We start from the raw sequence: 57,671 nt of genomic DNA, 5'->3' as shown, positions 1-57,671 counted from the left end.
CTTAGCGTACCCTTGGCGAAGAAGCCGACGGCGGCTGCGATCAAGCCAGTAATCAGGTGCAGGATGTGGTCACCAGCGTTCAGGTGGGTCAGACCCAGGAACAGGCCTTTATCGTCGCCATACGATCCGGCCGGGAAGTAGAGTTGTGGGATCAGGCCGAGCAGGGCCAGTAAGACATAGACGATGCCAAAGATCTGATTGAAGTGGCGCTCATAGCCGGTGAAGGCCGACGCGATACCCAGCAGACCTGTGACGACATACAGAATATTATGAATCGTATCGGAATCGAAGATGCCGAAGGTGGCCTGTACACCGGTGCTGTTCTCGGGTGGGGTCACAAAACCCACGATACCCAGAATAAGGAAGATGATACCGATCACCAGTGCGATCACACGATTAATTGACCAGTTAGCCATGGAGTCTCGACCCGTTCATGTCCCCCGTAGGCGGCATAGGATTGCGGCCTCTTTGATGCTGTATTTTTTCTGAAAAGCAGCAATCCGGCCTTGTGCATGCCGCTCTGTTGACGTATGATATGCCGGTTTCCGCACGAGGCAGGACCAATTTTCTCGCTTTTTAGGAACGATATCGTACGTGAACGGGTGCGGCATGCACAAGGCCGGATTGCTGCCTGAACGGCACACCAACGGCTCGAGAAAGCCGCAAAGCCGGGGCAAGCCCGGCAACTACGGCCGCCTACGGGGACATGATCGTGATCGGGGACCGCTCACATGCATTCCTATGACGTTTCGGGTTCCCCAATGCTTCCCTTTTTTCGCTAAAGTTGAACGTATTGCCCGCAAGGGGCGCACCTACGACGGGAGGGCGTCGATTTCTTGTATCCATAGGGCGCTGCTGGCGTCGCTGGGCATGCGCCAATCGCCGCGCGGGGAGAGCGCGACCGAGCCGACTTTGGGTCCGTCGGGCATGGCCGAACGCTTGAACTGCGAGGCGAAGAAGCGCTTATAGAAGGTGCGCAGCCAGTCGCGGATCTCTTGGGGGGTGTGATGGCCCTTGAAGACCTGGCAGGCAAGCCAGTAGATCTTGCGCGGCGCGAATGAGTGGCGCACAGCGTAGAAGAGGAAGAAGTCGTGCAGGACGTAGGGTCCGATGGTGGCCTCGGTCTGCTGCACTAGCGCGTCGTTCTCGCCCAGCGGCAGCAGCTCGGGACTGATGGGCGTGGCGCTGATATCCTTCAGGACGTCGGACGTGGCGCCGCTGTAGACGCTGTCGGCGCTCCACTCGATCAGGTAGCGTACCAGCGTTTTGGGGACGCCGATGTTGACGTGGTACATGGACATGTGGTCGGCGTTGTAGGTGCACCAGCCCAGCGCCGACTCGGAGAGGTCGCCAGTCCCTACCATCAGGCCGCCGACCTGATTAGCCACGTCCATCAGGATCTGTGTGCGTTCGCGTGCCTGCGCGTTCTCATAGGTGATGTCGTGGACTTTGGGATCGTGACCGATGTCTTTGAAGTGCTGCAGAACCGCTTCTTTGATGGGAATCTGCTGCAGAGTGATGCCCAGTGATTTCGCCAGCTGCTCGGCGTTCTTCAGCGTGCGGCTGCTGGTGCCGAAGCCGGGCATGGTGATGGCGACGATCCCCTCCCGCTTTAGATTGAGCATCTCGAAGGCCTGCTGCGTGACCAGCAGCGCCAGCGTCGAGTCCAGACCGCCGGAGAGTCCCAGCGTAACCTTTGTGAGGCCCGTGTGCTTGAGCCGTTTAGCCAGTCCCACGGACTGCAGGTGGAAGATCTCCTGGCAGTGCCTGGCGCGCTGCGCTGGGTTGGCCGGTACAAAGGGGGTCGGCGAGAGATCTGGCCGCAGCAACTTCTGCTCCTCCTCGCTGCTCGCGGCTCCACCTGGCAGATTGAACTGGATATTGCGGTATGATTGATTGGGCGAGGCGGCCGAGAAGCTGCTGTTGCGCAGGCGCTCATGATTCATGCGCTGCACATCGATATCCGCCACCGCCATCTGTGTCGAGAACTGGAAGCGCTCCGTTTCGGCCAGCATGTTGCCGTTCTCGCTGATCATGCAGTGGCCGGAGAAGACGATGTCGGTCGTCGATTCGTTGGCGCTCGCGCCCGCGTAGAGGTAGGCGGCCAGACAGCGCGCCGCCTGTTGTTGTACCAGGCCGCGCCGGTAGTCGGCCTTGCCCAGCACCTCATCGCTGGCCGAAGTGTTGAGCAGGACCGTCGCGCCCGCCAGCGCCATATTCCCGCTGGGCGGTTGTACGGCCCATAGGTCCTCGCAAACCTCGATCCCCAGCATGCAGCCTGGAAAGTTGAGTGCGGAAAAGAGGAGATCGGTGCCAAAGGGAATCGTCTGGTTGGCGAACTGGATGATCTGCAGCGGACAATCTTTGCCCGATGTGAACCAGCGCTCCTCATAGTATTCGTTATTGGTTGGTAGATAGGTCTTGGGCACGATCCCCTGGACCACATGCTCGCTGACGAGCGCAGCGCAGTTGTAGAGTTTACCACCGAGCTCAATGGGCAGGCCCACGACCGCCGCGATCTGCGCGTCGCCGGCCGCCTCAGCGATCTCCAGCAGCGCCTCTCTGGCCTGCTGCTGTAAGAGAGATTGATAGAACAGGTCCGCGCAGCTGTAGCCGGTGATGCACAGCTCAGGAAATAAGGCCAGGCGGCAGCCACGTGCCGCCGCCTGTCGCAGGCTCTCAATAATGATCCGGGTATTAAAACGAATATTTGCTACCTGCAACTCTGGTGCCACCACAGCCGCGCGTAGAAACCCCAGAGCAGCGGGCGATAATGCTTCCTGACTCACTTTCTTCCTCTTCTCTATTCATAATGGAGTAGTCTTGAGTATAGCATATTTACATAACCCTTCATATGAAGCAAAAAAGAAAGGTAACAAGATAATCGTTACGGGTATTTTATATCGTCTCAACAAATCCATGAAAAAATGCGTGATATTCTGCTGGTTCTGTGGAACATATTATTGACGGTGATCGATAACTGTGTGAAGTAAGTGAGAAAGATATCTATGTTGAGACAGGGTAGAGAGCACATAAATGAGGGTTTCGCGTCCGCGGAGGAGCGACGGCGGGTGGTCCATTATTGCGCGCACGTGACGCGGGACATTGAGGTGGCGGAGGACCTGGCGCAGGAGACGCTGTTGACGGCCTGGCGCGACGCTGATAAGCTGCGCGACACGGATCGGCGCGAGCAATGGCTGTTTGGGATCGCGCGCAACCTCTGCCTGCACTGGCTGCGCTCTCAAAGGCGCGACACGGCCTACCTGCTCTCCTCTCATGCCGTGGATCAGGAAGATGATCTGCTGGTTGAGGAGGTGGATATCGAGGTCGAGCTGGAGCGCAAAGAGCTGGCGGACCTGCTGGATCGCGCTCTGGCTCTGCTGCCGGAGGAGACGCGGACGGTACTGATCCAGCATTATATCGAAGAGTCACCCCTGTCCGAGATCGCGGTCCGCCTGCATACCAGCTCTGGCGCGCTGGCGATGCGTCTGCAGCGCGGCAGGCTTTTTCTGCGTCGCCTCTTCACCCATGAACTGCGGCAGGAGATGCTGCCGTATCATCAGCGGACGGCCGCTGACGACTGGGAGCGCACGCCGATCTGGTGCCACAGCTGCGGCCAGCAGCGCCTGCTGGGCAAGCGCACGCCGAGCGAGGGACGCCTGCTGCTCAAGTGTCCCACCTGCCATCCCGATCCCGATGAGCTGTTTAATCACAATCATCTAGCGGCGCTCAAGGGGATTCACAGCTACAAGCCGCTCTATGCGCGGCTGGCTGCCTGGTGCGATCGCTATTATCGCGGCGCGCTGGAGCAGGGAACGACGATCTGTGAATACTGCGGAGCCACGATTCGTGCCTTGATTACTACTCCGGAGCAATTTCCAAACTGGTTGCGTGCCAGGGAGGAGATGCAGATGTGGAGCCGCTACCGTTTTGAGAACGTGGTGCTCGTTCCCTGCGCACAGTGCGGCTCCGCCAGCATCACCACGTTGGAAGGGCTGGTCCTGCAGACGCCGCAGGGACAGAAATTTATGCGCGCCCATCCCCGGCTGCGCACTCTGCCACGGCAGGAGATCGAGGTGGCGGGCCGACCCGCGCTGCTCTCGCGCTTTGAGAGCGTCACCGATACGGCCGTGTTCACGGTGATCTCGGATGCCGCCACCTATCGCCTGCTGGCCGTCTATGGGGAGGACGATCATGAATGATGTAGAGATGCCTCAACAGACGCACCCCGAGCCCATCCCCGGCCAGCGGCTTCCCATGCTGGCGTTTTACATCGGCAGCGCCATCTCTTTTGTTGGCGATATGTTTACAATGCTGGCGATCCCCTGGTTCGTTTTGCAGACAACCGGTAGCGTGACGCAGACCGGCATTACCGCTTTTTTCGCCACCCTGCCTGCGGTCTTCTCGGCCTTCTTTGGTAGCGCGCTGGTCGATCGTCTGGGATACAGACGCACCAGCGTGTATGGCGATATCGCCAGCGGCATTACCGTTATGCTGATCCCTCTGCTCTACCATACAGGCGGGCTGGCCCTCTGGCAACTGCTGACCCTGGTCTTTCTCGGTGGCCTGCTCAAGTCGCCTGGCGCGACGGCGCGCCGCTCGATGGTCCCTGAGCTGGCCGCGCTGGCCGGGTTGCGCCTGGAGCGCGCCAATGCCTTCAGCGACGGCATCAACCGCGTCTCGGGACTGATCGGGGCGCCGCTGGCGGGTGTGTTGATTGTGATCATCGGGACCAGCAATCTGCTGTGGCTGGATGCCGCTTCGTTCCTGATCTCGGCCCTGCTCATTGGTTGCCTGGTGCCAGATGTTGCCGTGGTGATGCCAGATGATGCCACAGCTGGCGAGCAGCGATACCTGCAGCGGCTCTGGGAGGGCGTGCGCTTCATCCGACATGATGGCCTGATCTGCTCACTGGTGGTCGTGATCCTGATTACCAACCTGATCGATGGCGCGTTCTTCTCGGTGGTCGAGCCGGCCTATATCAAGCACGTCTTTAATAGCGCCATCCCCTTTGGCCTGATTGTGGCGGCCCTGGGTGGTGCGGCCTTCGTTGGTACCCTGATCTTCAGCGTCATTGGGCACCGCCTGCCGCGCCGCCTCACCTATGGCATCGGCTACACGATTGGTGGCGCCCTCAGTTTCTGGATCTTCCTGCTCTGGCCGATTCTGCCCGTGCTCATCGGCTGGCAGATCATCGCCGGGCTCGCCATCTCCGCCGTCAATCCGATTATCGGCACCGTCATGCAGGAGCGGCTCCCGGTGGGGATGCGCGCCCGCGTCTTCGGCACCATGAGCGCCGGCACGCTGGCGGGTATCCCACTCGGCACCTTTATCAGCGGCTTCGTCGTCAGCTGGATCGGCCTCTCACCGACCCTTCTGATCATGGGCGCCCTCTACCTGCTCACCACCCTCTCGCTCCTCGTCAACCCCGTCATGCGCCAGATGGACAGAGCCGCTTGAGCATAGATCGTGATTTTTGTTCAGATGGCAAAAGATCCAAAAAAACGTGTCAGGTTTTCGCGCTGGCATGCGATAAGCATCTGTAGCAGACGCACGCTGCGAAAAAATGCTATATTGTTGAGGAGTAAAGAAGGTACATCATGCTAGCGCAAGGAAAATCTAACATCAGTTCGCAATCATCCGATAGCTCGTTTATGGATCTGCTGTCGGAGGAGCGCGCTCGCCTGGTACGGCTCTGCGCCTATCTGACCGGCAATCCTGGCGCCGCCGAAGACCTGGCGCAGGAGACGCTGTTGGAAGCGTGGCGCAATCGGCACAAGTTTGCGGCTGAAGATCTTGATAGCGCGACGCAGCGGGCGAAATGGCTATCGGCGATCGCGCGCAATGTCTGCCTGCGCTGGGGGCGCAGCCATGGTCGCGACCTGGCTCACCTGACGCAGTACACCTTTTCCACCGTGGACGAGCCGGACCGGCTGGATCTGGATGACCTTCCCTCTTCTGACACCTATGATCTGGAGATCGAGTTGGAACGCGGCGAACTGGCGCAGCTGCTGGATCGTGCTCTGGCTCTGCTTCCGCCCACGACGCGTGCGGTGCTGATCGAGCGCTACATCCATGAATCCACGCACGCCGAAATAGCGGATCGCCTTGGATTGAGCGAGGACGCGCTGGTGCAGCGCCTCTATCGCGGTAAGCTGGCTCTGCGGCGCGTGATGGAGACGGAACTGCAGACCGAGGCCATGACCTACGGCCTGATTGATCCGCAACGAGCGGGCGAACAGCAGAGAGGTGAACAGGAGACGCGCATCTGGTGTCCCATGTGCAATAAGCACAGGTTGATCAAGTATTATGAGCCTGCCAGCGGGGCGACCGGCTTCACCTGTCCCGGTTGCTGGCATATTGCCGGACACTCACAATCCCTGATCTGGGAGGGTTTGCGCAGCCCTCGCTCTATCCTCAATCGCCAGCTAGCCGCCTTGAGTACGTTCTACTGGTCGGCGATTAATGCTGGCAAGACCCTCTGTTTGATGTGCGGACAGCCCTGCGAGGGGCGCATCGTGCACCCCCAGGATATGCCGGACGCTTTCAACTACCAATATGGCGATGATGGTTATCATGGAGTCTTTCTGCACTGCGATCATTGTGGATATGAAGAGTGCAACCCGTTGCCTCACCTGACCATCGATCTCCCCGAGGCGCAGCAGTTCTGGCGTCAGCATGGTCGCGTGTTCTGGCTGCCCGAGCGCGACATCGACTACGCGGGCCAGCCTGCCTTGCTCAGTGGCTTCCAGAGTGCGGGTGATTCCGCCCGGCTCGACGTGGTCTACCAGCGCGATACGCTGAAGGTGCTGGGCATCCACGAAACAACCTGCTAGCCGAAGCTTTTTTCCACTCCTTGCGCTTCACAAAGGGTCTGTAGCTACTGGTCCCTGGCTCCTCTGTGTCTGTTTTTCCCAATCTTTTTAAAGAAGAGGTTTGATGATGATGTTTACGGTTCTACGCCAGCGCAATTTTGCTTTGCTCTGGTTTGGCGGCATGATCTCACAGATTGGCGACTGGCTGCTGCAGGTTGGCTTGCCGGTGTATGTCTATCAGCTTACCGGTTCAGCCCTGGCTACCAGCATTCTTTTTCTCGTCTCCTTTGGGCCCAATATCCTGTTAGGCTCGCTGGCAGGCGTCTTTGTGGACCGCTGGGATCGCCGGCGCACCATGCTGATCGGCAACCTGCTGATGGCGCTGGGCCTGCTGCCCCTGCTGCTCATGCACGACAAGAGCTCGTTCTGGATACTCTACCCGGTGCTCTTCTTTGAAGCCATCGTCTCGCAATTTATCTTGCCGGCGGAAAACGCGCTGGTTCCCCTCCTGGTCAGTGAGGAGCGACTGGTCACGGCTAACGCGCTCAACGCCGTGGGGACAAGTGTCTCACGCCTGGCCGGTGGCGCGCTGGGTGGTATCCTCTTCGGCCTGTTTGGTCTGTATACCACCATCGGAATCGATCTCGTCTCTTTTCTCTTTGTCGTGGCTATGCTCATGTTGATGAAGATGCCGTCCCAGGCGCAGGCGGAGATCGCCGCTGAGCGACTGGCCGCCGAGAAGGTGTCCGCGCGGTTGCCGGACTGGCGCACGCTGGGTGCTGAATGGCTGGATGGTATACGAGTGATCTGGCGGCGGCCGCCTCTGCGCGTGCTGTTCGTGATGCTGGCGGCTCAATGCCTGGGGGAGGGGGTCTTTGGCATTATGCTGGTGATCTTTGTGAAGCTGGTGTTGAACGGAGGAGCAACTGCCTACGGAGTACTGCTCGGCATCCAGGCCGTTGGCAGTCTGCTGGGTGGCCTGGTGATGGGACAGTTTGGCACACGTGCCGCTCCGGCGCGCCTGCTCGGTGTGTGTACCTGCATCTTCGGCTTCATCGATCTACTAATTATTGACCTGCCACTGTTCGTCAAGGGAGGTGTGGTGCTGGTTGGCGTGCTCTTTGTGCTGGTAGGTATTCCAGCCGCCGGCATGCAGGCCAGCAGACAGACCCTGAACCAGATACTGGTTGAGGATCGCCTGCGCGGACGTGTCTTTGGCGCGACCCAGGCCATGATGGCGCTGATGCAACTTATCGGCATGATCCTGGCCGGCCTGCTGGGTGATCGCCTGGGTCCCGTGCTCTTGCTTAATATCCAGGGCAGCGTCTACTTCCTCTCCGGTGTTCTGGCCCTGCTCACGCTGGGCGGGATGATGCTCAAGCGCCAGGAGGTGTCTGGAGAGACTGTGGGAGTATAGCGCGAGAAACGTTCGCTTTTGGGTTCGTGTGTGGTACGGTGGTGTGGAGGTACGACGTGGGGCGAGCGTGGAAGCCGGGGGGAAGCTGAACCGGCCGGGTACGTGGGCTGCCGTCGCTGTCGCTGGCAGCCCGGGCGACCTCAAGGGACGCCCCTACAGGGGCATTTCCTTTTTTAAGGGACGTTTCGGATTTCAATGGGCGTTTTGTGCCTCGATGGGCGTTTCGTGATGCCCTGTGTGATCGTTGAAGACAAAAACGAGGTCCGTCTACGCTTGATTGAGCTAGACGCTGGATGATGATTGCTTGATGTCTTGAGCAAGCAGAGGTAACCCTTCTGTGAAGGAATGTTCCTTCCCATCGAGCACACGTACCGTGGCCTGGGGCAGCTTTTCTTGATAGCGCCTGAGAGAAGAAAACGGGACTACCTCATCAGAACGACTATGATACAGGAAGAGGTGCCGAATGGGGGGGAGGCGTGAAGCAAAATTATCTGGCACGGCATACTCAAGTTCCCAATCCCGCTTCCCCCAGTAGGGCACAGACACCAGAAACAGTCCGGCAATTGGTCTCTGGTAGGTCCCTTGCGCCAGGTATTTAAGCAACATTGAACCACCTAGAGAGTGCCCGACGAGCAAGGCATCAGCATCAAGCTTGCCTAGTTCTTGCTCAATCTGGTCTCCCCAGGCTTGATAAGTGGGATGATAAGGATCAGGCATGTCTGGTGCCCGAACTTCGTAGTCGTTCCCCAACCGCTTTTGTAGGTAGGAAATCAGCTTCCCACTGCCTGAAGGCTGGTCTTTATGACCAGCACCATGAATGAAAAGTATTTGTCGGCTCATTGCTTCCCTCCTTTTACCTGATTTCTTTTATCTTTATACATGGTTGAGATTTAGCGCATCTTCCACGCATAGCTGCTCTCACAGAACGATCGCATCTTTCCACGAGATTGCTTGCAAAATGCAAGAAGATATAGTTGCTGTTTCTAAAACAAGAAAGCAAAAGCGGAAACGCTAAAAAAACTTGTGATCGCGGGTGCATTGCCGTACAATGAGTTTCTAGATCATTATAAGTAGAGGACAGGTAAGATGAGGCAGCGAAATATTTTTGTTCCCGATCCTGTGCGCAAGAAGGTTGCGGTGCTGGGCGCGGAGGGCGTGAAGTGGCTGGCCGGGTTGCCTGAACTGGTTGGGGAACTTGAGCAGGCGTGGCAGATAACGGTGGACGCTACCCTGGAAGGTGGTTCCGAGGCGTATGTGGCCCGGGCCAGAACCAGCGAGGGCGTACCGGTCGTCTTGAAAGTGCCCATCCCTGAACGCGATGGGAACATGGGGCCCGTCCGTCAGATCACCGCGCTGACCATCGCGGACGGCCATGGATACGCGCGGCTGTTGCGTTCGGATCTCGCTCGTCGAGCGCTCTTGCTGGAAGCACTGGGTATGCCGTTGAAAGATGTAGGTTATTCTACCAGCGTTCAGATCGAGATCATCTGCGCGATCCTCAAGGAATCCTGGAGGCCGGTTGCGCCTGGCTCACCACTGTTCTCTGGAGCCAGCTCGGGTCCGTGGTTCTCGAAATTTATCCTTGATCTGTGGGAAGAGCTGGGTCGGCCCTGCTCTCAGCGGGCGGTTGACCGGGCGCTTGCATATGCACAGAGCCGTGCCAGCGCCTTCGATCCCGGCACCGCCGTGATGGTGCACGGCGACGCCCACAATTGCAACACGCTCCAGACTCTCACCCCGAGTCCTCAATCTCCATCCGCGTTCAAGTTTATTGATCCTGATGGGCTGATTACCGAAAAGGCGTACGACCTTGGAGTTCTGATGAGAGAGTGGACCGATGAACTGATCCCCGACCCGGTGAGGCTGGGCCGTGAAAGGTGCGACTATCTCAGTCAGCTCACTGGTGTAGAGGCGCAGCCTATCTGGCAATGGGGCTTTATTCAATCTATGTCCACCGGGCTCTTCCTCACACAGGTGGGACAGGAGCAGAAAGGCCGGCAGATGCTTGATGTCGCCGAGGCGTGGGCCAGAGCCTGATCTGCTTGTATGCCTTCCTATCTGCTCTCGCAGGGTTAGCGATACTGACGGAAGGTGCGACGCAGATCGCCGATCCAGCCCTGCGGGATCTCCCAGGGGATGAAGTGGCCGCCGCGTTCGTGGACGGTCACGTTCACGTGGTTGTACCAGGCGCCCCGGTCGCTGCTCAGGAACTGCTGGACACGATTCTCGGTGGAGACGCCGGGCGGGTTTTCATAGCCCATCAGGGTGATGCCGGTGGGTGCTTCAATGACCGGCCAGCGCTCGTGGGAAGGTGTCCACGGATAGCGGTTGGCATTCGCGTACATGCGTATAGAGGTTTCGCTGGCGTTATTGACCCAGTAGATCATGGCGTGCGTGAGGAGATCGTCTTTCGAGAAGACGTTCTCAATATTGCCATCGTTATCGCTCCATTTTACCCAGCGCTCCAGCATCCAGGCGAGCATCCCCACCGGGGAGTCGCTGAGTCCGTAGGCCAGGGTACTCGGATCGAGCACATGCACGGCCAGGTGGGACGCGAAACGCCGATCGAGCTCTATGATCCTGGCTTGAATGTGCTTGGGGACATCCTCTGGAATGGGCTGGCCGCCGCTGAGGTCCCATCCGCGATCCCCGTTGAACATGGTTAGCTTCTGGGCGGAGCCGATATGGATCGCGTACAGCTCGCCGGCGTATTTGTGTCCTAGCTGACCGCTGACCAGGGCCCCGATATCGCAGCCGGCGGCGGCGTACTTTCCGTAACCAAGGGTGCTCGTCATGAGGGTATGCCAGAGATCGGCCACCTTCCAGAAGTTCATGTCCGGGTGGTCGGGCAGGGGGGTGGAGAAGCCGAAGCCGGGCAGCGAGGGGACGATGACGTCGAACGCGTCTGTGGGATCTCCACCGAATGCGGCAGGGTCCGCGAGGGGATCGATGACCTTTGACCAGTGCCAGAAGGTCCAGGGCCAGCCATGCGACAGGATTAGCGGAACCGGGTTTGGTCCGACGCCAGCTTTGCGCATGAAATGCACAGGAACACCATCGACGTACACCCGGTAATGCTCGTAGCGGTTGATGGCCGCCTCCGCCGCGCGCCAGTCGTAGACATTGAGCCAGTAGTCAACCAGCTCCTCAAGGTATGCCCGATTGACACCGTAATACCAGTCGTCATTGCCCACGCCTAGCGGCCAGCGGGTGTGCCGCAAGCGCGCGCGCAGGTCCGAAAGCTGCTCATCCGAAACGTGGATTGATATGGGTTGAAAGGGAGACGCGGGACCCGTCCGCGAGGCCCTGTCCTGGCTTCCGTACATAAATTACTCCTTTTCCTGTGGGCGTTCCGTGTACTGCTCGACGGTGCTGGATGGGCGCGGATGCAATGGGAGCTCCGCCTTCCTTCCCAGTTCGATGGCATGGGCCAGCGCTGGCACAGCGGCCGCGATGGCCTTACGTTCTTCCTTGGATAGGCGATCGAGCAAGCTGTTGAGCTGCCTCACACGCGCATCGCGGCGTACATCGATGATCTGCGCTCCCCGTGGAGTAAGTTGTATCAGCACCGCGCGCGCATCACCGGGATCGGCTCGTCGTTCAACCAGGCCGTCCTGTTCGAGTCGTCTCACGATCTGCGTGATCGCCGGCTGCGACATCTGCTCCGTTGCCGTCAGCGCGGTCAGCCGCATAGGACCCTTGCGCGAGAGTGTATGCAGCACCGATAGCGTGGTGAAGCTCAGCTTCTCAACCGAGGGCAGGCGAATAAAGATGGTCGTAAATTCTTCGATGATGGTTGTCAGGTCACCGACATTCAAATCAGGATCAGTATAATTATCTGTCATGGCCTGATTATATCACATATTTATATAAATTTGTTATGTATAAGTCAGCCACCTTTTCGGGGATAACATCTCGCCCCACGTGGTACCCGGCAAGGAACGTTCGTCTTTGGGTGCGCCTGCGCAACGTTGCGGATGGGGACGACGTGGGCCGGCGTGGAAGTCAGGGGCTGCCGTGTCGTGGGGGTACAGGGGCTGCCGTCGCTGGCGCTGGCAGCCCGGTCGACCTCGAGGGTCGACTCTACATGGGCGTTCTGGTTTTCGGGGGCATTCCGGATCCCTTTCTTGATCGGTATTTCGAACGGGGAAAAGGGGGTTTGCATCCTTACTCGTAATACTCCGGCAGCGTTTTTAGCCCTTTCCACTGCTCCTGGTCATGACCGAAGATCACCAGCCCGATATGCTCCTGTTCGACCAGATCAAGCAGTTTTATCGTGCTGGCGCGGGTCGCTGCGGCGTCCGGATTGCTAGCGTCGTTCTGCTCGTCACGGGTAAAGCCCGCACCGAAGGGTACAGCGTCAATCGGCAATAAAATCGCCCCCGTTTTTGGCTGCCGTACCAGCACCGATTGATGTCCCGGCACATGCCCGCTCGTCTCAATCAGCTCCAGCCCTGGCAGCAGTTCCGTGTCCCCGTCCACCAGCTGAATGCGCTCCATTGGCTGATCCCATTGGGGTCGATTGGCAGCAAAGCGTGGGTTGCTCGCCGCATCCAAATGATGCACACGCTGAACAACATAGTGCGCCTTCGTAAATGCCGCGTGTCTGCCGGCATGGTCGATATCATAATGCGTCGAAATGACGGTATCAATGTCATCCGGTTTTAAGCCAATGCTCGCCAATTGCTCAATCACGTCTCGCCCATTCTCGAACTCCGCTTCTCCTTCAGGCATACTCTCTGGTAGACCACTGTCAATCAGGATATTCTTGCCGTCACCCGTTTGCACCAGATAGCACACAATCGGAATCTGGTAGTGCGGCATGGACCCAACCTGCATCAGATAAAGACGCTTCATGGTATTCTGGCTCATAAGCTTCTCCTTGGAATTGAAACGTATATTCCATCATATCAATCGTGTTGGCATTCGTATAAAACCTTTGGCACATCACATCTTCTAAATGCCTTCAGCAGCAAAAGCTTGCACAGTCCCGGATTATTGTCTGATCGTCTGGTAGTGCAGCCCCACCACGCCATTCTGGAACGTCTTTGTCTCGGCCAGCTTCAGCTTCGTCCAGGCCGCCAGGTCCTGGAAGAGTGGGATGCCGCCGCCGATGAGGATCGGATTGAGAAAGAGTTTATAGTCATCGATCAGATCCATCTGCATGAATGAGTGCGTCAGGCCGGGGCTGCCGAAGATCATGATGTCGCCACCAGGCTGGCGTTTAAGCTCGGCGATCTCCTCGGGAATGTGATCCTTCACGACGCGTGTATTTTTCCAGTCGGCCTGGGTGAGCGTCGTTGAGAATACAATTTTTGAGACGTTGTCGACCCAGCGTGCATGCGCGAGGTCGCGTGGATCTGCAGCGGGATCGGTCAGCACCGTTGGCCAGTAGTTGTACATCATATGATAGGTGGTGCGTCCATAGAGCGCCGTGTCCGCTTTCCTGATCTGCTCATCAATATAGGGGTTCACTTCCTCGTCCACGATCGCCCACTCTAATTCTCCATTGGGTCCAGCGATAAAGCCATCGAGCGAGACATGCATAAATGCAATAACGTTCCTCATTTGATCTTCTCCTTTTATCGGCAAAAGCGCGACTGTTATGTGTCTTCAACAATCCCATCATAGCTCAACAAAAGGATCGAGTCTTGAATAAAACGGACATCCCGGTGCTATTCCAATTTTCTGGCCTGCGCGATCTGGGAGGGCGTGTAGCCGATGAAGTGCTTGAGTGAGCGCGTCATGTGTGGCTGATCGGCGTAGCCTGCCTGATAGGTCGCATCGAGGAGCGAGACCCCCTGTTCGAGCAGCGCGGCCGCCTGGTTAGCGCGTGCGATCTGCTCGATCGTTTTGGGTGCCAGGCCCGTGGCATTTAAAAAACGACGCCGCACCGTGCGCTCCGATACCTCTGACGGTTGCCCGGCCAGGACCGTTTTGACGAGCGGATCGGAGACTAACAGATGTTCGCGCACCAGCCGCTCCACAAACGTCTCGACATTATCGTAGTCGGGCAGCTGCCAGCGCGACCCGGCCAGCTCGAATGATGTTTTTATGACGAGGGGCAGGATGGTCTGTGCATCTGGCAGAGCACTGGTGGGTATGGCGGTCAGAAAGGTGCCGAGCTTAAACGTGACGCCAAACCATTCGGTCCCTTCGTCCTGTCTGACAGATTTTGATCTGGTCAAGGGACCCTCGATCGAGACGATGGGCTTGCCGTTCCGCTTCATGAACAGGAGATGCCAGTGGCCCGAGGCCGGGCAGATCGGGGCGTAATCGCTACCAGCGTGGTCGCGCCAGACCGCTTCTATATAGGGGGAGTCTGATGCTCTGCTCTCAAAGGACGATTCCATATATTTTTTCGCCTCCGGTGTCTCAGATATCAACAAAATACAGCGCTGCACCATCACAGAAAAGGCCTCTGCAATATGGCTCTGTATTTGTTTTCTGCCTATGGCTGAGAATCTCGGTTATTGAGAAAAAAGGGAACGGACGTCTTTGGGAACCCGAAACGTCAGAGGAACGCATGTGAATGGTCCCCTCATACGATCATGTCCCCGTAGGCGGCATAGGATTGCGGCCTGACAGACACGCCTGGAGCACGAAAAATGCAGCAATCCGGCCTTGCGCATGCCGCTCTGTTGACGTACGACATGCTGGCTTGTGCATGGTTATATGATCGCTTTTCTCGCTTTTTAGGGACGGTATCGTACGTGAACGGATGCGGCATGCACAAGGCCGGATTGCTGCTTTTCAGAAGCAATACAGGACCGAAGAAGCCGCAATCCTATGCCGCCTACGGGGACATGATCATGTGAGGGGATGTGTCCATCCTTCGCGGGAAGTGCGGCCGGGGACGGGGCCGCTGCGCGACAAAGCCGGGGCAAGCCTGGCACCTACGGGCCGGGGGGATTTTACGATGGCGGGTGATGTATGTTGATGTTGTGGGTTTCGGCGTCGTCGAAGATGAAGCGGAGCAGGCGGTTGCCTTCTGCTTCAAGGGCTAGCTGGTTGTCTGCCGACAATGGCTGAAATGGCTCGATGATCAGCGTGGCGCTTTTGCCGCTCTTTTCAGTTTTCCAGGTTCCGCTCACGAAGCCATCGAGCAGGAAGGTGGCGCGTACGCGACCAGCGGAGAGGTACACGAGTGAGCGATATTCCTCGGGCACGATACGTTCGCGACTGTAGTGTGAGAGGATGAGGTTGTCGTATTCGGGCAGGAAGCGTGGTAGCGCCTCAATATCGGCCGGAGGTAAGGATTGATCTGGCAGGTCAAAAAGCTCCTGTCCCTGCTGAGAGCGATAGACGCGCAGCCCTGGTTTCAGCTTTTCAACGTTCCCCTGTAGACGCACCAGTCCCGACCAGGCTTGAAGATCGCGGACGCTGGCGGGTCCGAAGGCGGCCAGGTAGCGTCTGGTCAGGTCCGCCAGCTTCTCTTCAGAGTTCAGAGGCTGTCCCAGCCAGCTATTGGCTGTAGCATGGGCGGGACTCCCCGCGCTGCCCCAGAAGCCTCCCGGTGGCACCTGGACGAGCGGCAGGTGGGTGCGCACAACGTAGGCCATGGCTTCTGGATCGCCGTTGGGAACCAGTCCTGTCAGCAGGGCGCGGATCTCGGTGAAGGTGCGCGGCTGCTCTTCAACGTAGTTGCGGGCCGCCGCGACCAGTTGCTCGATATCCAGTCCCTTGGCGCGCTGACCAAAGAACGCGCCGAGCGCCCGTGTGAGCGCGGGCTGCAGGGTTGTACGCAGATCCAGATAGTCCTTTGCTGTAAAGATATGCAGGGTTGAGCGCATCAGGGTGGCGCGCACCGCCTGCCGCTGCTGTAGGAGGTCAGAGAGGTCCTGACGCTGGAATTCTTGCAGCCGCGTCCACAATCCGATGTATGGCGCGTTGCTGGTCTGAGCCTGCAGCCCAACCAGTTGTTCCACGGCCGCGCTGGCCGATAGTGAAGATCGTACGAGCAATAACTGGCGCGCCAGCAACGCACGGTTGAGCTGGCGCGTGGTTAGTATCTCTGCCGCTGCTGCCATCCGTTTATCTATGCCTCCCGCGATTAACACAACCAGACTGTGTTATAAGTAATACCATAATCTGATCAGAATCACCAGCATATGGTTTTACTGGCTCTCATAAAGCCTGTGCAGATGCCGTCCAGACGCGGCTTTTGGTTCGTCACAATGCCTGGCTACTCTGTAACGAAAGGTTATCCGTGTCGGCGCCGGGGACGCTGGCACGGGTGAGCCAGACGATGGCGGCGACGAGCACCCATATTGCCTGCAGGCTGAGCACAATCAGAGTCACGAGCGACGTGGTGAAGAGACTGATGATGCCCGCCAGCTCAAAGGCTACCCCCAGACCTATGGCAACGGTGCCCAAGGCGCGTGGCAGGATCTGTGAACGGAGGATGACGGTTCCCAGGGCCAGGAAGATCACCGGCGCGGGCGCGATCGGGTAGGCGTAGGTAAAAACTGTCATGACATCGAAGCTGGTAAGCGACGCCATTTGATGACCATCCACCGCCGCCTGCGCCATGTCTATGGTAAACACACCTTCAATCAGGACCACCCCTAGCAGGGTTGTGGAGCCCAGGATAGTGAGCAGGCCTGGCAGACTGGTGCTTGCCCTGGCTCGATGGACCAGCGAGAGAAAAAAGATCACGGAAAGCAGAGAGCCGGTAGCCTGCAGCCAGGTTCCCATGAATAAGAGCGTATGATAATGGGTCGCGGCCTGTATTACCTCGGCCTGGGTGGAGTTTGGAGCAAGTTGCGCCAGGCCAACCATGAAACCGATGCCGAAGTACAGTATGAGGAGGATGGTGCCAAAGATGCCAGAGAGCCCGATCAGAAGACGAGCGTTGCGCTGAAGCATGTTTCCCTCTTGTTTTCTGCTTTATTCAGATTAATCCATTGGCATGCAAATATAAAATAATATGTCATAGTGCATGCAATTGAACACGCGATACTGCTTTCAGTTGGAATCATCTATAAAACTATTCATTTGCATGTATCGTATATTCGGAGAAATTATACCATATAAAGATATGCTTAGGCCCCAAAATACATGTTGAAAGGTGCGATTCATTTTTTACAAAAAGAGAGATGCAGGTTCGGCCTTGTATCCAATTTCCCCCCGTTCGATTATGTATCAAGGAAGGCAATATCGTAGGTTCGGGCCTTGCGCCCGATTTTTCCTCCAAGAACGTTAAGGTTAAAAAAAACATTTTCCGGCATATGATCGAATGTGGGGGAAATCGGGCGCAAGGCCCGAACCTACGATGGATGCTTTCATGCGCGGAGGGGAAATCGGGCGCAAGGCCCGAACCTACGATGGATGCTTTCATGCGCGGAGGGGAAATCGGGCGCAAGGCCCGAACCTACGATGGACATTTCTCGTTGTCTACCAGCTCACCGATCTGGTGAAATTCAATGAAAACATATCATGATTCAATGAAATACGCGCATGCTGCTTGACTTATCAGATATGCGATCAAGGGGGAGTTTCGGGATGGGTGAATAACAACGCATACTGTGCGCACACATAGTCATGAATATCATACTCCTGTTTCTTTTAAAGACATTCTCTTTCTCTCACTGGCAGATGAGCGTGAGCGATGGTTAAAGTATTCAGCCGGGGGCGGTTACTGAAATAAAGTATTCACTTTTTTCCAGTTCCAGAACAAAAAGTACGCTTAATCTATAATTGCATTGACAATGATAAACAGTAATGTTATACCCTATTCATTGAATATGCTACATTTTTCAATGAATAGGGTGCTTGTGTGTCCTGGTGCCCTACGCTTCTTTATCTGACATCGCTACTGGTAGCGATGCGCAATGGTTTTACGTTCTCGGTGACGATCTATGGAGATCGTTCTGATGCTGGTATGTATCCAGCAGGAGGAGCTATGACGAGGAACCGTCGTATTTTTAGCTTTGCGTGCGTACTGGTGCTGGCGGCGCTGTGCCTGGGGGCATTCAGCCTGAGCACCTTTTCACGCACGGTGAAGGCGAGTGGGAGCCTTCCAACCGGCCTGCACGTTGTGGGCGGCCAGATCCAGGATGGGAGCGGTAATGTACTCGTTCCCCATGGTGTCGACCGCTCGGGTTCGCAGTATCAATGTGTCAAGAGCGGAGGTAGCACCTTCGATGGCCCTTATGACCAGACGTCGGTAGGTGTGATGACCAGCTGGAATACCAGCATCGTGCGTGTCCCTCTCAATGAGGATTGCTGGCTGGGCATCAATGGTGAGCCATCTGATGGCGACTCCAGCGCCAAGTATCAGCAGGACATCATCAATTATGTGAATCTCCTCAACCAGAATAACCAGATCGTGATTCTGGAGCTGCACTGGAACGCTCCCGGTAGTCAGCAGGCATTGGGCCAGCAGCCGATGCCGGACGCGGACCATGCCCCGGCCTTCTGGACCTCGGTTGCCAACACGTTCAAGAACAATTCTTCGGTGATGTTTGATCTGTATAACGAGCCCTACACCAATAGCTGGTCTTGCTGGCTCAATGGTAGCTCGGGCGCCAACAGTAGTCCCTGTAACGATACCGCTTTCGCGGTGGCGGGTATGAAGACGCTGATCAGCACCGTGCGCAACACCGGTGCGACCAACATCATTATGCTGGGTGGCCTGCAGTACGCCAACGATGTCTCGGGCTGGCTGAACCAGGTGCAGCAGCTGCCATCCAACCTGCAGAGCAACCTGGTCGCTTCGTTCCATATCTATCCCAACAACGCCTGCATCAGCACCAGCTGTCTGGACAGCAACGTGGCGCCGATCCAGTCCAAATTCCCGGTCATCGCCGGTGAGATCGGTGAGTACGACTGCGCCTCCGGTTTTATCAACGGCATCATGCCCTGGTTTGATAGCCACAACATCGGCTATCTGGGCTGGGCCTGGAACACCAATAGCTGCACCGGCACGCCCGCGTTGATCAGCGATTTCAACGGCACCCCGACCGCGTATGGGCAGGGCTTCAAATCTCACCTGGCTACCTTGAGCAATGGCGGTGGTAGCGGAGGTGGGGCAACCGTTACTGATCCCTTGAATGACTATAGCAAGATCTTCGCCCATTCCAGCAATCTGACCTTTGACAATACCAACACCACCTACTTCAATAATGACTTATCCCGCCTGACGCGCAGCGCCACCTCGGCCGAGTGGGCCGTCTGGAAGCAGTCCGGTATGACGCAGTTCGTGGCCGACACCTACTACTGGCCCGGTCAGACTGGAGTGAGTGACTTCCAGTTCTACACCTCGCCCGACAACAGCACCTATACCCAGGCCAGTGCTCAGTCGAATAATCTGGGCGGTAACTGGACGCATATCCAGTATACGTTGAACGTGCCGGCGGGCACCAGCTACGTCAAGATGGTCTTCCCGACCAACGCCACCAATGCCTGGGATCCACAGATCTCGCAGGTGACGATGACCTATTCCACCAGCAGCACGACAGCGACGCCGACTCCGGGTACCACGCCGACGCCGACCAGTACCCCGGCGGCAGGCGGCAGCTGTAAAGTAGTCTATAGCATCACCAACCAGTGGTCTGGCGGCTACAATGGCGATATCGTCATCACCAATACCGGCTCGACGGCCATCAACGGCTGGACCCTGAAGTGGACTTTCGCCAACGATCAGCAGATTACCAACGGCTGGAACGGTACCTTTACCCAGCAGGGGCAGTCTGTGACCGTGACCAACGTCAGCTATAACGGCATCATCGCCGCTGGCGGCAATACCGATATCGGCTTTAGCGCCAACGTCGGTGCCACCAACAACAACCCGACATCCTTCACGCTCAACGGAGCCGCTTGTTCGTAAACGTTTCGGGGACGGAGCCGCAGAGCGGCAAGCGCCCGTAAAGGGCGCACCTATGACCGAACCTTTCGCTCATGGCGAGAGCCTCCCTCGCTGCCTATTGGCGTCCCTATCCATCTTCTGAAGATGGGTAGGGACGTTTTTCTGTGCCGTTGAACATATACGAATGGATGGATTATACTACTGCCAGCGTTTATTTTTTTGATCTTACTATAGAACAATAAATAATAATAAATTGTAACTCGTCTCAATTAAAGGAGCGGCGGCATTTATGTCAATCTTTGGAATCGTTGTTATGGTTATAGTTGTGCTGGTGGTGCTGTTACTGGTGGCTTCCAGTCTGTATTTTTATCGCGTGGGGGTCTATCGTCAACCCAAGGCTTTCCTGATTGACAATCCGGATCTGCAGCAGATCGAGACTTCGGACCTGCCGATCGAGGACGTCGCCTGGGTGGAGCGGCAGCCGTTCGAGCGCATCGAGATGAAGTCCTGGGATGGTCTGCTGCTGCGCGCTTTTTATCTGCCCGCTCCTCAACCGACGACGAGGACGGTGGTGCTGGCCCATGGTTATACGGGCAGCTCCAAATTGAATATGGGGCCGTTTGCCCAGATGTATCATGAGCAGTTTGGCTATAATGTGCTGATGCCCGATGCGCGCGGCCACGGCGAGAGCGAGGGCAACTATATCGGCTTTGGCTGGCATGAGCGCCTGGATTATGTGAAGTGGATTCACCTGCTGACGCAACGACTGGGTGAGGAGATCCAGGTCGTGCTGCATGGCGTCTCGATGGGAGGCGCGACCGTCCTGATGACCAGCGGTGAGCCGCTCCCCACACAGGTCAAGGCCGTAGTGGCCGATTGCGCCTACACCTCGGCCTACGATATCCTGGCCTACCAGGGCAAGCGCATGTATCACGTACCCGCCTTCCCCTTTGTGGCCCTGACCAGCCTGGTCTGCAAGCTGCGCTCCGGCTTCTTCTTTCAGGAGGCATCGGCCCTCAAGCAGGTCCAGCAGACCCGCCTCCCTATCCTGTTTATCCATGGCGCAGAGGACACCTTTGTGCCGACCGCGATGGTGCACCAGCTCCACGCGGCCTGTCCGACTCCCAAAGAAATGTATGTGGTTCCCAATGCCGGCCACGGCCTGGCCTACGACACCGATCCCGCGACCTACACCAATCGCTGCGAGCAGTTCCTCGCTCGCTTTATCGCTTAGTCTCAAGTTGTGCCGGCCTCAATACGCTCACATTACGGAATGTAAAAAAGAAATACGATAGGCCTCCGGTGGAGCATGGGAATGTCCCTCGACACGAACATGTTCCCCCGTAGGCGGCATAGGATTGCGGCCGGTTCATCGCTGTTCCTTCTTCGAAAAGCAGCAATCCGGCCTTGCGCATGCCGCACCCGATCACGTACGGGATGTTCCCCACCACAACGATGACATTGCTCTACCACCGCGTACAAGCCAACGGGTCGTACGCCAACAGAGCGGCATGCGCAAGGCCGGATTGCTGCTTTTCAGGTATTCCGCGTGTTAATAAGGCCGCAATCCTATGCCGCCTACGAGAACATTTCCGTGTTATGGCACCGTTCTTACATTTTCATGAAGCGTTTCGCGGAGGTGGCTCTTTCCCACCTTGTTCTTATGTTGAATGTACTGGCCTGTGGGGGTGGGCAAGTTAGCAAATATCTCAGCATTTGTAATCGGGCCATTGTTTGCGTTTCTTTCTATATGGGCATTATACATTGTGCATGCAGAAGACGTATAATCCTTTTCCCGATCTATCACATGTGATTTTGGGGTCGAAATACGGCTGTTGTTCCATAAATAATGGAAAAGTAAGAAGGAGCGGTCTGTGGCTGAGATACAAGATGAGGCGTCGAAAATTCCTTTTCCAATAACCATTGAGCTGGAACCCGAGAATGCAGAAGAGTGGCGCTTACTGAATGTGAGCAGGCTTGGTCAGAACTTTATCAGAGCGTTGCCGAGGAGCGAGTATACCGTACTGTACGATGGCGACGAGCAGGTGCGCGGCGTTGATACCTTTATCGTTCATGTGTTGATAGAGTTGACGAGTGCCGCCACCTATCTCTGGGATCAGCGTGCGGCGATCGAGGAGGGGGTGCAGTTTGCCGGCACCACGATCTCTGTTTGTACAGGCATCGTTTCGCTGTTGAAGCATCTCAAGGAGGTGCAGAAGAAGCAGCCAGACGGGGATGCCCAGGGTATAGCTTTTACAGTTGAGGTAGATGGCAAAAAGGTGACGGTCCAGGCGTCCGAACTTGAGGATGCTGAGGCGGCCGTCAAACTGGCCCGGCGCCTGCTGGAGACCGCGCCGGCGGGCAAACAGATAACCTCAAAAAGCAAAGCCAAAGTCCACGGGCGCGTCTCTCAGGCACCGGGCAAGTATGGCCGTTAAGTGGTAAATCGTGACTGGCAACGGTGAAGCAAGAGAGGTATTTGTGGGGAAGTAAGCACGAAGAAGATTTGATTAGAACATACGAGCTATGTTATATTTGAAGGCCATAAGTTACAGTTGAGTTACCTTGTGAAATGGAGATAGGATCTTACAATGCCGTTTCTTTCCATCCATACACTTTCCGGGGATCCGGATGAACTGCTGCAGAGGAAGCAAGAATATATGGACCCGGTTGTACGCCAGATCGCACCTGAATATGGGGCCATCAAGAGTATTACCGCCAGGCAGGCAGAAGGCTTGATTACCATTAATCTTTGGGAATCGGCCGAAGGGGCGCAGGCATTTACCCAACGGCCGGAAGTGCAGCAGGCCCAGGCACGTTCAGGACTCCCCAGGCCAGCTACCTTTGAGCGTTACACCGAGGTATACATAGAAGAGTATCAGCAAAAGCCCTAGCTGCGCCCCCCGCGAGCAAAACTTTCAACTTTAGCGAAAAAAGGGAAGCATTTGGGCACCCGAAACGTCATAGGAACGCATGTGAGCGGTCCCCGATCACGATCATGTCCCCGTAGGCGGCATAGGATTGCGGCTTTTTCGAGACGTTGGTGTGCCGTTCAGGCAGCAATCCGGCCTTGTGCATGCCGCACCCGTTCACGTACGATACGTTCCTAAAAATCGAGAAAGCGGTCCTGCTCCGTGCAGAAGCCGACATATCGTACGTCAACAGAGCGGCATGCACAAGGCCGGATTGCTGCTTTTCAGAAAAAATACAGCATCGAAGAGGCCGCAATCCTATGCCGCCTACGGGGACATGACCGGGTCGAGGGACGGTCCATATTCCGCTGGCGATGTGTCGTTTTTCTTGTTGCTTGCTCTAAAGTTGAATGTATTGCCCCTTGCGGGTGCTTTCGCCTTAAGACACCCATCGCAGGCGCGCCCCTCGCGGGCGCCCTTGCGATGTTTTTTTTATTTTGTGTATACCCAGGCCGGAACACTCCTTACAGCCTGCCAGGCCACCAGTTCCATTTGCCGAGCAGCAGGACGATGCCGGGGACGAGCAGCCCGCGCACCACGAAGGTGTCGAGCAGGATGCCGACGGCGACACAGGCGCCCAGCTGGAAGAGGATGTTCAGGGGCAGCGTCATCAGGACCGCGAAGGTGCCGGCCAGGATGAGTCCGGCGGAGGTGATGACACCACCGGTACGCGAGACGGCGTAGGGAACTCCTTTCTCGATGCCGCGCCGCTTGGCCTCCTCGCGGACACGCGACATCAGGAAGATGGTGTAGTCGGCGCCCAGGGCGACCAGGAAGATGAAGGTGTAGAGGGGGATGGCGTAGTTGAAGCCGTCCTGTCCCTCGACACGCTCGAAGAAGAAGGCACAGACGCCGATCGAGGCCAGGAAGTTGAGCGTGACCGCCGCCAGCAGGTAGAGCGGCGCGATCAGGCTGCGCAGCAGCAGGGCCAGCACGATACCGACCAGCAGGATGACTGCCGGCACCACCAGATAAGTGTCATGCTGGTTATAGGCCAGGGTATCTGATAGCTGTGATGTCTGTCCCGCCAGGTACAGATTGGCGTGTGGTCCGTTGCCAGCCGGGAACTGCTGACTGAGCGCCCTGTTCAGGCTATCTCGGATGGGTCCGATATTGTTGATGGCCGACAGAGAGTATGGATCATCTTTGAGCACGACCGACAGCTCGAAGGTGCTGTTGTCCTGTGACACATACTGCGTGCTGGCCGCGAAGGCGCCAATCGCCTGTAGCTGCTCTGGTGTATAGGCCGGAGGCTGTCCCGTCACAGGCGGCTTGCCATTAGTAGGCGGCTGTCCTATGCCGGGCTTACCAGCAGGTGGTTGTCCCGTAGAAGGTTTGCCGCTGGTAGGCGGTTGTCCCGTTCCGGGTGATTTGCCGCCGCTGGCGGGTGGCTGCGCCGGGATTGAAGGTTGCTTGCCCGAGCGAATGGCGTCGCGTACCTGCGCGGGCAGGGCCGCGATCGCGGTCTGGAGCTTTTGCGGATCGACCAGGGGATCTTTGCCAGTCGGACGCGTGGGTCCCTGTACCTGCGCGACCCCGCTGGCCTTCTGAGCGGCGACGGTTACGGCATCGATCTGGGCCAGGTGCTTGTAGGCGTCGGCGTCCGAGCCACTGAGTCTGACCAGGACCGTGGTAGGAGCCAGCGTACCGGCCGGGAAGTGCTTCTGCAGGATGTTGTAGCCGGTGCTGGAATCGGTAGTCTCGCGGAAGGAGGTCAGGAAGTTAAAGGTCGGGACCGAGCCGATATTGCCCAGCGCCAGGATGACCAGGAAGATGGTGCTGCCCACCACCGCCAGCACGCGATGCCGCGCGGTCCACAGTCCCAGGCGTCCCCAGAAGCCCTTGAGATCTCCCTCCGCGTCCTGCTGTTGGACCGTGGGATCATATTTTGGTACAAACGGCCAGTAGGCGGCGCGCCCAGGCCAGACGAGCAGGGCGGGAACCAGCGTGAGTCCCGCCAGCAGCATGACGAAGATAGCGATGATCAGGGCCGGCCCCAGGCTGTAGTAGAGGCCAATGAAGGTGAAGAGTAGCGTCAGCAGGCCAAGGATGACGGTTCCGGCGCTGGAGGTGATGGCCTCGCCGACGGCGCGCATCGTGTTGCGCATGGCCTCGTGCTTGTCCTGAGTGTGGGCCAGCTCTTCACGAAAGCGCGAGGCGATAAAGATACAGTAGTCGGTGCCGGCGCCAAAGAGCAGCACGGTCATGATCGAGGTCGCCTGCTGACTGATGCCGACGACTCCGCTCTTGCCCACAAAGCCCAGCAGGGCATTGACGATCTGCAGGACCCAGCCCACGCCGATCAGTGGCAGGAAGGCCAGGATCGGCGAGCGATAGAGCAGGATGAGTAGAATGAGCACCAGGCCAACAGTGGCTAGCAGCAGCTTGACGTCGACCGAGCCAAAGATAAGCACGGTATCGGTAATCACACCCGCCGGCCCGGTTACATGGGCCTCCACCGATGTATCGCGCGTGGTAGACTTCAGGTAATCGCGCATCTGCTTCACGCTATCCTGAAACTTCGTGTCCGATGAAGAACCGGTCAGCGTGGCGATGATCGTCATGGTCTTGTTATCCTGTGAGACCAGCTGGCTGGCGGCCTGCGGGACCGTGTAGACCGAAAGGACCTTATCCACCGAGGCCGGCTTCTGGCTCGAAACCAGCCAGTCGCTAACCTTCTTGATCGTCGCTTTATCGTCCGAGCTCAGTCCTTTCTCATCGGAGAAGACCAGGATGGCCGGCGTACCACGACTGCCAGGGAACTTCTCCAGCTGCAGCCGCTGCGCGACCTGTGAACCAGCATCGGACGGAATGTTCTGTGTCGAGGCATTGTCATAGACATCCGCTAATTTAGGGGCCACCGCTACCAGAACGATCGCGATCAGCAGCCAGACCGCGATGGTAACGAACTTGCCGCGTCTGCCGGTCGCGCTATCCGTTACCGCGTGCAACAAACGTGTAATCATACAAACTCCTGAACGGCCCGCGCTATCACCAGCCGGGCTTCTTTAAACGGTTATTTATCGTTTGATAACAATAAAAGAGCATCCATTCCTGCGTCGATTTCAGGAAAGAGAAGGTAAATTATCAATTGATAAGCGATAATCGGCTCATCAGTATTATTGCTCGGTATTGATGACGCTTGCGACCGCTCAATCGGGTGTAAAAACCATATAAATTCAGAAAAATTGGCCGCGAGATTGAAAATTTGCTTATCAATTGATAATTATGGCAAAATTGAGTTCTCATTGTACAATACATGATAGCGACCGGCAATGGTACGCGGTGGCGTTCTACAATGATGTATAGATGGAAAGAATATTGGTGCTATGTCGAAAGCCCTGAATTATGGCAGCTACCTGCGGGTGGATGAGCTCTTGCAGCTGCAGACGCCGAGAAGTAGTGGACCAGAGCATGATGAGCTGCTGTTTATCGTGATCCACCAGGTCTATGAGCTCTGGTTTAAAGAATTGCTGCATGAAATAGAGTATTTGCAGAGACTGCTGTGTGAAAATGATGCGGGCCGCGCCGCCCATACAACTCGGCGTATCCTGGCTATTCTCAAAACAGTGGTGGCGCAGCTCGATGTCTTGGAGACCCTGACTCCACTTGAGTTTAATTCGTTTCGTGGATTTTTAGAATCGGCCAGCGGCTTCCAGTCGACGCAGTTTCGCGAGCTGGAGTTTATCCTGGGCTATAAGCGCGAAAACGTGATGAGGCACATGGATGATGTTGAGGAGGCGCTGCGGCGGCTGCGCCAGCGCTTTGAGCAGCCGACGCTCTGGGATGCCTTCCTGCGCTACCTGGCCATGAATGGTTTTGCCATCCCACCTGAGCAGCTGGAACGCGACGTGCGGTGTCCCGTGCAGGCCTCACCCGAGGTGCAGGCGCAGCTGGTAGAGGCCTATCGGCACAACGCCACGGTCAGCAACGTCTGCGAGAACCTGATCGACATCGACGAAGGTCTGCAGGAATGGCGCTACCGGCACATGAAGATGGTCCAGCGCACCATCGGCGTTAAATCGGGCACCGGAGGCTCGCCCGGCGCGGCCTACCTGGGCAGCACCCTCAAGCCATTCTTCCCCGATCTGTGGGCGATTCGCGCGCAATTATAATGTATTTGTGCCATGGATAGAAAATCGGCTGCGAGGGCCGAACGTACGATTATGTATAAAAGGATGACGTGTTTATGACGGTTTCGAACGATATTGCTTACGCGGAGGAGCTGGATGCGCAGGATAGCTGCGCGCATTTTCGCGGACGCTTTTTGATCGAGGACGAAGATCTGATCTATATGGACGGGAACTCGCTGGGGCGCCTGCCCTACGAGTCGCTGAGCCTGTCGAACGACCTGGTGCGGCAGCAGTGGGGGAGCCGCCTGATCCGCAGCTGGAATGAGGGCTGGTTTACGGCCCCCGAGCGCATCGGGGCAAAGATCGCCAGCCTGATCGGCGCGCAGCCCGACGAGGTGATTGTGGCCGATTCGACCTCGGTCAACCTGTTCAAGCTGGCGGTGGCGGCGTTGCGTTTCCAGGCGGGTCGCACGCAGATCCTGACCGACGACCTGAACTTCCCCTCAGACCTCTATATTTTGCAGGGCGCGATCGACATGCTCGATAAGCAACACCAGCTGCGGGTGATCCCCTCGGCCGACGGCATCTATGGTCCGGTGGAGGAGCTGCGGGCGCGCCTGAACGAGCAGACGGCGCTGCTGACGCTATCGCACACGGTCTTTAAGAGTGGGTATATGTATGATATGGCGGCGCTGACCGAGGCCGCCCATACCGCCGGGGCGCTGGTGTTGTGGGACCTCAGCCACTCGGTGGGCTCGGTGCCCGTGGACCTCAATGCCGCCAACGCCGACCTGGCCATCGGCTGCACCTACAAGTACCTGAACGGCGGGCCCGGCGCGCCGGCCTTTCTGTACATCCGACGCGACCTGCAGGAGCGGCTCATCAACCCGCTCACCGGCTGGATGGGACAGCAGAATCTGTTCGGCTTTGACCTGAAATATGAGCCCGCCACCGGCCTGCGCCGCTTTCTGACCGGGACGCCTCCGGTGGTCTCGCTCTCCCTGATCGAGCCAGGGGTTGACCTGCTGCGCGAGGCCGGCATCGAGCAGCTACGCGCCAAATCACTGCGCCAGAGCAGCTACCTGATTGACCTCTGGAAGGCGGAACTGGAGCCGCTCGGCTTCACCCTGAAGTCCCCACGCGAGCAGGAGTGCAGGGGCTCGCACGTCTCCCTGGGACATGCCGAGGGGTTGCGCATCGACCTGGCCCTGATCAACGATATGCGCGTCCTGCCCGACTTCCGGGCGCCCGACAACATCCGCCTGGGTATCACCCCGCTCTACACCACCTATCGCGACATCCACCAGACGGTCCAGCGCCTCAAACAGATCGTGGTCGAACGCATCTACGAACGCTATCCCACCGAGGCCCCCATCGTCACTTAGGATGTATACCTCGTGTGAGCTAGTCGTCTATCAATGTTCAATTGATGAGAGAGTGGGGATGCAAGCGAGCATGCTGAGGGCATGAACAAACGGCCGGCCCTAAAGCCAGGGCAAGCCCGGCACCAAAGCTGGGGCTGTGTGTGCCCCCGGCAACTCCTCCCCCTCTCACCCGCGTAGCGGGCGAACAACTCATCAAACAAAGGTTGACAAAGTGCTAGCGACGTTGAACGATAGACGCCACCTCGTCCTGAATGGGTGTATGATCACTTTGATTATATGCGTTTCGCGCTTGCGCCACCTCTCCTAAATGTCCATAGGCCCACGTTCTCAGCGAATTTACCGGTTCTATGAGCGTTCGTCCCAGTGGGGTAAGTGAATATTCAACCACTGGAGGCACGACCGGGTGGACGGTGCGCTCTACTACGCCGTTACGTTCCAGGTCCCGCAAGGTTTGCGCCAGGACTTTCCTTGAGATGCCGTCAATCTTCTTGAGCAATTCTCCAAAACGCATCGTGCCATCTTCCAGGCAATAGAATACAAGAGTCGTCCACTGACTCGCTATCAGTTCTAAAACCTGCCGTGAAAGACAACTAGTCAAGAAAACATTCGGTCCTGTTTGCTGTCTAGTTTCCATCTGGTAACGTTGCCACTTTCTGGTTACTTCTTCCAAGCTCTCTGATTTTTCGGTAAAGTAACCCATAGATAAGAGATTACTGATCTCCAGTATATAACACAACCACCTGGTTGTTTCAAGCATTGCTCTGAAAAAGGAGGCTGCTATGCCGAGCGAACAAAGCGTTCAGCTGCGTTCTTACTTGCTGACCCAGAAGACCGCTACAGGAGAACCTGTTTCCTTAGCTGAGCGGCGTCTTGCCTATGAACGGTCTGTTGAAACCTATGTTGGGCATCCCATCCCTCTACCGGAAGGGATGCGTGTCGAGCCTATTGACGTCGATGGCGTCCCTGCTGAATGGCTCTCCCCCGCTGTTGCCAACACCAACGCTGTGCTGCTCTACCTGCACGGTGGGGCGTATATCCTTGGATCACCCGCATCGCATCGTGATCTGGTGGCACGTCTGAGTGTCGCGGCGGGTATCCCTGCGTTGCTGATAAACTATCGTCTGGCCCCCGAGCATGTCTTTCCTGCCGCGCTTGATGATGCTCTCACGGCCTATCACTGGCTCCTGAGTAAGGGATATTCCGCGCAGCATATCGTGCTGGCCGGTGACTCCGCCGGTGGTGGGCTGACCCTGGCCTTACTACAAACCGTACGCGACCGGAACCTGCCGCTGCCTGCCGCTGCTGCACTGATTTCTCCCTGGACCGATCTTGCTGGCACTGTGAAGAGTCGGAGCGCGCAGGAAGCGGTCGACCCCATCTTTTCTGGCGACACGATTAATGCGCTGGCGCACTTCTATGCCGGTGCAGAGAATCTAAGCAATCCGCTGCTTTCTCCAATCTATGCAGATTTGCATGGCTTCCCACCTCTGCGGATTGATGTCGGTCGAGACGAAGTGCTGCTCGATGATTCGCTCCTCATCGCGGAACATGCCAGAGCAGCGGCTGTGCCAGTCGAACTCACCGTGTGGGATGATATGTGGCATGTCTTCCAGGCCTATGCCGCTGTTCTTCCTGAAGGACAACAATCGCTTGCGAAGATGGGCAGCTTTCTCCGGCAGACGGTGTTGCCACAGGAATAAAAAAGAAGATGTGAGATGGTAACGAGCATTATAAGATGCTCTAGCGACGGGGAAAAAACGTGTTCTATGCCCTGTCTTTCAGACAACATAGTATAAAACAAAAAAAGGAGAAAAAAAGAAATGAATACACGACTGCAAAAGAAAGTGGCGATTGTTACCGGCGCCTCCCGTGGGATCGGCCAGGCCATTGCCGAGGCATTGGCGAACGAGGGAGCACAGATCGTCATCAATTATGCCCGGAATAAAGAAGCCGCCGAAGAGCTTGTGCATAAAATTGAGCGCAATGGAGGTCAGGCCCTGGCCGTCCAGGCAGATGTTAGTAACAGTGCAGACCTGCAAGGCTTGTTCGCCGCGACCATTGAACACTTTGGGCGTGTGGATATCCTGGTCAACAATGCCGGTATTATGACCACGAAGCCGATTGCGCAGATTACCGAACAGGACTTTGACCGGGAGTACGCCATCAATGTGAAAGGGACCTACTTCGCATGCCAGCTGGCCGCCCAGTATATGCAAGCGGGAGGGCGGATCATCAATTTCTCCTCCTCGGTCCTGGGACAAATGACGCCGACTTATAGCCTGTATGCTGGCACCAAGGGCGCGGTCGAGCAGATTACGCGGCAACTGGCCAAGGAGTTCGCGCCCAAAGGCATTGCCATTAATGCCGTTGCGCCGGGACCAGTCAACACCGAGTTGTTTACCGTTGGGAAATCAGAGGCCCAGATAGAAGCGATCAAACGCATGATTGGCTTCGGCCGTCTTGGAGAGCCCGAAGACATCTCCGGCGTGGTGCTCTTTTTAGCCAGCCAGGAATCTGGATGGATCACCGGCCAGGTCCTACGTGCCAATGGCGGTTTCATCTAGTTTATTCAAAGGAGTTATTGTGATGAATCATACTCATCCGTCTGTTATTCTTGTGACTGGTGCCGCGACTGGCATCGGCCAGCTGGCCGCTCATAGCCTGGCTGAGGCCGGACACACCGTTTACGCCAGTATGCGTGATATTGAGAAGCGCAATGCGGCTCGTGCACAGAAAGAGCGTGACTATGCGACCGCGCGCGGGGTAGACCTGCGCGTCGTCGAGCTGGATGTGACATCTCAGGAATCTGCTGACCGGGCAGTGCAGACGATTCTAACAGAACAAGGTCATATCGATGTCGTCTTACATAACGCCGGACATCTCATGGTAGGCTATGTCGAAGCTTTTACTGCGGAGGAAATCGCTCATCTTTTCGACACCAACGCTATGGGGGTGGTGCGCGTCAACCGTGCTGTCCTGCCACATCTGCGTGAGCGTGGCGCAGGACTCCTCCTCTACACGGGCAGCACCACCACAGTCGTCGTTCCCCCGTTCCTGGGTCCCTATGTCGCCTCCAAGATGGCGATGGATGGCCTGGCCCAAACAACCGCCTACGAAGTCAGCCAGTTTGGCATCGAGACCTGCATTGTGATGCCCGGAGCCTTCACGCAGGGCACCGAGCACTTCCCCCATGCCACTCGCCCTGCCGATACAGCGACGATGGAAGCCTATGCACGCCTGGATGGGATGGTGGCACGTAATGAGGAGGCGACGAGCAGTCTTTTCGCTCCTGACGTGGATGCCAACCCACAGGCCGTGGCCGACGAGGTGGTGCGGATCGTGGGTCTGCCTGCCGGAACGCGTCCTTTCCGCTCGCTCGTCGATTTCACCCAGGCGCATGTCGAAGAAGGCAATGCCCTCCTCTGGAAACTGCAGAAAGACTTTCTGGATCGGATGGGATTTGGCAGTTTGTTGACCCAGACCGTTCCCCAGCCGAACGAAGTCTGATGTTGGGTGGTTTCACCCCAACGCGTCTGCGTCTGGCACAATTCCTCGCGGATCAGCATGCGATCTGTTGTATCAATCGTGCATTAAATGCATCAGATCGTATAACTCATAAAAGGAAGCTAATCATCAAAAGGTGGAGATGAATGCAACAACCGTTGCATTCATCTCCACTTTCTTTGTTTATGATATAAATAAGCCTTAGGAGCCTGTCCATAACTATTATTTTTATTACATATTTAATTTCTTTAGATCAATATAATTATAATATGATCTCTATTAAAACCAAAAATTACCTTTAGTCCCTCTATATTTACCTGGATAACTGTTGCTGCTATAGTAGTTTCTAGTATACAAGGAAGGAGAAACATATAATGTTGTGTAAACGATGGTTAATATGCAGAGCTATTTTTTTGCTTGGGGTGGCTCTCATTCTATCAACGCTACTGGCTGATGTCCGTATTATGCATGCGCAGCGTGCTCAATTCCTGCAGACTGTTAGGAGAGGAGATCCTGTCGGAGTTGTGTATTACCGTTGCCGGCTCCATAATGGGCAATGTGATAGAAGGAACGTTACCTATTATGTACATAATGGCATCTCTCTGGGAAATTATTCCAGCGGAGATCCTGTAGTGATGATAGGCCACGTAGCTAATTGGCTTCAAGGGCAGGAGACGCTGAGAATCTGTGGCGAGACATTGGCCGCCGATGTTGTCAAGGCCGGGTCACCTCACGAACCGTGCAGTGGTAACAGTATACCTGGGGTTGACCCAACCTGGAGACCCTGGGCGCGCGTAAGGACTATCAGTTATCCACCCTCGAGAACTGGAGAGCCGATGGCATTTGTGCTTAACCTGGATTTCGAGCATCCCCATAATGGAGCTTTCCGGGACTTTGTACTCGTAAATAGCAGCGGCGTTCCAATTGGTACTCCTGTGACAACCGTGAATGCAGCCATTGCTCTGCTCAATGCTCATCCAGGCTCGGAAAGCATCTTACGTTATTATCACGCTATTAATCCGAATCATCGCCCCGGGCGTGAAGCTGATAGTCCGGGCGCCTTTCATGTTGAGCCCGCCACGGCTGGCCCTGGCTTTATCGATCTTATACATCTCCGTCCCTAAGCCGGGCCGGTCAGGGACGCAGGCGCTTGAAGAAGGCACGAATCTCATGTACCAGCGCCGCTGGCTGTTCCAGGGCGGCGAAGTGTCCACCGGCGCTCATGGTGGTCCAGCGTTGAATGTTGTACTGGCGCGCTGCCAGCGTCTGCGGCGGCGTCGAGATCTCTTTGGGAAAGAGCGCCACGCCGGTTGGTACATCTACTCTGTATGGTGAGTAATCGCTGTGGGTAGCCTCGTAGTAGAGCCGCATCGATGAACCGATGGTCTGGGTGACCCAGTAGATCATGACGTTGGTGAGCAGCTCGTCGCGCGTAAAGACCTGCTCAACCTCCTCATGGCAGTCGCTCCAGGCGCGAAACTTATCGACAATCCAGGCGGCCAGGCCGATCGGGGAATCGTTCAGGGCATAGGCCAGGGTCTGTGGCCGCGTCCCCTGGATGTGGCTATAGCCGGCCCCATCGGTCTGGAACTGGCGCAGCTGCTCGCGCCACTGCTGCTCCTCCTCGGTTGGCTCATCGTCGCCTGCCTGCGGGTTGAGCGGCACCATATTCACATGCACGCCAACCAGGTGCTCGGGATAGTCCTGTCCCAGGCGCAGGGTGATGCCGCTGCCCCAGTCGCCGCCCTGGGCGCCAAAATACTTGTAGCCCAGTTCGCGCGTCATCAGATCCTTGAAGAGCTCCGCGATGCGCGCCACGTTCATGCCCCGCTGGCGTGGTTTGCCCGAGAAGCCATAGCCTGGCAGCGACGGCACCACCACATCGAACGCCTCCAGTGGGTCCGCGCCGTAGAAGCCTGGATCGGTCAGGGGACCGATGATCTTATGCATCTCGAAGAACGAGCCCGGCCAGCCATGCGAGATCAGCAGTGGCAGCGGATTGGGACCCTTGCCCTTCACGTGGATGAAGTGGAGCTCCTGCCCATCGATCTCGGTCTTAAATTGGGGAAAAGAGTTCAGCAAGCGCTCCTGGGCGCGCCAATCAAAGCCATCGCGCCAGTAGGCGACCAGCTGCTGGAGGTACTCCAGGTTCGTCCCATAATCCCACCCGCTATCCTCGATCTCATCTGGCCAGCGCGCCAATGCCAGGCGCTGCTGCAGGTCAGCCAGAACCGCGTCCGGAACCTCAATGCTGAAAGGCCGTACTGCCATACATTTCCTCTACTTTATGCTCTTCTATTGATATTTATGCTTATATCATGCCACAAAACACGCCTTTTCCGCAAATCTTATATCAATCAATTGGATGAGTTCAGCAGTTTGTGGCACCAAAGAGCGATATTTAGTATTGATGAGATGATCGATTGCCAGGGAGCTTTACTGAAGAGTATAATAAGCAAAAATGCCCACAAATTTTGTCATTTCCGCGTCACCTGATAGTTGTATCTATTAACAGTAAAATAGTACATACAGTCGCTAGCCAATCAGTAGATGGCTCGAGAAGAGGGAACTTTTCACGACTATGACGATCACCAATACGCTCTCCGATGAAGATCATCAACTCTGTGCGGCCAACCAACTGGGTGCGCCTCTTGATGTTTACAGAATCAAGCCAGACGTTATTCGCCGTTCGTACTTTGTTTGTCTGCTTATGTTTATCATGGGTATCTTTCTTCTGATACTTGATTTTCGGACGCCTGTTACCTCTAGTGTGCTGCGATTTGGTGACTCTTCTTGCATGTTTCTTGGGGGGGCGGCGATCGCTATCCTGCTGCCATGGAGGTTGAGCATGCGCGTCATCGTCTGCGAACACGGCCTGCTACAGATCTCGAAGATGTACATGCGTACTCGTGTGAAAGCTGTGTGCTGGCAGGATATTACAGGCTTTAACACAGGCATTCACTCATCGGAGATCTCCATTCATTACCATAAGGATAATCGACTCTTTACCGGCTCGCTTACGATCAACAGCGCTTACGAGCGCCTTGACAATCTGGCTGCACTGCTTGAGGAGCATCGGCAGCAGTTTACACCTATCGATTGGAAGCAGATGACTATCCAACTTCAACCTGCGGAGAATGGTAAGTATCGCTGCCCCTGCTGCGGATACAGGACGCTGAATGATCGCTGCGAATACGAGCTCTGCGCGGTTTGTGGCTGGCAGGATGATGGGCAGGATAACTGGGATGCTACCACCAACCGTCCTTTGAGCCCCAATCATATGAGTCTTGCCCTGGCCAGAGAGAATTACCAGCGCTTTGGCGCCATCCGCAAGAGCGCCCTGGACTCTGTACGCCCACCGCTGCCAGAAGAGATGTAGCCTCGTATTATTTTATCGCGTGCGCCTGCATCTGTTCAGGGGAGATATACGGATTGTTGAGGATGCCGACCAGGTTATGCTGCTCGGTTGGATGATCGACAAAATGCATCCCATTGCGTCTGGCCACGTTGAGCGAGTGCACGTTGTCGCGGTGGACGACGCTGGTGATGCGCGGGAGCTTCAGCGTCTTAAATCCGTATTCAATCAGGTGCTGGCATGCCTCGTGAACAAGGCCCCGGCCCCAGTATTCTCGCGACTGTCCGTAGAAAAGCTCGATCTCGGGCGTGCTGAAAGCGCCGTATTCCAGCAGATAGAACTGCAGGCCCGACCAGCCAATGAAGGTATCATTCTCTTTGAGCACCATTGCCCACATGCCAAAGCCCTGCAATGCGAACTCGCCGATGCGCTGCTCCAGCTTCTCGCGCGTCTCCTCCAGCGTACGCGCCCGCTTCTGCCCATCTGGTAAACGCACAAAGCCCTGGAAGCGGTATACATCGGGGTGTATATCGATTGCGTATTTGGCTTGCAGGTCGTCAATGTGTACGGGACGCAACCGCAGGCGCGGCGTCTCCATAATCGTCACGCTCATGGCTAATGTCTTTTTCTATATATAGTGACGTAGTAGTACATGGCCGCGAAGACGTTGGTAAACAGAAAAGCCAGCTGCCAGTAAAACCTGTCGCGTTCAGGCACATCATTGTTCCCGCTGAAATCCCAGGCCATCCAGAGCCAGAATCCGAGCGGCAGAAGAGGCAAAATGGCCAGGAGTATTGTGATATTGTTCATTACCGGCTCCTCTAGACATAGCGCTAATGAAAGTGAATGTCTCTACATCAATATCATAACACAACAGATACGCGCAGGAACCATGGTAGCACGGATCTCTCTTTTTTGTGATGCATCATGCCAGCGCCGCTCCGTGAAGGCGTGTGAATGTGCCTTCAGTACGATCATGCCCCTGTAGGCGGCATAGGATTGCGGCCTGTTTAGCGCTGTTGCTTCTTCTAACACGCAGCAATCCGGCCTTGTGCATGCCGCCCCCGTTCACGTACGGGATGTTCCCCATAACAACGATGAAATTGCGCGATCACTATGTCCAGGCCAACGTGCCGTACGCCAACAGGGCGGCATGCACAAGGCCGGATTGCTGCCGGATTGGCAAGCCAGCGTCTCGAGAAGACCGCAATCCTATGCCGCCTACAGGGGCATGATCGTGTAAGGGCTACGTTTACACATCTTCATGCAAGCGCCGCCTGGCATTCCACCTGCCGTTTCCCATTGGGCCCGATGAGATATGCGCTGATCTGCCTGATTTCTGCTTCGAATGCACTGTTTATAGCTTGCATTTGTTTGAGTGCATGGGCAAATGCCGCCGGATCTCCGAGCCGACCAACAGTCAGATGGGGGAAGTATGTCTCGGCAGCTGTGAAATAAGGGGCTAGCAGGCCAGTGTAAAGCTGATCGTGAAGCGAGATAAGCTGATCATTGCCAACTTTGACATTGAGAAAGAGATATTCTCCTGTGTGGCCGGTAATGCCTCGCAAGGAGAGTGTGAAAGGACGGAAGTTCTGGACGGCGCTGCTCATGTGCCGCGCAAGCTCTTTTGTGCTGATCTCGCTGTCAAAAGGGAAGACCAGTGTAATGTGGGGTGGGATCAGGCGCGCCAATGGATCATGAGCCTCTCTAATCTGCTGGATAAGCTCGATCTGCTCGCTCTCCGGAAAAATAACTATTGCACGTTTCAACATGGCATTCTTTCTTCTTGAATTATCAGGCGTTTATGCATAGACTACACCCCAGAAATTGGAGCGTATAATGTGAAACCTTTCTGCTTCAAGTTGTGTTTTGTATATCGAGCATGAATGATGTAGAGGTTATAATTGTACCACTTTGGATGACAACATCGGTCAAGAGCCGGTGATTTTCTGGCGTCTACAGGCTGACGTGAGGCGTTTTGTATCGGGAGAGGAGTGTTGTTGATGGAAGGGATACATGTTATCCGAGAATGTTTTCCCACGCATGCGATCAATGGTGCTGGTGTGCGCCGTGACGCGCACCAGTGTGTGCCCGGAGTGGCACAGGGGCATGTGCAATGGCGTTGGATCTGCGTTATGCTGGCCTTCTGTTTTGTATGTATACATGCAGCGGCTGCGAAAATTGCTGAAGTAAAGAATGGGACAACTATGTTCAAGGATGTGAATCACCAGCGTCCATGGCGGCGTGTGGCGATATTCGGGCTACGTTATGGTTGGATCGTGCTTCTCCTGCTAGGTATCCTCTGGTTCCCGTTTGATTGGTTGAGCGAGGTATGGCCGGCGTTTGGCGCCCCTTTTCGTCAGGTTTTCCACAATGCCCATGATCACTTCATCGGGCACACCGTCTTCTTTTTCATTATCGGTATGCTGATCCTGTACATAATACCGGCGCTACGTCGTCAACTCCACTGGTATATCCTGGGCCTGATCATGGCCGCGCTGGTGCAAGAAACAATTCAGGCCTTCTTTCGCGACCAGCTGCCTACTTTCACAGACTTCAACGCCTTTCAAGGTGACGCTCTGGGTGGATTAGCAGCATGGATGGTGTGGTTTGTGTTAGGAGTTGTGTTGACTGTCATGAAGAGTCAAGCGGCAAAAACATAGTTTTTAGCCAAAGGCCTGAAGATAGCTCAGAACGGTTTAATGCGGTTGTTGCCTTTATCTCTATGGCATTCTACGTGCCTGGGATCTCGTAGGCGTGCGCCAGTTCCATCTGCGAGAATTGTACATGCCTTTGCTTCCCAAAAACATAGAAGAAATTTTCTCTGATACACCTCATGCTGAGAACTCGAAAGAGGCGAGTAAGTTGAGGGATTGAGCATATTGATTCAATAGACATGTGTAGCAAAGGAAGCTGAATATTATGGATCATTTAGATGTGGGCAGGGCGCCGATTGCGTATGTATTCCACTACCGGTATGCCCACGTACGCGTTGAAGACACGATAGTAGTGGTACGGTGAGAAGCCCGCGATCCTTGCGAGTTCATCAACGCTGATGCACGCTTGCAGGTTCTCTTCAATGTAATCGATGCTGTTCTGGATACATTGGCGGTAGTCCATGCTTCTCTCCTCTTGAATGCTAATGGGAGTATAGCAGACGAAAATGCGTTCTACTGGTCCATTCTTGCGCTCATCTATGCCGTACAACTTTCTCTTCTTTTCTGCGTATTGTTGAGAGAAGTCAGGATGCTAGAAAATCGTTACGCAGAGGAGTAGGAAAGATATGATGCCACAGCAGGAAGCCAATGACGAGCAGCAGGAGCAGGCAGGCGTAGCCTATGGTAAATATGAGGGCGAGTCCGCCTCGGCGTACGCGTATCAACAGTACCAGCGGTCCCCGCGCGAGGAGCCGGCCGGTAAGCTCTACACACCGGCGCCTGATAACAAGAATATGCTGCGCCTGGTGGCGTTTGGCATGGCGTTGCTGGCATTGATCGTGCTGGCGGTGCTGTGCCTGGTCGTCGTCGGTAACGCCGGAGCCGGCTGGATCAGCTTCTGCGCCGCCTGCCTGACGATCTTTATCCTGGCCGTGGTGGTGATCGATAAGATCAAATAGGCGCATCCTCGCAGCTAGAGATTGGTCAGGGCGATCCCCGCGAGTAGCAGGGCGATGCCCGACCACTGGACCTTTTGCAGCCGTTCGCGCAGCAAGAGCCAGGCCAGCAGGATCGAGACGGCGCTGTAGAGCGAGGAGAGCACGCTGACGATGGCGATGCTGCCCACGGCGAAGCCGAGGGTGCTGAAGAGCATTCCTGCCATATCGAAGATGCCGATGCCGACGACCAGCGCTGTGATGGATCCGCGCGGCGGTGCCAGGCTTTCGCGCCTGACCAGCATGAGGGGCGCGATCATGCACGCCGCCACCAGACGAAAGAGCCAGACCGGTACGATTGATCCCATTCCAGGCGTGACCGCGAAGCCCAGTAGCCAGAAGGTGACGCCCAGTCCCACGGCGGCCAGCAAGGCCCAGAAAACGCCGGGCGGCAGGCGCCGTCTGGTCTTCGTGGATGGCATGACATGCTCTGTTCCCGCCGCCGGGCCGGACTTCTGCAAGGTGGCCAGTACGGCCCCTGCCAGCACGGCGATGATCCCCAGCCATTGCAGCGGCGCCAGCCGTTCGCCGCTGATCACCGAGAGCAGCACGCTGACGGCCGCGTAGCTGGAGGCGATCGGCGCCACCACCGACATCTGCCCCACGGCGAAGGCGCGATAGAGGCAGAGGTAGCCCAGCGTATAGATCACCGCGCAGACAAGCCCCCAGCACCAGACCTGCCACGAGGCGTGTGTCGTATAATAAACAAGATCACCGGTGAGTAGCAGATACAGCATCAGGACGAGGAAGCCGAAACCCTGCGTGTAGAAGAGCGTGCGCTTGACGCCCAGGATGCGTGTGGAGAAGCGTGCTATGAAGTCCGCGCTACCAAAGCTGAGTGCCGAGAGTAAACCAAAGACGATATCCATTCTAACCTCAAAAACGACGGGACAGGCGATGTGTGCAGCAGTCATCGCTGCTGCGACTTTTTAAGTCATCCTACACCGCCCTATTTAATGGTGTCAATGGATAAAGATATAGAGGAGCATGTCATGGATTTAGGCTTACAGGGAAAGGTCGCGCTGGTGCTGGCGGCCAGTAAGGGGATCGGGCGCGCCTGCGCGGAGGCGCTGGCCGCCGAGGGTGCCGCGATCGCGTTGGGCTCACGCAACCAGGAGACGCTGGAGCAGACGGCCAGGGAGATCCGCGAGCGCTATGGCACACCTGTGCTGGTGAGCCGCACGGATGTGACGCGGGCCGAGGATCTGGAGGCGATCGTGAACGCGACGCTGCGTGAGTATGGTCGTCTGGATGTGGTGGTGAACAATGCCGGTGGACCTCCGGTCGGCTCGTTCGCGCAGTTCGACGACGCCCAGTGGCAGGCCGCCTTCGAGCTGACCCTGCTGAGCACCGTGCGCCTGATTCGCCTGACCATACCTCACTTGAAGCAGAGTGGACGCGGGCGCATCATCAACATCGTCAGCACCTCGGTCAAGCAGCCTATCGAGGGGCTGCTGCTCTCCAATGCTATCCGCCCCGGCGTGATCGGCCTGGCGAAGTCGCTCTCCAGCGAACTGGCGCCCGACAACATCACCATCAATAACGTCTGCCCCGGCCGCATCCTGACCGATCGCCTGCGCAAGGGTCCTGGCATGCAGCAGAAGCTCGACCAGGGTGTCAGTGAGCAGGACGCCCTGAAAGACCTGGCCAGAGGGATTCCCATGGGCCGGCTGGGTCAGCCGGAAGAACTGGCCAGCCTGGTTGCTTATCTCTCGTCCAGCCAGGCGGGCTATATTACCGGCACCACCATCCAGGTCGATGGCGGACTCGTGCGCTCCCTGTATTAATGACCGTTAGCAGTCAGATGATGGATGATCAGGCTGGCGTGGGAGAGCGGCTTGCGGCTGTCGTTGGGATCGCTGTTGGTCTCGTAGTCGAGCAGGACCACATTTCTCTTCACGCATGATCACGCCCGCCGTAGGTTCGGCCCTCGCGGCCGATTTTTCCTTCACGTACACCAATGTTCACCGAATGCGAAAATGATGCAGGCAAACATTACGTGTTTAAGGGACAATTTCGGATGGGGAAGAAAAATCGGCCGCGAGGGCCGAACCTACGATGGACGTGATCATATGTGGAGGGGAAATCGGCCGCGCGGGCCGATTTTACGATAACGATGGCATGGCAGTCATGACCGCGTCTTGATTCATCAATTGTTGGAGCTTTTCCTGCGTGTCTGTTCCGGGGACCGGGGTATAGATCATGAGCTTGAGGTCGGGCATGTCAGGCACCTGCAGGGTGGTGTGCTCGAATACCAGGCATCCTATCACAGGATGAACAAAGTCTTTTAAGGCATCGGCCCTCCCACGCACATCATGCCGGGGCCACCAGGCGCGAAACTCGGGACTGACGCGCTGCAGATCTGCGACCAGGCGAGTGAACCATTCCTCATCGGCGAAGAGCGCGCTATCGGCGCGGAATTCGGCCAGCACTTTCTGCGCGACCTGTTCCCAGGTGGGTTGGTGGTGGATGCGACGGGTTTGCGGATCAGTGAACATACGCCAGACAACGCTATACGCATGTGGCGCAGCCGCCGTCCTTGATAGCGCGAGGATGTGTTCGGCAGCGGTGTTCCAGGCCAGGAAATTCCAGCGCCGACCAACGATATAGGCGGGAACGGGGTTGAGCGCCTCAAGCACACGGCGTAACGCCGGGCTGACCTGTTCATCTGCGTCGGGGGGATCGATGATGGGTGGTTGATCGGCCAGCAGGAAAAGATGTTGCCGTTCGGCGGGCGTGAGCTGGAGTCCATCGGCGATGCTCTGCAGCACCTCCCTTGATGGATGGACATCGCGTCCCTGTTCCAGCAGGGTATACCAGGAAACGCCCACATTGGCCAGCTGCGCTACCTCTTCGCGGCGCAATCCAGGGGTGCGTCTCCTCCCACCACCTATCAGCCCCACCTGTTCGGGCGAGAGGCGCATCCGTCGCGTGCGTAGAAAATCCGCCAGTTCCTGTCGGCGCTGCTCATCGTTGTTCATCGTCTACTGCGCTCCTTATCCTACCAGTCTCAATCATATGATACGGAGACTCTGGTTATACGCTTGGCCTCATGCCATACTCATAAGTGTATCACAGATCGTGATTGAAGTAGTTTGAATTTGAGAAAAAGAGGAAAATTTCTATGGTATCGCATTCAGCGAAGGAATATAACAATCTGCCTGCCACGGCTGCGGGTACATTCACCATGGCCGAGGGCTTAACGGTTACGCGCATGGGATATGGCGCGATGCAGCTGGCTGGTCCGCACGTGTTTGGTCCGCCCGCCGACCGTGACGCCGCCATCGCCGTTCTGCGCGAGGCGGTGGCGCTGGGTATCACGCACATCGATACCAGCGATTTCTATGGCCCATACGTTACTAACCAGATCATCAAAGAGGCCCTGCATCCCTATCCTGACTCGTTACACATTGTTACCAAAGTCGGCTCGTTACGAGACGCTGAGGGGAACTGGCCTAAGGCGCTCGCCCCTGAGCAGTTGCGCCAGGCCGTCCTCGACAATCTGGAGCACCTGGGACTTGATGCGTTGGATGTGGTGAACCTGCGTGTTGGGGGCTTCGACCGTCCCGAGCCTGGTTCGATTGCTGAACCATTTTCGGTGCTTGCGCAACTGCAGCAGGAAGGATTGATCAAGCACCTCGGCATAAGTACCGTGAATGCGGAGCAGGTCGCCGAGGCGCAGTCGATCGCGCCAATCGTGTGCGTGCAGAACTTCTACAACCTCGCCAACCGGAATGATGACGAACTGATCGACTCCCTGGCCGCACAGGGCATCGCCTACGTGCCCTACTTCCCGCTCGGTGGCTTCAATCCGCTGCAGTCCAACAGGCTACAAGCGGTCGCCACGCGTCTCGGCACCACGCCGATGGCCGTCGCGCTGGCCTGGCTGCTGCAGCGCTCACCGAATATCCTGCTGATCCCTGGAACCTCGTCGGTCGAGCACCTGCGCACCAACGTTTCCGCCGCCACTCTGACCCTGTCAGAGGAAGATCTGGCCGAGCTGAACAGCGTCGCCGCATGAGCATGACTACCGTGAAACCTGTGGTCGGGTTTATTGGCCTGGGCGATCAGGGGCTTCCGATGGCGACTGCCATTGTCGAAGCGGGCTATCCTTTGCATGTATGGGCTCGCCGAACCAGCTCGCTCGATGTACTGGGTGACATCGCGCACGTCCGCCATAGCGATAGCAATGATCTGGCCAGTTCATGTGACATTGTTGCGTTGTGCGTCAGCACCGATGAAGATGTCATGCAAATCGTGACCAGTGGGTTGCTCGAAGGACTCCGTCCGGGGTCTGTCATTGTCAATCATGGCACTGGCACTCCTGGCAATGCTGTCCGGCTCACCGAAATGTGCGCGCGAGCTGGTGTCGACGTGCTTGATGCTCCCGTCAGCGGAGGACGGCCCGCCGCCCAGGCGCGCACGTTGACCACCATGGTCGGCGGCCCGCAGCCTGTCGCGCAACGCTGCGAGCCGTTGTTACGCTCGTTTTCTCGACATGTTGTCTATCTGGGTGGCCCGGGAGCTGGACAGACCGCAAAGCTGTTCAACAATGCTCTACTGATGATGAATCAGGCCAATATTGCCGACATCATTGAACTGGCCATCCAGCTTGGAATGAACCCGTCTTCGCTTGTTGACGTGCTCAAGCTGGGCAGCGCCTCTAGCAATGCCCTCACCTTGCTGAACAGCATGGTGAGACTCGACAATGTCGATCACCTTTCGAGCGTCGAGGCACTCGACATGCACCTGTTTGACACAGCTATGATCGAAAGCGGCGTGAACGCCGATTTCGTTACATCACGCGGGCTGGCCGGTGCCAGCGGGCTGCCAACTTTATTGCGCCAACTGAACTCGTGACGCATCATGCGATTTTCGAGGTTCATAAAGCGGATTCTCGAACGCGTATCTCGTTACAGCGGTACGCATTCGAGAATCCGCTTTCAGGCGCCCTGCAACATTTTCTCCGTTTTAACGATAGCTTTAACGGTAGCCATAATACACCTCCATTATAAAGGAACGTGGGTGCCCGTGTACGGGGTCGTCACTCCAGCGGAGGGCGACAAGCCGGGGCAAGCCCAAAGCCGGGGCAAGCCCGGCACCTAGGGGATATGTGACGCAATTGACTGGAAAGAGAAAATATTTTATGATGAGCATCGCTATTCGAAAATAATCGATTGAAAAGGGTATTTGCTGGAAATGCCTTTCTCAAAACTTTCTCTCTCTCATATCAAGCAATCATGAAAGGAAGGATTGCGTTATGGTTCAGCCATTAACGACTGTCCCTGCATCTGCTGTACGCGGTGTCTCCTCTGGTGTGATTTTCATGGCGTTCTTCTCTACGTTGTGGGCTGATATCGGCGTTGGCGGCCTGCAGGGGTGGGGTGGAATCTGGCCGGTGGTCGCGATCGTGCTGATCGGGGTTGGACTCTTCGTCGGTGCCATCTCTCTCCTTGTCGCTTCACGGGGTTTGCCCGACCAGGCGGCAGGTATGGGTGGCGATCAGAACAGGAAGCGGACGAATATGTGGTTTATCATCGTCTTCGCGACGGAGATAATCCTGATCTTTCTCGCCAGCTATATCTGTAATGCTCTGCTCCATCGCTTGGATCTCTTCTTTCCCGTCATGGCGCTGATCGTCGGCGCGCATTTCTTTCCGCTTGCCCCGCTCTTCCGTATTAAAATGTATCATGTGGTGGGCGCTGTCCTCTGCTTGCTGGGATTGTTGACCCTATTCGTGATTCCGCTCCACATGCAGATCGATGGTCTGCAGATCAATGCCCAGCAGTTTGTGCTCGGTTTTGGTGCCGCCCTGGTCCTGTGGTGCGTGGGGATTGGCCTCTGGCTGCTGGGGCGTAGGTGGTTGGCCCTATCATCGACCAGCGTATCTCTATAGCGAGAACGATCTATGCTGGCTTGAGCGCTGCGGCCATTGGACCGTCGGCCCATGCCAGCCTTGCTCATTATCCTCAAGCCTCTACCCGCTGGCGTAACGCGTCATACGTCACCCCGGTTAGCTCTTCAGACACTTTCCATAAGCGGGCAGCGGCAGGATGATCATATTCGTTGCTGGCATGGCGATCCACCTTCGGATACCCGATTGAGTTCGCAAAGCCTCCTGGGCCAACCAGTTCCCCGCCAGTGATGTGCTCATGCGTCGCCGCGTATAACAGTGGCAGAGCTCCCATTGATGCGCTCTGGCTGAACAGTCCAAAGAAGAAGCGTTCGAAAGGTGATAGATGATCCCAGGAACCCCCCTTGCTGGTGTTTGCTCCGCCCGGATGCGCCGCAACGCTGATGGTGCCAACGCCAGCCTCAGTGAAGCGGGTTTGCAGTTCAAAGGCAAAGAGGAGATTAGCACGTTTGCTCTTGCCATATGCCCCCCAGCGGCTATACGAGCGCTGGCTCTGTAGATCATCGAAGTCAAGATGAGCAGCCGTGCGGCGACCATTGCTTGTCATCGTCACGACCCGGCTTCCTGGCGTAGTCAGCAATCTGGGTACGAGCAGACCGGTCAGGGCGAAATGCCCAAGGTGGTTTGTCCCAAATTGCATCTCAAAGCCGTCCTGTGTCTCCTGCCGCTGTGGAAGAGCTGTCAAGCCCGCATTGTTGAGCAGCAAATCAAGGCGCTGGTGTGTCTGCAAAACGCGAGCAGCGAACTCACGCACCGAAGCTAATGAGGAAAGGTCCAGCGACATGACTTCTAGCGATGCATCAGGAACCGTTTGCTTGATCTCAGCCTCAGCCAGTTGCCCCTGCTTCAGATTGCGCACAGCCATAATGACGTGGGCACCATGTTGAGCCAATGCTCGCGTCTCCTCCAGACCAAGACCTCTATTCGCACCGGTTACCAGCGCGATCCGACCACGCAGATCGGGAATATCGTTTACAGTCCAATGGTTCATATAACCTCTCTCCTTTACAAAGGCATGTGACTGCACTTTATTTCTTCTATCAGTATCGCAACAGGTTGTTGCAAAGGCATCATTCTGTTACAATAGACAGTGTAGCCTGGACGGTTATATGGGGCAAGCATCAATACTGGTCTTTTGTTACTTATGCAACACAGAGAGAAATATGTCGCATGGCTTTGCTGCGTCAATCCAGGCCGAAGCGATGGCGCCACTTGTTGATGCGGGCCGCGCGGTCGCGCACGTTCCACAGGCGTTCCTCTTCAGCCGGGCACCACTCGGCCTTGCCGCACTGCGGACAGAGCGGGAAGAGCTCGTAGGGATGGCAGAGGGAGTCGTCGCCGTAGCGCATGGCGCCGACCTCGTTGCGGATCTGCTCGCTCTCGAAGACGGCCTGGCAGTGTTTGCAGCGCAGCAGCAGATACTCATTCCAGTCTGGTGCCTGGCAGTTTGGACACGTCTTAGGACGTGAACTGGCCTGCCAGCGATGGTGACAGCGATGGCAGTAGTAGGTGTCACCATGCGACGGCATTTTGGTGCCGCGCAGCATGCCCGTATCCTTGAGCTTGCGCACCTCGTGGGCTGACAGTAGATAGGTGATATCGCCCAGATCGATCTGCGCTGGAGAACGCTCGTCCAGGGGCGGGAAGGCGAAGGCGCGCGAGGGCTTGCGCGGTTCCTCCTCGTATGCCTTGCCGCCCGCCGTGGCCGCGTTGATCGGGCTACCCGGCACGTGGCTGCGGCGGCTCATGTCAAAGCTGCGCCGCCGCTCGGGATCGCTCAGGGTCTGGTAGGCCAGCAGGATCTCGCGCGTCTTCTCCTCGGCATCCTCACCTTTATAGACATCTGGATGGTATTGCAGTGCCAGGTGCTTGAATGCCTTCTTGATCGTCTCGGCCGAGGCAGTGGGCTCAACCCTGAGTACCGCGTAATAATCAGTAAATTTTTCCATCGGTTTGGATCGTTATTCCTTGCTGATTGATTTCTACTCTTTAAACGGTCGAGATCGCTGCCGGTTGCACTTTTGTTATCCCTTGTAAGTAGGTGCCGGGCTTGCCCCGGCTTTGGAGCGAAGCGACCCCCGTGTCTGGGCGGCCACTCCCAACGCAACGTAGATGCCGGGCTTGCCCCCAATACATTCAACTTTAGCGAAAAAAAGGGAAGCATTTGGGAACCCGAAACGGCATAGGGAGGCATGTGAGCGGTCCCCGATCACGATCATGTCCCCGTAGGCGGCATAGGATTGCGGTTTTCTTGAGACGCCGGAATGCCTCCCACGCAGCAATCCGGCCTTGTGCATGCCGCACCCGTTCACGTATGATACCGCCCCTAAAAAGCGAGAAAAGCGGTCCTATGACCATGCGGAAGCCAACGGATCGTACGCCAACTTTTTCATCGATTTCTCCTGTTTTGATACAAATTTGGGTACAAAATTATTACGAGGAGCCGAACCGGCCGGGAACCGGGGAAGCCGGGGCGAGCCCGGCACCTATGAAGTTGACGGCGTGGGTTTCTGGCGGTAATCGGAGACGTTGTCCATCGAGATGATGCGGGCCATGCGTTTGTCTTGCAGGCGCGAGCGGATGCGCGGCTCGATGCCTGCGAGGCCGATCAGGTTGGTGGTGATGACCGTGGGCAGGTGGGCGTTGTAGCGATAGTTGAGCAGCTGGAAGAGCTTTTCGATGGCCCACGGCGAATCTTGCTCGGCCCCCAGGTCGTCGAGGACCAACAGCTCGGTCTCGCGTATCTGCTGGAAGACCTTGTCGTAGCGCACCGGCGCGTCGGGCGCGTAGGTGGCGCGCAGGTAGTCTAGCAGGTCAGGCGCGACCATGAAGAGGACACTATTCCCCGCCTCCAGGCGTTGGCGGGCGATGGAGACGGCCAGGTGCGTCTTGCCACAGCCGTTGGGGCCGATGAAGATCAACCAGCCCTCTGGTTGATTGGCGTAGTCGGTGGCCTGCTGAAAAGCGATGCGCGAGCCGGGTATGAAGCCGTCGAAGGTATGCAGGCTCTTGGAGCTAAATTCCTCCAGCGTATCCAGGTTGGAGATCTGGCGCAGATGCTGGCGCTGGATCTCCCGCTGGCGTTCGTGCAGGCAGTCACATGGGACGGCCTTGCCGAACAGATGATGACCAAAGGGGACATCCAGGCGAAAATAGCGGCGTCCGTGGCAGCGTGTGCAGACCTGCTGCGGCTCATCCTCGGTCTCGATCTGCTCCTGTGGCGCCAGCGCGTTGGGATGCAGGATGCGCAGTTGTGCCTTGCGGTTGCGTTCGACCTCCGCCGCGTGCGCCGCCTTCTGCTCGCGGGCGATCTCCTCGTCCTCGTCCAGTTCGACCTCCTCGTCATCGGGCATCTCCGTAGGCGGCTCTACCTCGCGCCGGTGCCAGATGGGCGCGTTGGGCTTGAATGCCTGCGGCGTGTTTTCGATCACTTTTTTGATATTGTCCATGGTTAAAAAACCTCCTGATTTTGTGTTGATGTGAATTTATTCGGGGAGGCGCTTACGAGCCTGCAGCATGGCATGGATCTCGGCGAACTCGCCGCGCCAGTGTGCCCAGCTGCGGATGTCAAGCTGGTGTTCTCCCCAGCGGACGCGCACCAGCCAGACCGCCTGGTCGGGTACGATCTCTGTCTTGAGCATGTAGCCATGTTCGGCCCCATCTTGGACGATCTGTTGTGCCAGCTGGACGGCATCGAGCTGATCCAGCCAGTTCTTACTGCGGTCCCGGCAGGGAACTGCTGGCAGTGCGGGATCAGTCTCCCGCTCGCGGGGCACGGATGCCTCTGCGTCTGTGGGGGGACGCTGCTCTTGCTGCTGCTCCGTCTCCTGCATCAGCGCCTGCTCGATCTCCTGCCAGGATTCGTGCGTGTAGAGCCAGCGCTTGACCATAGGCGGGATGAGCACATGCGGGGCGGCATAGTGGGTGTAGGCTTTGTTCAGCCAGGCGCCCCGGTTGCGCGGCTTGCCCCGATAGTCGGGCATGTAGGTCTGGATCAGCAGATCGATGACTGCCGCCCGTGTGGCTTGTGGATTGTTTGCTAGCTTGTGGATAAACGACGCCACGTTACGCGGACTGTTTTCCACAAACAAGGCCAGGGCCATCGCTTCAGAGCGCAGGCGCTCGGCTCTGGTCTGACATCCGGCCATGGTCTCCGATTGGGGCGACCTTTCAGGCTGCCTATCGATAACGTTATCGTTAAAGTTAGAAAGATTTATAATATTATTATTATCTACGATATCGATAATCGATATAGGGGAGACCTGAGTCTCCCTTTTCTCTCCTTTTTTGCCTTCTTCGAGCTCAATGGGCGAAAAAAAGTCTTGTTTTGGGACGTACAGGTCTCCCATTTTGATTGAAAAGTCTCCTTTTTGAGGTGACGGGTCTCCCATTTTAGTTGAAGAGTCTCCCAACTGCTGTGACGGGTCTCCTATGTTAGTTGAAGAGTCTCCCATCTGCTGTGACGGGTCTTCACCTTCTGGGAGACCTGTTCGCCCGTTGAGGGTGGAAAGGTCTCCCACGGAAGGTGATGGGTCTCCCTGTGCCTGTGGATGCTGCTGATGGATCGGCGTTGTCGGGTCTCCCATGCTGGCCGATGGGTCTCCCGGCTGCGCGGGGTTTTGAAAGCAGGCCACCATGGTCCCGACGCGCGCGTAGAGGAGCTGGATGCTCTCCTGGTTCAATGGACCCTGCAGCAGCTGCTCGCAGGCAGCCTTGAGCTGCTGGATGGTGGAGGGATAGCTATGGTGGGGGTCAGGATCTCCATAATGTTGGATATAGAGATTTTTGGTTTGCCGCGCCAATCGGCTGAGCTTGTTGCGTGTACCCGTGATCAGGTTGTTGAGGGTGGTTAGCGAGGACAGCGGCAGGTAGCAGCCGAGCGGAATGGAGAGGCGCGTGCCGTGGTTGCGGTTGGGGACGTGGTGCATGAGTCCCAGCGCCTTAAAGATAGAGACGCAGCGCAAGAGAAAGTCATAGCTCTTGCGTAACGCTCGGGCCAGGGCACGTATGGTGGAACACGTCAGTACGGCGACCATGCCCTGCTCGGCGTTATATTCGATGCTGGCCTGGCTCAGCAGCGTCTTGTAGAGCGCGGCCACCTTTGATGAACAGAGCTTCAGCAGGACCTCTCGCCTGGAGGAATCGATTTGTTCCCACTTATCGATATCTGGACCAGCTGGCAGGTCATTGGGTCTGTGTGAGGTTGTCTTCTTCATATTCTTACTTCCTTTTCTATGGGGGGATATTGGTGAGGATAAAGATGTCGCTCTCCTCCGAAGGGTGAGCGAGCGGGGCGATTATCTTCTGATCATCTTCGGATGTTATTTGCCCGATTCTCCTCTGCTCCCACGTAACCATTCATGATTCATAATTGTGCATAATCTAATCGATAGCACTTATCATTGCTATTCCAGCTCTTAATACAAAAAGCGGAAAATAATAGAAGCAGAAGTATTATCCAGAAATTTTTAGCAGGAACTTAATGCCATTCTGGTGATTATCCCCATGTTAAGTGATAATATGATTAATAAGTGATAGACGCTTATTGATCATATAGACATTTTAAAAGAAAAGGGGGAAAAGTTCAATCGATTTTTATCGATTGGGTGCGAATTATATTTTGCGTAGGTTCGGGCCTTGCGCCCGATTTCCCCTGCACGTATGAAATGTTTCTCGCGGGTTCGGGCCTTGCGCCCGATTTCCCCTGGCGCATGTTAATATCTCAAAAAACGTGTTTTTGGCACATAATCGGATTGGCGACAAAAATCGGGCGCAAGGCCCGAACCTACGGTGGGCGCAAAGATCGTGCAGCAAAAATGGGTGGCGGTACCGTTTATTCATTAACCGTCGCTTATAAAGGCGATATTCTGATGTTTCTCTGCGGGTCTTGAATAGTTTTAGTGGTTCATTGATACATTCTCGCGAGCGAATAAGGCTCATGAGGAGGCTGCACTGGTATGGATGCTTTGAATGAAGTGATGCTCAATCCTGATTTTCTGGCGTTGGGTCTGGGTGGGACGAATATGATGTCTATGTTATGGACCGTCGCGATGGGGCGTCGCGCTGTGGGCGTTGAGATGCGAGGCGATCCTTTTCTGGGCGTGCACTGGAATATTCGTGAGGATTTCTATCATCAGCTTGGCCTGATCGATCAGCTGATGCTCGAACGCTATGGTGAGGAGGGCATTCCTCGCCGGGGCAATGGACATCTATTTCGGCTCGCTGAATGCTTCTACAGCCCGGATACGGTGGCCGGTGATATCGTCGCCGACGAGATTATCGATGGATTCGATGTAGACCAGCATATCGTGGGCACCATCCACAATGTTGAGTTTATCGATGATCGCTGGCGTGACGGCCTGCCGAACCGCGTGATTACCGTGCTGGACCCACCGAAGCCGCCGGACCACCCCGATCCAAAGAAGATTCGCAGCAGCATGATGGAGGTGCTCGATGGTCCCTCTACCTTTCAGGCCGAGGCCGCCTCGATCTTGAAATTGCTGCGTCGCTACCTGGAATTGATCGAGCAGCAGGATCTGGAGAACAAGCGTCCGCCTCGCGTGCAGTTGTTTACCCATCATCGCGTGCTCCCCAAAGACGGCTTTATGACTGAGCCCGATGGTCGGCTGCGCGTGCGCATCGAGGCTCTGCAGGAGTTTGATTTCAAGGGGCAGTTTGTGCGCGTGCGCGTGCCGGGCAGCGAGACGATCGATCTGGGTGTGCCCGAGCTGTTTATGATCGCGCAGGGCTTCAACAGCAGCGACGCCAGGCGACTGGGCTTTGAGCAGCACGACGTCAAGGTTGATCATAATGATGGACAGGGACCAGTGGTGGCGCAGGCGGACTTCCTGGCCGGCCTGGTCGAGGTTCTGGTCGGCGGACGCCTGCGCCGGCGCATCTCCTCGGCCTTCGACGAGGATGGCAAAGAATACTGGGTGCGGCAGATCGCTGTGGGCCACGAGAACGATCCCGAGGTAGGCTGGGTCCTGGTGCAGGTGCCAGACTTCAAGTCCTTTGATCCTATCGAGGCCGGCCTTGTGCCTCCTGAAACCGATCGTAATTCAGCCGAGTTCTTCGCCTCCTATCAACACCTGATCTACGATTACTATATCAAGCATGCGGCCGAAACTCTCGATATTCCCAGGCAGGAATTGATGAAGGTCCAGATGATCTATGGACCAGTCCTGTTCAGTCTCATCGAGCGCGTCGGCGACGATGCGCTGGTCGCTCCCAATGGCGTGGTTGCCGGTGATTCGTTCGGCAATGGTCACTTTCTGACCAGCGGCGGCGCCATGACGGGTATGATCGGGCACAGCGCCCGCGTGCTTGAGTACTGGCAGGCGCGCGACTCCGGCACCGCGACGGACCAGGCGATACGGCAGCTTGCCGAGCGTATCAAGGAGGACACCCACGCCTGGCTGCAAGTCAGCGCGACGGAATACAGCCAGTCGGCCCCCATCAACTTTGGCGCCGAGCGCATCGAACAGATCAACAAGGCCAGCGGCAGCGACGCCAGCGCGCGCGCCAGTTCAATCGACGCCGCCCGCCGCAAGCGCCACGAACTGCTGCCCCTCGATCCATCTAACTGGCGGCGCCTGTTCGTGCGCAACGGCCGCGTCCTCTCGGCACTGCCCGACCTGGAGCCCGATCATCCCCTGCAGCGTCCCGAGCGCGCCGCTACCCTGCTTACCATGCTCAAAACCATGCCTACCCGCCCCAACCCAGCCAGCGCCCCCGAGCAGCAAGTGACCGAGAGCGACCAGGCTCTGCTGGCATCAATCAACAACATCGAGCAGGAACTGCCGGAAGCGGAGCGAACCATGCTCAAGCTTACTCCTCGGTCCGATCAGGACGTATCGGAGGGCGAACGCACCATCATTCGCCCCAGGGTCCGCATCGGGACGGTCGCGTCGGAGAGCGCCAGGACCTATGCCTTTCTGGATATCCAGCAGGACGGACAGACCGTGCGGCGCATCCCTATCAGCAAGGACAAGGTGCTCGTCGGGCGTGTTGATCCCAGGCGGTTGAGCACCCCCGAGGTCGATCTCACTCCGTTTGATAACGCCAGCAGCGTCTCGCGCCAGCATGCGCGCATCCACGTGGAAGGAGAGCATTGCTACATCGAAGATCTTAACAGCCGCAACAAGACTCGGATCGGCGCAACGGCCCTGGACGCCAACCGGCGCGCCGAGCTCCACAACGGGGACAGCGTCAGCTTTGGCTCCGTCAAAGCTACCTTCCGCCTCCTCGGCACGAGCCGGCTCCCCGATCCGTGGTCGCCCGCGTGATCGCCCCCTGGGTTCGGACCTCGCGTCCGCAGGGAAAGATGGTATCGTTGGTGGAACGTGTGCGCCTGGGCACGCGGCCGCTTTGCGGCCAAGCCGGGGCAAGCCCGGCACCTACGGGTGGGGGTCACGGAGATGGGTGATGGTGGGATCGCCGCCGTTACTGATGGCGACGTTGCCTTGCTGGTTGGAGCTGATGGTGCAATACTCGATGGTGCCGCGTCCGTTGTCGCTGACGTTGATGCCGTGGCGCTGCGCGTCGTGGATACGGCAGAGGTAGAAATAGGGTGTGCTGCCGGTCGTGATCGAGATGTTGTCGAGGCCGCTGCCGGAGATCTCGCAGTCCTGGTAGGAGCCCTGCCCTTCCTGCAGGACCTCGATGCCGTATTGCTGGCTATCATGTAGATGGCAGCGCAGCAGCAGCGGATTGCTCAGCGTGCTGATCGTGGCGCCGGCGTAGCTGTGGTGATGGATCTCGCAGTCCTCAAACGTGCCGCGTCCCTGTTCATCTATGAGCAGACCATAGCGTTCGCTGCTGTATACCTGGCTGTGGCGCACAATCGGGTCGCCTCCCGTCGTGACATATATCCCGGCGCGGGGATGGTTGAAGATCTCGCAATATTCGATGCTGGCGCGCGCGTTTTGCTGCACTGTGATGCCGTAGCCGGCGCTGTTGTGGATGCGGCAGTAGCGAATGGTGGGCCGGGTATTGGCGCCGGTGATGGCGATGCAGGTAGAAGAGGAGGAGGTGATGTCGCAATCTTCCACGGAGAGCTCGCCCTGGCGGATGTGGAGCGCGTAGGCCGCTTTGCCCAGCGAGCCGGCGGGACAGCGAATGGTCAGCCCGCGCAGCGTGGCGGTTGTCGTCTGCATCACGACACCATGGGTGTTGCTGCTCTCCAGTATAATTTGATCGCGCGGCCCATTGCCGATAATCTCGACCGGCTTATCCAGGATAATGCTCTCTTTATAGAGTCCCGCGCGTACCAGGATGAAGCTGCCCGGCTGGGCTTGCTGTATGGCTTCACTCAGCGAGGTGTAGTCGCCGCCCTGTGGAGCCACCACCAGACTCGGTCGCGGCTCCTCGCTGGCCAGCATCCTGGTCTCATGACTGAGTATGGTCGTCGCCAGATCGGTCTGTACAGGCGTCGCGACAGGTTGAACGATGCGCCTGACGCTGGCGCTCTGCAGCATCTGCTGGACGTTCTGCAGTTCCTGCTTGACCACCTGGGTATCATGCGGACGCCGATCCTCTTTCATCTCAAGCATCTGCATCACCAGCTTCTCGATGGCCACGTTGGCCGGCTGCGAAGCGTCCAGGTCGAGCGGCTGTTGCAGAAATGGTGTCAGGCCTGGATAAATACCGGAGATCATCTGGTAGAGCGTGGCGCCCAGGCTATAGATATCTGAGCGAATCGTGGTCTGCATGCGCCCATACTGCTCGGGGGCGGCGTAGCCCGGCGTGCCCAGGTTCATGGTATCCTTTGTCTGCCCCGGCTTGAAGAAGCGCGCGATACCGAAATCGATCAGGTAGATCCGTCCATCGGCCGTCAGCATCACATTGTCGGGCTTCAGATCGCGGAAGATGATCGGCGGCTCATGGCTATGCAGATAGCCCAGCACCGTGCACAGCTGGATGCCCAGGTCCGCCACCTCCGGCAGTGGGAGACGGTTGCCGGGAGCCTGCTCCAGCCGCTTCTCCAGCGTCTCGCCCTCGATATAGTCCATCACCAGGTACCAGCGGCCATGCTCCTCAAAGTGATCATAGATGCGCGGCAGATTGGGGTGGGAGAGGTTTGCCAGCAGCGTCGCCTCGTTGCGAAAGGCTATGATGGCGTCCTTCGTCTCCTGCTCGTTGAGTCCCCGCATCCCCATCTCTTTTACCGCCCGTGGCGTATCGTTGAACAGCAGATCCGCCGCCTTGTAGATGGCTCCGAAGCCTCCCTGTCCCAGCTTTTGTAGAATATGATAGCGCTGCTTCAACTCATAGGCGGAAGTGAGCAGACCCGTAACCGTACCGGTAGTCGCGTACGAGATCTGCGGCTGCCCGCAGGCATAGCAGAACTTCGCATCTGGTCGATTCGTCGCCCCACAATTATCGCAAAAGCGCACAGATGAATTCATATATAACTTCGTTTCATTTAAAATTATAAATGAGTTTAATAACCCATTAAACATAACACGCCACAAAAATGATTGTCAATCTTTTTAAGCATCAAGATGCTTTGAGCATGAGCGCTTCCGCACGGGCGACCGCCTACGCGGCCGCACTGGTTTTTTATGCTGGAGCCTGGGGTGCGCATCCGCGCACCCCAGGCTCCAGCATAAACATGAGTTTTGAGCACGGCGATCGCCTGCAACGAAGGATGAGCTGATATGGTATACTGCTTAAGGCAGATATTTTCTTACCATGGAAAGGGGCACTGTTATGCTATTATTAATCCTCAACACAAAAAATAGGTGCATCCTTTCCTGATTGGATACGTTTCCAACGAGTTTAAACATCGTATTTCATTGACCTCTTCGCGTATCCCCACAGCTGGAAATCGGGCGTTTTTATTCTGACTCGATTTGTGATGCCCCAGCCCGGTCACTTGATGGCGTGCCTGCTCATAAGTGTTTTTCCACTGCATGCTTTTATGCAATGTGGCCGATCTATATATGTGCTTATCTATCTATTATCTATTCTATAAAGAAGGAACGAGCTTCGTGATAGAAAATCAAAATCAGTCTAATCTGCAAGAAGAGGCAATTGAGGCACGGACGTATCCACCGCTGTGGCGCAACCGCGATTATCTGTTGCTGTGGAGTGGCCAGGTGATTTCCGGGGTGGGCACGCAGGTGTCGCAGCTGGCTTTTCCGTTGTTGATTCTGGCGCTCACGCGTTCGCCGGCGCAGGCCGGCATCGCGGGCGCGCTACGCACTATCCCGTATCTGCTGCTCAGCCTTCCAGCGGGGGCGTTGCTGGATCGCTGGAATCGCAAGCTGGTGATGATCATCTGTGATCTCGGCCGCTTCTTGAGCATGGGGAGTATCCCGTTAGCCCTCTTTTTTGGTCATCTGACCATCGTGCAGCTCTACGTAGTCTCGCTGGTTGAAGGGGTGCTCTTTGTCTTCTTCGATCTGGCCGAGGTCTCCAGCCTGCCCCAGGTAGTTTCCAGGGAACAACTGCCGGCGGCCAGCGCGCAGAATATCGCTACCTTTAATATCGCCATGTTGCTCGGAGCGCCGCTGGGTGGTATTCTCTTTAGCATTGGTCGGGCCTTCCCATTCCTGGCTGATACCGTCTCCTATTTCTGTTCTGTGGTCTCATTGTTCTTTATTCGCACGCCGTTCCAGCAGGAACGCAGTAGCGACAGGCGTGCCTTGCTGCCGGAGGTCAGGGAGGGCCTGAAGTGGCTGTGGAAGCAGCGCTTTGTGCGCTCGCTGGCAGTGATCCTGTGTGGTCTTAATCTGATGACCAGCGGGATCGCCCTGGTCGTGATTGTGCTGGGACAACACGTGCACGCCTCGACGATAGACCTGGGTGTCCTGTTCGCTGTATCAGGTGTGGCCGGGGTGCTGGGATCGCTGCTGGCGCCGATCCTCTATCGCTACCTGAGCTTCTTCACGCTCACCACCGTCACCTTCTGGGCCCAGGTCGTCCTCACACCACTGCTCATCCTGGCTCCCAATCTGCTCGTGCTCGGGGCCATTATCGCGTTGCTCTTCTTCTTGACCCCCATCTTTGATGTCGTGCAGCGCGGCCGCCGCATGGCTTTGATCCCTGATGGCCTGCAGGCCCGCATCAACAGTGTCTATCGGATGATCGTATTTAGCGCCAACCCTATCAGCCTGGCCATGACTGGCTTCCTGCTGCAGAGCACCGGCACGACGGCGACTGTGCTGATCATGACGGGCGGCCTGGTACTGATCTCCCTTTTCGCCACCTTCAATCCCTACATCCGCCACGCCGACGCGTAACCAGCTTATGTTGCAGTTGTCTGGCAAAACTGGTGAAGTGTTTCAGTGTCCCTGAGAAGTCAGAAAACGGATGGAGTCACAAGAGGAGTATAATAGCATCCTTTTGTGGCTCTATCCGCACTTCACCGTCTTCAGGGTTTGTTTTGATCCTCCTCATCCTGCTCTGACTCTACTTCATCGCGGCCTGACTCTGTTTCATGGATCAGGGAGTGACCGCAGTTGAAGCAGTAGTGGAAGTAGCGGGGTGAGCGTGCTCCGCAGGAGGGACAGGAGAGTCCGGGCTCGTTTTCGGCGAGCAGCGTGGAGGCCTCTGGCGGTATGGACGGAATGACGACCGCTTCTTCTGGTTGTTTTTGCCCCAGCACCCGCAGCGTTTCTGTTCGTACCTGCTCCAGCTTGAGGTTGAAGTTGCCCTCTAAGACTTTGGCCGCCACTCCCTCACCTTCTCGCACAAGTCCCAGGAGTATGTGCTCGGTTCCAATATACTGATGATTGAGGCGCTTTGCTTCATCCATAGCGAGTTCAAT

Annotated in this window: 51 protein-coding genes and 1 pseudogene (2 of these 52 only partly in view); 26 read left to right on the top strand and 26 right to left on the bottom strand. The window is 56.6% G+C overall.

The genetic code is table 11. From position 1 onward, the window contains the following. Window positions 1-416 carry the 5' portion of a DUF4383 domain-containing protein gene (locus KTT_RS26985; protein WP_126600671.1) on the bottom strand. It extends 40 nt beyond the left edge of the window, so the window shows 416 of its 456 coding nt (coding positions 1-416); its start codon is at window positions 414-416; the stop codon falls past the left edge of the window. 396 nt (window positions 417-812) lie between these two features. Continuing rightward, window positions 813-2,789 carry an NAD(+) synthase gene (locus KTT_RS26980; protein ID WP_126600669.1) on the bottom strand — a complete coding sequence of 659 codons (1,977 nt, stop codon included), beginning with the start codon at window positions 2,787-2,789 and terminating at the stop codon, window positions 813-815. 282 nt (window positions 2,790-3,071) lie between these two features. Here KTT_RS26980 and KTT_RS26975 point away from each other — a divergent pair, with 282 nt between their 5' ends. The 4 genes from KTT_RS26975 to KTT_RS26960 all read left to right on the top strand — a co-directional run bounded on the left by KTT_RS26975 (window position 3,072) and on the right by KTT_RS26960 (window position 8,232). Then, window positions 3,072-4,202, top strand: a complete 1,131-nt coding sequence (locus tag KTT_RS26975; RefSeq protein WP_160146161.1) for an RNA polymerase sigma factor — start codon at window positions 3,072-3,074, stop codon at window positions 4,200-4,202. Then, on the top strand, window positions 4,195-5,460 hold the full coding sequence (locus KTT_RS26970) for an MFS transporter (protein ID WP_160146160.1): 1,266 nt from the start codon (window positions 4,195-4,197) through the stop codon (window positions 5,458-5,460). The genes KTT_RS26975 and KTT_RS26970 overlap by 8 nt, the downstream gene beginning before the upstream one ends. A gap of 140 nt (window positions 5,461-5,600) precedes the next feature. Next, entirely contained in the window at window positions 5,601-6,836 is a 1,236-nt protein-coding gene (locus KTT_RS26965; protein WP_126600663.1) for an RNA polymerase sigma factor, read from the top strand. 103 nt (window positions 6,837-6,939) lie between these two features. Then, the gene (locus KTT_RS26960; protein WP_126600661.1) at window positions 6,940-8,232 is read left to right on the top strand and encodes an MFS transporter; all 1,293 of its coding nucleotides are present in this window, start codon (window positions 6,940-6,942) and stop codon (window positions 8,230-8,232) included. Between the two features lie 282 nt (window positions 8,233-8,514). Here KTT_RS26960 and KTT_RS26955 read toward each other — a convergent pair whose 3' ends face one another. After that, window positions 8,515-9,072, bottom strand: a complete 558-nt coding sequence (locus KTT_RS26955) for an RBBP9/YdeN family alpha/beta hydrolase (protein ID WP_126600659.1) — start codon at window positions 9,070-9,072, stop codon at window positions 8,515-8,517. A 246-nt stretch (window positions 9,073-9,318) separates the two neighbouring features. Between KTT_RS26955 and KTT_RS26950 the strand changes: the two genes are divergently transcribed. Beyond that, window positions 9,319-10,269: an aminoglycoside phosphotransferase family protein gene (locus tag KTT_RS26950; protein WP_126600657.1), complete on the top strand. Its 951-nt coding sequence runs from the start codon at window positions 9,319-9,321 to the stop codon at window positions 10,267-10,269. Window positions 10,270-10,304: 35 nt separating this feature from the next. On the opposite strand, the gene KTT_RS26945 is transcribed toward KTT_RS26950, so the two are convergent. The 5 genes from KTT_RS26945 to KTT_RS26925 form a co-directional block, all read right to left on the bottom strand. Beyond that, window positions 10,305-11,558, bottom strand: coding sequence for an epoxide hydrolase family protein (locus tag KTT_RS26945; protein WP_126600654.1), 1,254 nt, complete (start codon window positions 11,556-11,558; stop codon window positions 10,305-10,307). Between the two features lie 3 nt (window positions 11,559-11,561). Continuing rightward, window positions 11,562-12,077, bottom strand: coding sequence for a MarR family winged helix-turn-helix transcriptional regulator (locus KTT_RS26940; protein WP_126600652.1), 516 nt, complete (start codon window positions 12,075-12,077; stop codon window positions 11,562-11,564). Window positions 12,078-12,399: 322 nt separating this feature from the next. Beyond that, window positions 12,400-13,104, bottom strand: coding sequence for an N-acyl homoserine lactonase family protein (locus KTT_RS26935; RefSeq protein WP_126600650.1), 705 nt, complete (start codon window positions 13,102-13,104; stop codon window positions 12,400-12,402). Between the two features lie 123 nt (window positions 13,105-13,227). Then, window positions 13,228-13,800 (bottom strand): dihydrofolate reductase family protein, encoded by a 573-nt coding sequence (locus KTT_RS26930; RefSeq protein WP_126600648.1) that lies wholly within the window; start codon window positions 13,798-13,800, stop codon window positions 13,228-13,230. A 107-nt stretch (window positions 13,801-13,907) separates the two neighbouring features. Continuing rightward, the gene (locus KTT_RS26925; protein WP_160146159.1) at window positions 13,908-14,585 is read right to left on the bottom strand and encodes a helix-turn-helix domain-containing protein; all 678 of its coding nucleotides are present in this window, start codon (window positions 14,583-14,585) and stop codon (window positions 13,908-13,910) included. Window positions 14,586-14,840: 255 nt separating this feature from the next. Between KTT_RS26925 and KTT_RS26920 the strand changes: the two genes are divergently transcribed. Further along, the gene (locus KTT_RS26920) at window positions 14,841-15,050 is read left to right on the top strand and encodes a hypothetical protein (protein ID WP_126600644.1); all 210 of its coding nucleotides are present in this window, start codon (window positions 14,841-14,843) and stop codon (window positions 15,048-15,050) included. Window positions 15,051-15,146: 96 nt separating this feature from the next. Here KTT_RS26920 and KTT_RS26915 read toward each other — a convergent pair whose 3' ends face one another. Next, entirely contained in the window at window positions 15,147-16,262 is a 1,116-nt protein-coding gene (locus tag KTT_RS26915) for a winged helix DNA-binding domain-containing protein (protein WP_126600642.1), read from the bottom strand. Between the two features lie 142 nt (window positions 16,263-16,404). Further along, window positions 16,405-17,100, bottom strand: a complete 696-nt coding sequence (locus KTT_RS26910; RefSeq protein ID WP_126600640.1) for a hypothetical protein — start codon at window positions 17,098-17,100, stop codon at window positions 16,405-16,407. Between the two features lie 910 nt (window positions 17,101-18,010). On the opposite strand from KTT_RS26910, the gene KTT_RS26905 reads away from it, so the two are divergent. The 4 genes from KTT_RS26905 to KTT_RS26890 all read left to right on the top strand — a co-directional run bounded on the left by KTT_RS26905 (window position 18,011) and on the right by KTT_RS26890 (window position 22,935). Further along, on the top strand, window positions 18,011-20,062 hold the full coding sequence (locus tag KTT_RS26905) for a cellulose binding domain-containing protein (protein WP_126600637.1): 2,052 nt from the start codon (window positions 18,011-18,013) through the stop codon (window positions 20,060-20,062). A 268-nt stretch (window positions 20,063-20,330) separates the two neighbouring features. Next, window positions 20,331-21,275 carry an alpha/beta hydrolase gene (locus KTT_RS26900; protein WP_126600635.1) on the top strand — a complete coding sequence of 315 codons (945 nt, stop codon included), beginning with the start codon at window positions 20,331-20,333 and terminating at the stop codon, window positions 21,273-21,275. 640 nt (window positions 21,276-21,915) lie between these two features. Further along, window positions 21,916-22,479 (top strand): hypothetical protein, encoded by a 564-nt coding sequence (locus KTT_RS26895; RefSeq protein ID WP_126600633.1) that lies wholly within the window; start codon window positions 21,916-21,918, stop codon window positions 22,477-22,479. 153 nt (window positions 22,480-22,632) lie between these two features. Beyond that, the gene (locus tag KTT_RS26890) at window positions 22,633-22,935 is read left to right on the top strand and encodes a hypothetical protein (protein ID WP_126600631.1); all 303 of its coding nucleotides are present in this window, start codon (window positions 22,633-22,635) and stop codon (window positions 22,933-22,935) included. Between the two features lie 542 nt (window positions 22,936-23,477). On the opposite strand, the gene KTT_RS26885 is transcribed toward KTT_RS26890, so the two are convergent. Beyond that, on the bottom strand, window positions 23,478-25,979 hold the full coding sequence (locus tag KTT_RS26885) for an MMPL family transporter (protein ID WP_126600629.1): 2,502 nt from the start codon (window positions 25,977-25,979) through the stop codon (window positions 23,478-23,480). 363 nt (window positions 25,980-26,342) lie between these two features. On the opposite strand from KTT_RS26885, the gene KTT_RS26880 reads away from it, so the two are divergent. Next, window positions 26,343-27,128, top strand: coding sequence for a tryptophan 2,3-dioxygenase (locus tag KTT_RS26880; RefSeq protein WP_126600627.1), 786 nt, complete (start codon window positions 26,343-26,345; stop codon window positions 27,126-27,128). A gap of 74 nt (window positions 27,129-27,202) precedes the next feature. Continuing rightward, complete coding sequence (gene kynU, locus KTT_RS26875; RefSeq protein WP_126600624.1) at window positions 27,203-28,471, top strand: kynureninase; 1,269 nt, start codon at window positions 27,203-27,205, stop codon at window positions 28,469-28,471. Window positions 28,472-28,685: 214 nt separating this feature from the next. Here kynU and KTT_RS26870 read toward each other — a convergent pair whose 3' ends face one another. Then, window positions 28,686-29,105, bottom strand: a complete 420-nt coding sequence (locus KTT_RS26870) for a winged helix-turn-helix transcriptional regulator (protein WP_126600622.1) — start codon at window positions 29,103-29,105, stop codon at window positions 28,686-28,688. A 145-nt stretch (window positions 29,106-29,250) separates the two neighbouring features. Here KTT_RS26870 and KTT_RS26865 point away from each other — a divergent pair, with 145 nt between their 5' ends. The 4 genes from KTT_RS26865 to KTT_RS26850 all read left to right on the top strand — a co-directional run bounded on the left by KTT_RS26865 (window position 29,251) and on the right by KTT_RS26850 (window position 33,099). Next, window positions 29,251-30,171 (top strand): alpha/beta hydrolase, encoded by a 921-nt coding sequence (locus KTT_RS26865; protein WP_126600620.1) that lies wholly within the window; start codon window positions 29,251-29,253, stop codon window positions 30,169-30,171. A 120-nt stretch (window positions 30,172-30,291) separates the two neighbouring features. Further along, window positions 30,292-31,035: an SDR family oxidoreductase gene (locus KTT_RS26860; protein ID WP_126600618.1), complete on the top strand. Its 744-nt coding sequence runs from the start codon at window positions 30,292-30,294 to the stop codon at window positions 31,033-31,035. A 22-nt stretch (window positions 31,036-31,057) separates the two neighbouring features. Beyond that, the gene (locus KTT_RS26855) at window positions 31,058-31,978 is read left to right on the top strand and encodes an SDR family oxidoreductase (protein WP_126600616.1); all 921 of its coding nucleotides are present in this window, start codon (window positions 31,058-31,060) and stop codon (window positions 31,976-31,978) included. Between the two features lie 833 nt (window positions 31,979-32,811). Continuing rightward, on the top strand, window positions 32,812-33,099 hold the full coding sequence (locus KTT_RS26850; protein WP_126600614.1) for a hypothetical protein: 288 nt from the start codon (window positions 32,812-32,814) through the stop codon (window positions 33,097-33,099). Window positions 33,100-33,109: 10 nt separating this feature from the next. On the opposite strand, the gene KTT_RS26845 is transcribed toward KTT_RS26850, so the two are convergent. After that, window positions 33,110-34,246, bottom strand: a complete 1,137-nt coding sequence (locus KTT_RS26845) for an epoxide hydrolase family protein (protein WP_126600612.1) — start codon at window positions 34,244-34,246, stop codon at window positions 33,110-33,112. Between the two features lie 310 nt (window positions 34,247-34,556). On the opposite strand from KTT_RS26845, the gene KTT_RS36570 reads away from it, so the two are divergent. Then, a complete protein-coding gene (locus tag KTT_RS36570; RefSeq protein WP_174844806.1) occupies window positions 34,557-35,354 on the top strand; it encodes a CPCC family cysteine-rich protein in 798 nt (265 codons plus the stop codon). A 7-nt stretch (window positions 35,355-35,361) separates the two neighbouring features. On the opposite strand, the gene KTT_RS26835 is transcribed toward KTT_RS36570, so the two are convergent. From KTT_RS26835 to KTT_RS26825, 3 genes are all read right to left on the bottom strand, one after another. Beyond that, window positions 35,362-35,943 carry a GNAT family N-acetyltransferase gene (locus KTT_RS26835; RefSeq protein ID WP_126600609.1) on the bottom strand — a complete coding sequence of 194 codons (582 nt, stop codon included), beginning with the start codon at window positions 35,941-35,943 and terminating at the stop codon, window positions 35,362-35,364. 2 nt (window positions 35,944-35,945) lie between these two features. After that, complete coding sequence (locus KTT_RS26830; protein ID WP_126600607.1) at window positions 35,946-36,140, bottom strand: hypothetical protein; 195 nt, start codon at window positions 36,138-36,140, stop codon at window positions 35,946-35,948. A 452-nt stretch (window positions 36,141-36,592) separates the two neighbouring features. Further along, window positions 36,593-37,102 (bottom strand): 2'-5' RNA ligase family protein, encoded by a 510-nt coding sequence (locus tag KTT_RS26825; protein WP_126600605.1) that lies wholly within the window; start codon window positions 37,100-37,102, stop codon window positions 36,593-36,595. Between the two features lie 231 nt (window positions 37,103-37,333). On the opposite strand from KTT_RS26825, the gene KTT_RS26820 reads away from it, so the two are divergent. Then, the gene (locus KTT_RS26820) at window positions 37,334-37,993 is read left to right on the top strand and encodes a hypothetical protein (protein WP_126600603.1); all 660 of its coding nucleotides are present in this window, start codon (window positions 37,334-37,336) and stop codon (window positions 37,991-37,993) included. Window positions 37,994-38,261: 268 nt separating this feature from the next. On the opposite strand, the gene KTT_RS26815 is transcribed toward KTT_RS26820, so the two are convergent. Then, on the bottom strand, window positions 38,262-38,450 hold the full coding sequence (locus tag KTT_RS26815; RefSeq protein ID WP_126600601.1) for an AraC family transcriptional regulator: 189 nt from the start codon (window positions 38,448-38,450) through the stop codon (window positions 38,262-38,264). A 163-nt stretch (window positions 38,451-38,613) separates the two neighbouring features. Here KTT_RS26815 and KTT_RS26810 point away from each other — a divergent pair, with 163 nt between their 5' ends. Then, window positions 38,614-38,946: a hypothetical protein gene (locus tag KTT_RS26810; RefSeq protein WP_126600598.1), complete on the top strand. Its 333-nt coding sequence runs from the start codon at window positions 38,614-38,616 to the stop codon at window positions 38,944-38,946. Window positions 38,947-38,960: 14 nt separating this feature from the next. Here KTT_RS26810 and KTT_RS26805 read toward each other — a convergent pair whose 3' ends face one another. After that, window positions 38,961-39,896: a DMT family transporter gene (locus KTT_RS26805; protein WP_126600596.1), complete on the bottom strand. Its 936-nt coding sequence runs from the start codon at window positions 39,894-39,896 to the stop codon at window positions 38,961-38,963. Between the two features lie 78 nt (window positions 39,897-39,974). Here KTT_RS26805 and KTT_RS26800 point away from each other — a divergent pair, with 78 nt between their 5' ends. Then, window positions 39,975-40,769: an SDR family oxidoreductase gene (locus KTT_RS26800; RefSeq protein WP_126600594.1), complete on the top strand. Its 795-nt coding sequence runs from the start codon at window positions 39,975-39,977 to the stop codon at window positions 40,767-40,769. On the opposite strand, the gene KTT_RS37805 is transcribed toward KTT_RS26800, so the two are convergent. Beyond that, on the bottom strand, window positions 40,766-40,882 hold the full coding sequence (locus KTT_RS37805; RefSeq protein WP_371864911.1) for a DUF6939 family protein: 117 nt from the start codon (window positions 40,880-40,882) through the stop codon (window positions 40,766-40,768). The genes KTT_RS26800 and KTT_RS37805 overlap by 4 nt on opposite strands. 205 nt (window positions 40,883-41,087) lie before the next feature. After that, the gene (locus tag KTT_RS26795) at window positions 41,088-41,963 is read right to left on the bottom strand and encodes a helix-turn-helix transcriptional regulator (RefSeq protein ID WP_126600592.1); all 876 of its coding nucleotides are present in this window, start codon (window positions 41,961-41,963) and stop codon (window positions 41,088-41,090) included. A 143-nt stretch (window positions 41,964-42,106) separates the two neighbouring features. Between KTT_RS26795 and KTT_RS26790 the strand changes: the two genes are divergently transcribed. From KTT_RS26790 to KTT_RS26780, 3 genes are all read left to right on the top strand, one after another. Then, complete coding sequence (locus tag KTT_RS26790; RefSeq protein ID WP_126600590.1) at window positions 42,107-43,003, top strand: aldo/keto reductase family oxidoreductase; 897 nt, start codon at window positions 42,107-42,109, stop codon at window positions 43,001-43,003. Next, window positions 43,000-43,842, top strand: coding sequence for an NAD(P)-dependent oxidoreductase (locus KTT_RS26785; RefSeq protein WP_126600588.1), 843 nt, complete (start codon window positions 43,000-43,002; stop codon window positions 43,840-43,842). The genes KTT_RS26790 and KTT_RS26785 overlap by 4 nt, the downstream gene beginning before the upstream one ends. 400 nt (window positions 43,843-44,242) lie before the next feature. Next, entirely contained in the window at window positions 44,243-44,878 is a 636-nt protein-coding gene (locus tag KTT_RS26780; RefSeq protein ID WP_126600586.1) for a DUF7010 family protein, read from the top strand. Between the two features lie 73 nt (window positions 44,879-44,951). On the opposite strand, the gene KTT_RS26775 is transcribed toward KTT_RS26780, so the two are convergent. From KTT_RS26775 to KTT_RS26760, 4 genes are all read right to left on the bottom strand, one after another. Beyond that, on the bottom strand, window positions 44,952-45,887 hold the full coding sequence (locus KTT_RS26775; RefSeq protein WP_126600584.1) for an oxidoreductase: 936 nt from the start codon (window positions 45,885-45,887) through the stop codon (window positions 44,952-44,954). A gap of 193 nt (window positions 45,888-46,080) precedes the next feature. Beyond that, the gene (locus KTT_RS26770; protein WP_126600582.1) at window positions 46,081-46,845 is read right to left on the bottom strand and encodes a J domain-containing protein; all 765 of its coding nucleotides are present in this window, start codon (window positions 46,843-46,845) and stop codon (window positions 46,081-46,083) included. A gap of 537 nt (window positions 46,846-47,382) precedes the next feature. Further along, entirely contained in the window at window positions 47,383-48,345 is a 963-nt protein-coding gene (locus KTT_RS26765; RefSeq protein ID WP_218031022.1) for an ATP-binding protein, read from the bottom strand. A 36-nt stretch (window positions 48,346-48,381) separates the two neighbouring features. After that, window positions 48,382-50,112, bottom strand: coding sequence for a hypothetical protein (locus tag KTT_RS26760; RefSeq protein ID WP_126600580.1), 1,731 nt, complete (start codon window positions 50,110-50,112; stop codon window positions 48,382-48,384). Window positions 50,113-50,853: 741 nt separating this feature from the next. On the opposite strand from KTT_RS26760, the gene KTT_RS26755 reads away from it, so the two are divergent. Beyond that, entirely contained in the window at window positions 50,854-53,184 is a 2,331-nt protein-coding gene (locus tag KTT_RS26755) for an FHA domain-containing protein (RefSeq protein ID WP_235845885.1), read from the top strand. 111 nt (window positions 53,185-53,295) lie between these two features. Here KTT_RS26755 and KTT_RS26750 read toward each other — a convergent pair whose 3' ends face one another. Then, entirely contained in the window at window positions 53,296-55,305 is a 2,010-nt protein-coding gene (locus KTT_RS26750) for a protein kinase domain-containing protein (protein ID WP_160146158.1), read from the bottom strand. Between the two features lie 107 nt (window positions 55,306-55,412). Between KTT_RS26750 and KTT_RS36300 the strand changes: the two genes are divergently transcribed. Next, complete coding sequence (locus KTT_RS36300; RefSeq protein WP_160146157.1) at window positions 55,413-55,556, top strand: hypothetical protein; 144 nt, start codon at window positions 55,413-55,415, stop codon at window positions 55,554-55,556. Window positions 55,557-55,890: 334 nt separating this feature from the next. Then, window positions 55,891-57,144, top strand: coding sequence for an MFS transporter (locus KTT_RS26745; protein ID WP_160146156.1), 1,254 nt, complete (start codon window positions 55,891-55,893; stop codon window positions 57,142-57,144). A gap of 419 nt (window positions 57,145-57,563) precedes the next feature. On the opposite strand, the pseudogene KTT_RS37945 reads toward KTT_RS26745, so the two are convergent. Next, window positions 57,564-57,671 (bottom strand): annotated as a pseudogene (locus tag KTT_RS37945) (Clp protease N-terminal domain-containing protein); its annotated part runs 270 nt beyond the window's last position; the annotation flags it as partial.

Origin of the sequence: Dictyobacter aurantiacus (assembly GCF_003967515.1) — a bacterium.
GTDB classification, from domain to species: Bacteria; Chloroflexota; Ktedonobacteria; order Ktedonobacterales; family Ktedonobacteraceae; genus Dictyobacter; species Dictyobacter aurantiacus.
Note: the sequence above shows the minus strand (reverse complement) of the source record. Positions and strands in the feature narration are given on the sequence as shown.

Excerpts from the sequence above, each read along its gene's own strand:
- KTT_RS26970 (WP_160146160.1), top strand. The coding sequence starts at position 4,195 with ATGAATGATGTAGAGATGCCTCAACAGACGCACCCCGAGCCCATCCCC.
- KTT_RS26965 (WP_126600663.1), top strand. The coding sequence starts at position 5,601 with ATGCTAGCGCAAGGAAAATCTAACATCAGTTCGCAATCATCCGATAGC.
- KTT_RS26960 (WP_126600661.1), top strand. The coding sequence starts at position 6,940 with ATGATGATGTTTACGGTTCTACGCCAGCGCAATTTTGCTTTGCTCTGG.
- KTT_RS26955 (WP_126600659.1), bottom strand. The coding sequence starts at position 9,072 with ATGAGCCGACAAATACTTTTCATTCATGGTGCTGGTCATAAAGACCAG.
- KTT_RS26950 (WP_126600657.1), top strand. The coding sequence starts at position 9,319 with ATGAGGCAGCGAAATATTTTTGTTCCCGATCCTGTGCGCAAGAAGGTT.
- KTT_RS26945 (WP_126600654.1), bottom strand. The coding sequence starts at position 11,558 with ATGTACGGAAGCCAGGACAGGGCCTCGCGGACGGGTCCCGCGTCTCCC.
- KTT_RS26940 (WP_126600652.1), bottom strand. The coding sequence starts at position 12,077 with ATGACAGATAATTATACTGATCCTGATTTGAATGTCGGTGACCTGACA.
- KTT_RS26935 (WP_126600650.1), bottom strand. The coding sequence starts at position 13,104 with ATGAGCCAGAATACCATGAAGCGTCTTTATCTGATGCAGGTTGGGTCC.
- KTT_RS26930 (WP_126600648.1), bottom strand. The coding sequence starts at position 13,800 with ATGAGGAACGTTATTGCATTTATGCATGTCTCGCTCGATGGCTTTATC.
- KTT_RS26925 (WP_160146159.1), bottom strand. The coding sequence starts at position 14,585 with ATGGAATCGTCCTTTGAGAGCAGAGCATCAGACTCCCCCTATATAGAA.
- KTT_RS26920 (WP_126600644.1), top strand. The coding sequence starts at position 14,841 with ATGCAGCAATCCGGCCTTGCGCATGCCGCTCTGTTGACGTACGACATG.
- KTT_RS26915 (WP_126600642.1), bottom strand. The coding sequence starts at position 16,262 with ATGGCAGCAGCGGCAGAGATACTAACCACGCGCCAGCTCAACCGTGCG.
- KTT_RS26910 (WP_126600640.1), bottom strand. The coding sequence starts at position 17,100 with ATGCTTCAGCGCAACGCTCGTCTTCTGATCGGGCTCTCTGGCATCTTT.
- KTT_RS26900 (WP_126600635.1), top strand. The coding sequence starts at position 20,331 with ATGTCAATCTTTGGAATCGTTGTTATGGTTATAGTTGTGCTGGTGGTG.
- KTT_RS26890 (WP_126600631.1), top strand. The coding sequence starts at position 22,633 with ATGCCGTTTCTTTCCATCCATACACTTTCCGGGGATCCGGATGAACTG.
- KTT_RS26885 (WP_126600629.1), bottom strand. The coding sequence starts at position 25,979 with ATGATTACACGTTTGTTGCACGCGGTAACGGATAGCGCGACCGGCAGA.
- KTT_RS26880 (WP_126600627.1), top strand. The coding sequence starts at position 26,343 with ATGTCGAAAGCCCTGAATTATGGCAGCTACCTGCGGGTGGATGAGCTC.
- kynU (WP_126600624.1), top strand. The coding sequence starts at position 27,203 with ATGACGGTTTCGAACGATATTGCTTACGCGGAGGAGCTGGATGCGCAG.
- KTT_RS26870 (WP_126600622.1), bottom strand. The coding sequence starts at position 29,105 with ATGGAAACTAGACAGCAAACAGGACCGAATGTTTTCTTGACTAGTTGT.
- KTT_RS26865 (WP_126600620.1), top strand. The coding sequence starts at position 29,251 with ATGCCGAGCGAACAAAGCGTTCAGCTGCGTTCTTACTTGCTGACCCAG.
- KTT_RS26860 (WP_126600618.1), top strand. The coding sequence starts at position 30,292 with ATGAATACACGACTGCAAAAGAAAGTGGCGATTGTTACCGGCGCCTCC.
- KTT_RS26855 (WP_126600616.1), top strand. The coding sequence starts at position 31,058 with ATGAATCATACTCATCCGTCTGTTATTCTTGTGACTGGTGCCGCGACT.
- KTT_RS26850 (WP_126600614.1), top strand. The coding sequence starts at position 32,812 with ATGGCATTTGTGCTTAACCTGGATTTCGAGCATCCCCATAATGGAGCT.
- KTT_RS26845 (WP_126600612.1), bottom strand. The coding sequence starts at position 34,246 with ATGGCAGTACGGCCTTTCAGCATTGAGGTTCCGGACGCGGTTCTGGCT.
- KTT_RS36570 (WP_174844806.1), top strand. The coding sequence starts at position 34,557 with ATGACGATCACCAATACGCTCTCCGATGAAGATCATCAACTCTGTGCG.
- KTT_RS26835 (WP_126600609.1), bottom strand. The coding sequence starts at position 35,943 with ATGAGCGTGACGATTATGGAGACGCCGCGCCTGCGGTTGCGTCCCGTA.
- KTT_RS26830 (WP_126600607.1), bottom strand. The coding sequence starts at position 36,140 with ATGAACAATATCACAATACTCCTGGCCATTTTGCCTCTTCTGCCGCTC.
- KTT_RS26825 (WP_126600605.1), bottom strand. The coding sequence starts at position 37,102 with ATGTTGAAACGTGCAATAGTTATTTTTCCGGAGAGCGAGCAGATCGAG.
- KTT_RS26820 (WP_126600603.1), top strand. The coding sequence starts at position 37,334 with ATGGAAGGGATACATGTTATCCGAGAATGTTTTCCCACGCATGCGATC.
- KTT_RS26815 (WP_126600601.1), bottom strand. The coding sequence starts at position 38,450 with ATGGACTACCGCCAATGTATCCAGAACAGCATCGATTACATTGAAGAG.
- KTT_RS26810 (WP_126600598.1), top strand. The coding sequence starts at position 38,614 with ATGATGCCACAGCAGGAAGCCAATGACGAGCAGCAGGAGCAGGCAGGC.
- KTT_RS26805 (WP_126600596.1), bottom strand. The coding sequence starts at position 39,896 with ATGACTGCTGCACACATCGCCTGTCCCGTCGTTTTTGAGGTTAGAATG.
- KTT_RS26800 (WP_126600594.1), top strand. The coding sequence starts at position 39,975 with ATGGATTTAGGCTTACAGGGAAAGGTCGCGCTGGTGCTGGCGGCCAGT.
- KTT_RS26795 (WP_126600592.1), bottom strand. The coding sequence starts at position 41,963 with ATGAACAACGATGAGCAGCGCCGACAGGAACTGGCGGATTTTCTACGC.
- KTT_RS26790 (WP_126600590.1), top strand. The coding sequence starts at position 42,107 with ATGGTATCGCATTCAGCGAAGGAATATAACAATCTGCCTGCCACGGCT.
- KTT_RS26785 (WP_126600588.1), top strand. The coding sequence starts at position 43,000 with ATGAGCATGACTACCGTGAAACCTGTGGTCGGGTTTATTGGCCTGGGC.
- KTT_RS26780 (WP_126600586.1), top strand. The coding sequence starts at position 44,243 with ATGGTTCAGCCATTAACGACTGTCCCTGCATCTGCTGTACGCGGTGTC.
- KTT_RS26775 (WP_126600584.1), bottom strand. The coding sequence starts at position 45,887 with ATGAACCATTGGACTGTAAACGATATTCCCGATCTGCGTGGTCGGATC.
- KTT_RS26770 (WP_126600582.1), bottom strand. The coding sequence starts at position 46,845 with ATGGAAAAATTTACTGATTATTACGCGGTACTCAGGGTTGAGCCCACT.
- KTT_RS26765 (WP_218031022.1), bottom strand. The coding sequence starts at position 48,345 with ATGGACAATATCAAAAAAGTGATCGAAAACACGCCGCAGGCATTCAAG.
- KTT_RS26760 (WP_126600580.1), bottom strand. The coding sequence starts at position 50,112 with ATGAAGAAGACAACCTCACACAGACCCAATGACCTGCCAGCTGGTCCA.
- KTT_RS26755 (WP_235845885.1), top strand. The coding sequence starts at position 50,854 with ATGGATGCTTTGAATGAAGTGATGCTCAATCCTGATTTTCTGGCGTTG.
- KTT_RS26750 (WP_160146158.1), bottom strand. The coding sequence starts at position 55,305 with ATGAATTCATCTGTGCGCTTTTGCGATAATTGTGGGGCGACGAATCGA.
- KTT_RS36300 (WP_160146157.1), top strand. The coding sequence starts at position 55,413 with ATGAGCGCTTCCGCACGGGCGACCGCCTACGCGGCCGCACTGGTTTTT.